The 56,127-nt window shown below is 70.2% G+C and carries 60 protein-coding genes and 1 pseudogene (1 of these 61 only partly in view); 50 read left to right on the forward strand and 11 right to left on the reverse strand.

Annotated elements, in window-relative coordinates; translation table 11 throughout:
• The 7 genes and pseudogenes from C5H89_RS19465 to C5H89_RS04525 all read left to right on the forward strand — a co-directional run.
• Positions 1–333, forward strand: a pseudogene (locus tag C5H89_RS19465) (fibrinogen-binding protein); the annotation flags it as partial.
• A gap of 40 nt (positions 334–373) precedes the next feature.
• A complete protein-coding gene (locus tag C5H89_RS19470; protein WP_205304861.1) occupies positions 374–691 on the forward strand; it encodes a hypothetical protein in 318 nt (105 codons plus the stop codon).
• A gap of 89 nt (positions 692–780) precedes the next feature.
• Positions 781–1,539 (forward strand): methyltransferase, encoded by a 759-nt coding sequence (locus C5H89_RS04505; protein WP_104105892.1) that lies wholly within the window; start codon positions 781–783, stop codon positions 1,537–1,539.
• Between the two features lie 130 nt (positions 1,540–1,669).
• On the forward strand, positions 1,670–2,116 hold the full coding sequence (locus C5H89_RS04510) for a TadE/TadG family type IV pilus assembly protein (protein WP_104105893.1): 447 nt from the start codon (positions 1,670–1,672) through the stop codon (positions 2,114–2,116).
• Positions 2,117–2,205: 89 nt separating this feature from the next.
• A complete protein-coding gene (locus C5H89_RS04515; RefSeq protein WP_104105894.1) occupies positions 2,206–3,621 on the forward strand; it encodes a vWA domain-containing protein in 1,416 nt (471 codons plus the stop codon).
• 233 nt (positions 3,622–3,854) lie between these two features.
• Positions 3,855–5,483: a chaperonin GroEL gene (gene groL / locus C5H89_RS04520; protein ID WP_104105895.1), complete on the forward strand. Its 1,629-nt coding sequence runs from the start codon at positions 3,855–3,857 to the stop codon at positions 5,481–5,483.
• Positions 5,484–5,646: 163 nt separating this feature from the next.
• Positions 5,647–6,726: an alpha/beta fold hydrolase gene (locus C5H89_RS04525; RefSeq protein WP_240181703.1), complete on the forward strand. Its 1,080-nt coding sequence runs from the start codon at positions 5,647–5,649 to the stop codon at positions 6,724–6,726.
• Positions 6,727–6,731: 5 nt separating this feature from the next.
• Here the strand turns inward: C5H89_RS04525 and C5H89_RS04530 are convergent, their stop codons facing one another.
• On the reverse strand, positions 6,732–8,021 hold the full coding sequence (locus tag C5H89_RS04530) for a cation:proton antiporter (protein ID WP_104106079.1): 1,290 nt from the start codon (positions 8,019–8,021) through the stop codon (positions 6,732–6,734).
• 103 nt (positions 8,022–8,124) lie between these two features.
• Positions 8,125–8,736 (reverse strand): alpha-ketoglutarate-dependent dioxygenase AlkB, encoded by a 612-nt coding sequence (locus C5H89_RS04535; protein WP_104105896.1) that lies wholly within the window; start codon positions 8,734–8,736, stop codon positions 8,125–8,127.
• Between the two features lie 112 nt (positions 8,737–8,848).
• Here C5H89_RS04535 and C5H89_RS04540 point away from each other — a divergent pair, with 112 nt between their 5' ends.
• From C5H89_RS04540 to C5H89_RS04550, 3 genes are all read left to right on the forward strand, one after another.
• The gene (locus tag C5H89_RS04540; RefSeq protein ID WP_101526262.1) at positions 8,849–9,637 is read left to right on the forward strand and encodes an ABC transporter ATP-binding protein; all 789 of its coding nucleotides are present in this window, start codon (positions 8,849–8,851) and stop codon (positions 9,635–9,637) included.
• 6 nt (positions 9,638–9,643) lie between these two features.
• A complete protein-coding gene (locus tag C5H89_RS04545) occupies positions 9,644–12,184 on the forward strand; it encodes an ABC transporter permease (RefSeq protein ID WP_104105897.1) in 2,541 nt (846 codons plus the stop codon).
• A 67-nt stretch (positions 12,185–12,251) separates the two neighbouring features.
• The gene (locus C5H89_RS04550) at positions 12,252–12,971 is read left to right on the forward strand and encodes a GntR family transcriptional regulator (RefSeq protein WP_240181704.1); all 720 of its coding nucleotides are present in this window, start codon (positions 12,252–12,254) and stop codon (positions 12,969–12,971) included.
• A gap of 24 nt (positions 12,972–12,995) precedes the next feature.
• Here the strand turns inward: C5H89_RS04550 and C5H89_RS04555 are convergent, their stop codons facing one another.
• Both C5H89_RS04555 and C5H89_RS04560 read right to left on the reverse strand, forming a co-directional pair.
• A complete protein-coding gene (locus C5H89_RS04555; protein ID WP_104105898.1) occupies positions 12,996–14,636 on the reverse strand; it encodes a DNA repair helicase XPB in 1,641 nt (546 codons plus the stop codon).
• Between the two features lie 68 nt (positions 14,637–14,704).
• Positions 14,705–16,990, reverse strand: coding sequence for a helicase-associated domain-containing protein (locus C5H89_RS04560; protein ID WP_104105899.1), 2,286 nt, complete (start codon positions 16,988–16,990; stop codon positions 14,705–14,707).
• A 77-nt stretch (positions 16,991–17,067) separates the two neighbouring features.
• Between C5H89_RS04560 and C5H89_RS04565 the strand changes: the two genes are divergently transcribed.
• From C5H89_RS04565 to C5H89_RS04575, 3 genes are read left to right on the forward strand one after another with little or no spacing between them, the layout of a single operon-like run.
• Positions 17,068–17,880 (forward strand): protein phosphatase 2C domain-containing protein, encoded by an 813-nt coding sequence (locus C5H89_RS04565; RefSeq protein ID WP_104105900.1) that lies wholly within the window; start codon positions 17,068–17,070, stop codon positions 17,878–17,880.
• Positions 17,877–19,013, forward strand: coding sequence for an FHA domain-containing protein (locus C5H89_RS04570; protein WP_104105901.1), 1,137 nt, complete (start codon positions 17,877–17,879; stop codon positions 19,011–19,013). The genes C5H89_RS04565 and C5H89_RS04570 overlap by 4 nt, the downstream gene beginning before the upstream one ends.
• Positions 19,010–20,092, forward strand: coding sequence for an RDD family protein (locus tag C5H89_RS04575; protein ID WP_162799208.1), 1,083 nt, complete (start codon positions 19,010–19,012; stop codon positions 20,090–20,092). Before C5H89_RS04570 ends, C5H89_RS04575 begins: the two co-directional genes overlap by 4 nt.
• Before the next feature lie 5 nt (positions 20,093–20,097).
• Here the strand turns inward: C5H89_RS04575 and C5H89_RS04580 are convergent, their stop codons facing one another.
• Positions 20,098–22,233, reverse strand: a complete 2,136-nt coding sequence (locus tag C5H89_RS04580) for a S8 family serine peptidase (protein ID WP_104105903.1) — start codon at positions 22,231–22,233, stop codon at positions 20,098–20,100.
• Between the two features lie 104 nt (positions 22,234–22,337).
• Between C5H89_RS04580 and C5H89_RS04585 the strand changes: the two genes are divergently transcribed.
• Positions 22,338–22,961 (forward strand): HAD family hydrolase, encoded by a 624-nt coding sequence (locus C5H89_RS04585; RefSeq protein WP_104105904.1) that lies wholly within the window; start codon positions 22,338–22,340, stop codon positions 22,959–22,961.
• Between the two features lie 130 nt (positions 22,962–23,091).
• A complete protein-coding gene (locus tag C5H89_RS04590; protein WP_104105905.1) occupies positions 23,092–23,490 on the forward strand; it encodes a cold-shock protein in 399 nt (132 codons plus the stop codon).
• On the opposite strand, the gene C5H89_RS04595 is transcribed toward C5H89_RS04590, so the two are convergent.
• Positions 23,487–24,878 (reverse strand): MFS transporter, encoded by a 1,392-nt coding sequence (locus tag C5H89_RS04595; RefSeq protein ID WP_240181705.1) that lies wholly within the window; start codon positions 24,876–24,878, stop codon positions 23,487–23,489. The two genes, C5H89_RS04590 and C5H89_RS04595, sit on opposite strands and share 4 nt — an antisense overlap.
• Before the next feature lie 79 nt (positions 24,879–24,957).
• Here C5H89_RS04595 and C5H89_RS04600 point away from each other — a divergent pair, with 79 nt between their 5' ends.
• Positions 24,958–25,731 carry a DUF3027 domain-containing protein gene (locus C5H89_RS04600; RefSeq protein ID WP_240181706.1) on the forward strand — a complete coding sequence of 258 codons (774 nt, stop codon included), beginning with the start codon at positions 24,958–24,960 and terminating at the stop codon, positions 25,729–25,731.
• Between the two features lie 58 nt (positions 25,732–25,789).
• Here the strand turns inward: C5H89_RS04600 and C5H89_RS04605 are convergent, their stop codons facing one another.
• On the reverse strand, positions 25,790–26,095 hold the full coding sequence (locus tag C5H89_RS04605; protein WP_240181707.1) for a DUF2530 domain-containing protein: 306 nt from the start codon (positions 26,093–26,095) through the stop codon (positions 25,790–25,792).
• A 67-nt stretch (positions 26,096–26,162) separates the two neighbouring features.
• On the opposite strand from C5H89_RS04605, the gene C5H89_RS04610 reads away from it, so the two are divergent.
• The 8 genes from C5H89_RS04610 to ilvA all read left to right on the forward strand — a co-directional run bounded on the left by C5H89_RS04610 (position 26,163) and on the right by ilvA (position 35,310).
• The gene (locus C5H89_RS04610) at positions 26,163–27,644 is read left to right on the forward strand and encodes a solute carrier family 23 protein (RefSeq protein ID WP_162799209.1); all 1,482 of its coding nucleotides are present in this window, start codon (positions 26,163–26,165) and stop codon (positions 27,642–27,644) included.
• 143 nt (positions 27,645–27,787) lie between these two features.
• On the forward strand, positions 27,788–28,234 hold the full coding sequence (locus C5H89_RS04615; RefSeq protein WP_104105909.1) for a MarR family transcriptional regulator: 447 nt from the start codon (positions 27,788–27,790) through the stop codon (positions 28,232–28,234).
• Between the two features lie 10 nt (positions 28,235–28,244).
• Positions 28,245–29,498 (forward strand): MFS transporter, encoded by a 1,254-nt coding sequence (locus tag C5H89_RS04620; RefSeq protein ID WP_104105910.1) that lies wholly within the window; start codon positions 28,245–28,247, stop codon positions 29,496–29,498.
• A 151-nt stretch (positions 29,499–29,649) separates the two neighbouring features.
• Positions 29,650–30,024, forward strand: a complete 375-nt coding sequence (gene rpsL, locus C5H89_RS04625) for a 30S ribosomal protein S12 (protein WP_101526259.1) — start codon at positions 29,650–29,652, stop codon at positions 30,022–30,024.
• A 1-nt stretch (position 30,025) separates the two neighbouring features.
• Positions 30,026–30,496 (forward strand): 30S ribosomal protein S7, encoded by a 471-nt coding sequence (rpsG, locus tag C5H89_RS04630; RefSeq protein ID WP_101525254.1) that lies wholly within the window; start codon positions 30,026–30,028, stop codon positions 30,494–30,496.
• An 81-nt stretch (positions 30,497–30,577) separates the two neighbouring features.
• The gene (gene fusA, locus C5H89_RS04635; protein ID WP_104105911.1) at positions 30,578–32,695 is read left to right on the forward strand and encodes an elongation factor G; all 2,118 of its coding nucleotides are present in this window, start codon (positions 30,578–30,580) and stop codon (positions 32,693–32,695) included.
• 68 nt (positions 32,696–32,763) lie between these two features.
• On the forward strand, positions 32,764–33,957 hold the full coding sequence (gene tuf, locus C5H89_RS04640) for an elongation factor Tu (protein ID WP_104105912.1): 1,194 nt from the start codon (positions 32,764–32,766) through the stop codon (positions 33,955–33,957).
• A 96-nt stretch (positions 33,958–34,053) separates the two neighbouring features.
• On the forward strand, positions 34,054–35,310 hold the full coding sequence (gene ilvA / locus C5H89_RS04645) for a threonine ammonia-lyase IlvA (RefSeq protein WP_104105913.1): 1,257 nt from the start codon (positions 34,054–34,056) through the stop codon (positions 35,308–35,310).
• Between the two features lie 10 nt (positions 35,311–35,320).
• Here the strand turns inward: ilvA and C5H89_RS04650 are convergent, their stop codons facing one another.
• Together C5H89_RS04650 and C5H89_RS19310 are read right to left on the reverse strand one after the other, a co-directional pair.
• A complete protein-coding gene (locus C5H89_RS04650; RefSeq protein ID WP_104105914.1) occupies positions 35,321–35,764 on the reverse strand; it encodes a VOC family protein in 444 nt (147 codons plus the stop codon).
• Between the two features lie 10 nt (positions 35,765–35,774).
• A complete protein-coding gene (locus C5H89_RS19310; RefSeq protein ID WP_240181708.1) occupies positions 35,775–35,987 on the reverse strand; it encodes a helix-turn-helix domain-containing protein in 213 nt (70 codons plus the stop codon).
• A gap of 356 nt (positions 35,988–36,343) precedes the next feature.
• Between C5H89_RS19310 and trmB the strand changes: the two genes are divergently transcribed.
• The 25 genes from trmB to map all read left to right on the forward strand — a co-directional run bounded on the left by trmB (position 36,344) and on the right by map (position 49,953).
• The gene (gene trmB, locus C5H89_RS04660) at positions 36,344–37,063 is read left to right on the forward strand and encodes a tRNA (guanosine(46)-N7)-methyltransferase TrmB (RefSeq protein ID WP_240181709.1); all 720 of its coding nucleotides are present in this window, start codon (positions 36,344–36,346) and stop codon (positions 37,061–37,063) included.
• A gap of 395 nt (positions 37,064–37,458) precedes the next feature.
• Entirely contained in the window at positions 37,459–37,767 is a 309-nt protein-coding gene (rpsJ, locus tag C5H89_RS04665; RefSeq protein WP_008360994.1) for a 30S ribosomal protein S10, read from the forward strand.
• Positions 37,768–37,778: 11 nt separating this feature from the next.
• Entirely contained in the window at positions 37,779–38,438 is a 660-nt protein-coding gene (gene rplC, locus C5H89_RS04670) for a 50S ribosomal protein L3 (RefSeq protein WP_104105916.1), read from the forward strand.
• Between the two features lie 5 nt (positions 38,439–38,443).
• Positions 38,444–39,079: a 50S ribosomal protein L4 gene (gene rplD / locus C5H89_RS04675; protein ID WP_104105917.1), complete on the forward strand. Its 636-nt coding sequence runs from the start codon at positions 38,444–38,446 to the stop codon at positions 39,077–39,079.
• Entirely contained in the window at positions 39,076–39,381 is a 306-nt protein-coding gene (rplW, locus tag C5H89_RS04680; protein WP_101525249.1) for a 50S ribosomal protein L23, read from the forward strand. Before rplD ends, rplW begins: the two co-directional genes overlap by 4 nt.
• A 32-nt stretch (positions 39,382–39,413) precedes the next feature.
• Complete coding sequence (gene rplB, locus C5H89_RS04685; protein ID WP_104105918.1) at positions 39,414–40,250, forward strand: 50S ribosomal protein L2; 837 nt, start codon at positions 39,414–39,416, stop codon at positions 40,248–40,250.
• 5 nt (positions 40,251–40,255) lie between these two features.
• On the forward strand, positions 40,256–40,537 hold the full coding sequence (rpsS, locus tag C5H89_RS04690; RefSeq protein ID WP_101525247.1) for a 30S ribosomal protein S19: 282 nt from the start codon (positions 40,256–40,258) through the stop codon (positions 40,535–40,537).
• Positions 40,534–40,956: a 50S ribosomal protein L22 gene (gene rplV / locus C5H89_RS04695; protein WP_101525246.1), complete on the forward strand. Its 423-nt coding sequence runs from the start codon at positions 40,534–40,536 to the stop codon at positions 40,954–40,956. The genes rpsS and rplV overlap by 4 nt, the downstream gene beginning before the upstream one ends.
• Positions 40,956–41,801 (forward strand): 30S ribosomal protein S3, encoded by an 846-nt coding sequence (gene rpsC / locus C5H89_RS04700; RefSeq protein WP_101525245.1) that lies wholly within the window; start codon positions 40,956–40,958, stop codon positions 41,799–41,801. Before rplV ends, rpsC begins: the two co-directional genes overlap by 1 nt.
• Before the next feature lie 5 nt (positions 41,802–41,806).
• Positions 41,807–42,226 carry a 50S ribosomal protein L16 gene (gene rplP, locus C5H89_RS04705; RefSeq protein ID WP_101525244.1) on the forward strand — a complete coding sequence of 140 codons (420 nt, stop codon included), beginning with the start codon at positions 41,807–41,809 and terminating at the stop codon, positions 42,224–42,226.
• Positions 42,226–42,474, forward strand: coding sequence for a 50S ribosomal protein L29 (gene rpmC / locus C5H89_RS04710; RefSeq protein ID WP_101525243.1), 249 nt, complete (start codon positions 42,226–42,228; stop codon positions 42,472–42,474). Before rplP ends, rpmC begins: the two co-directional genes overlap by 1 nt.
• Entirely contained in the window at positions 42,471–42,734 is a 264-nt protein-coding gene (gene rpsQ, locus C5H89_RS04715) for a 30S ribosomal protein S17 (protein ID WP_101525242.1), read from the forward strand. Before rpmC ends, rpsQ begins: the two co-directional genes overlap by 4 nt.
• A 106-nt stretch (positions 42,735–42,840) precedes the next feature.
• A complete protein-coding gene (gene rplN, locus C5H89_RS04720; RefSeq protein ID WP_101525241.1) occupies positions 42,841–43,209 on the forward strand; it encodes a 50S ribosomal protein L14 in 369 nt (122 codons plus the stop codon).
• Positions 43,209–43,574: a 50S ribosomal protein L24 gene (rplX, locus tag C5H89_RS04725; RefSeq protein ID WP_101525240.1), complete on the forward strand. Its 366-nt coding sequence runs from the start codon at positions 43,209–43,211 to the stop codon at positions 43,572–43,574. The genes rplN and rplX overlap by 1 nt, the downstream gene beginning before the upstream one ends.
• 2 nt (positions 43,575–43,576) lie before the next feature.
• Positions 43,577–44,149 (forward strand): 50S ribosomal protein L5, encoded by a 573-nt coding sequence (gene rplE, locus C5H89_RS04730; RefSeq protein ID WP_101525239.1) that lies wholly within the window; start codon positions 43,577–43,579, stop codon positions 44,147–44,149.
• Position 44,150: 1 nt separating this feature from the next.
• The gene (locus C5H89_RS04735; RefSeq protein WP_011757321.1) at positions 44,151–44,336 is read left to right on the forward strand and encodes a type Z 30S ribosomal protein S14; all 186 of its coding nucleotides are present in this window, start codon (positions 44,151–44,153) and stop codon (positions 44,334–44,336) included.
• 67 nt (positions 44,337–44,403) lie between these two features.
• Entirely contained in the window at positions 44,404–44,811 is a 408-nt protein-coding gene (rpsH, locus tag C5H89_RS04740; protein WP_101525238.1) for a 30S ribosomal protein S8, read from the forward strand.
• Positions 44,812–44,836: 25 nt separating this feature from the next.
• A complete protein-coding gene (gene rplF, locus C5H89_RS04745; RefSeq protein WP_104105919.1) occupies positions 44,837–45,379 on the forward strand; it encodes a 50S ribosomal protein L6 in 543 nt (180 codons plus the stop codon).
• 3 nt (positions 45,380–45,382) lie between these two features.
• Positions 45,383–45,766 carry a 50S ribosomal protein L18 gene (gene rplR, locus C5H89_RS04750; RefSeq protein ID WP_101525236.1) on the forward strand — a complete coding sequence of 128 codons (384 nt, stop codon included), beginning with the start codon at positions 45,383–45,385 and terminating at the stop codon, positions 45,764–45,766.
• 37 nt (positions 45,767–45,803) lie between these two features.
• Positions 45,804–46,397, forward strand: a complete 594-nt coding sequence (gene rpsE / locus C5H89_RS04755; protein WP_101525235.1) for a 30S ribosomal protein S5 — start codon at positions 45,804–45,806, stop codon at positions 46,395–46,397.
• Positions 46,397–46,579 (forward strand): 50S ribosomal protein L30, encoded by a 183-nt coding sequence (gene rpmD / locus C5H89_RS04760; RefSeq protein WP_101525234.1) that lies wholly within the window; start codon positions 46,397–46,399, stop codon positions 46,577–46,579. The genes rpsE and rpmD overlap by 1 nt, the downstream gene beginning before the upstream one ends.
• 1 nt (position 46,580) lies before the next feature.
• Positions 46,581–47,021, forward strand: a complete 441-nt coding sequence (gene rplO / locus C5H89_RS04765) for a 50S ribosomal protein L15 (RefSeq protein ID WP_104105920.1) — start codon at positions 46,581–46,583, stop codon at positions 47,019–47,021.
• A gap of 219 nt (positions 47,022–47,240) precedes the next feature.
• On the forward strand, positions 47,241–48,536 hold the full coding sequence (secY, locus tag C5H89_RS04770; protein ID WP_101525232.1) for a preprotein translocase subunit SecY: 1,296 nt from the start codon (positions 47,241–47,243) through the stop codon (positions 48,534–48,536).
• Positions 48,536–49,111 (forward strand): adenylate kinase, encoded by a 576-nt coding sequence (locus tag C5H89_RS04775; protein WP_104105921.1) that lies wholly within the window; start codon positions 48,536–48,538, stop codon positions 49,109–49,111. The genes secY and C5H89_RS04775 overlap by 1 nt, the downstream gene beginning before the upstream one ends.
• Before the next feature lie 14 nt (positions 49,112–49,125).
• Positions 49,126–49,953, forward strand: a complete 828-nt coding sequence (gene map / locus C5H89_RS04780) for a type I methionyl aminopeptidase (RefSeq protein ID WP_104105922.1) — start codon at positions 49,126–49,128, stop codon at positions 49,951–49,953.
• 9 nt (positions 49,954–49,962) lie between these two features.
• On the opposite strand, the gene C5H89_RS04785 is transcribed toward map, so the two are convergent.
• Together C5H89_RS04785 and C5H89_RS18840 are read right to left on the reverse strand one after the other, a co-directional pair.
• A complete protein-coding gene (locus C5H89_RS04785; protein WP_162799210.1) occupies positions 49,963–51,342 on the reverse strand; it encodes a serine/threonine-protein kinase in 1,380 nt (459 codons plus the stop codon).
• Positions 51,339–52,556 carry an FHA domain-containing protein gene (locus C5H89_RS18840; protein ID WP_162799211.1) on the reverse strand — a complete coding sequence of 406 codons (1,218 nt, stop codon included), beginning with the start codon at positions 52,554–52,556 and terminating at the stop codon, positions 51,339–51,341. Before C5H89_RS18840 ends, C5H89_RS04785 begins: the two co-directional genes overlap by 4 nt.
• 203 nt (positions 52,557–52,759) lie before the next feature.
• Here C5H89_RS18840 and C5H89_RS19075 point away from each other — a divergent pair, with 203 nt between their 5' ends.
• On the forward strand, positions 52,760–56,127 hold the 5' portion of the coding sequence (locus C5H89_RS19075) for an Ig-like domain-containing protein (RefSeq protein ID WP_104105924.1). Its footprint extends 2,860 nt past the window's final position; the window shows 3,368 of its 6,228 coding nt (coding positions 1–3,368); it begins with the start codon at positions 52,760–52,762; its stop codon lies beyond the right edge, outside the window.

Below are 56,127 nucleotides of genomic sequence, written 5' to 3' on the forward strand. Positions count from 1 at the left end.
GACTCCGACTCCGACTCCGACGCCGACGCCGACGCCGACGCCGACGCCTACTCCGACTCCGACGCCTACTCCGACGCCTACTCCGACGCCGACTCCGACGCCGAGCCCGACGCCGAGCCCGGCGCCGAGCCCGACTCCGACTCCGGCTCCGGCTCCCAGCCCGACACAGACGCCGACGCCGACGCCGAGCCTGAACCCGAGTCCGTCTCCGACGCCGAGCCTGAACCCGAGTCCGTCTCCGACGCCGACGCCGACTCCGACAGTCATCCCGATGCCGGCCAGTCCTTCGTCCACCGCAGCGACCAGCGTCCCGACTCCGGCCGCGCTCAGTAGCGTCGCTCCGACTCCCGAAGCCGCACCGAGTCCTGAGCAAGTGGGTTCCAAGAAGGCGAAGGCCAAGGCGAAGGCCAAGGCGAAGGCCAAGGCGAAGGCCAAGGCGAAGGCCAAGGCGAAGGCCAAGGCGAAGGCGAAGGCGAAGGCGAAGGCGAAGGCGAAGGCGAAGGCCAAGCGTGTAGCGCGTCAAGCTCGTGTTGCGGTGGTTGTGTTCGATGCGGCACCGCTCCTGATAGGCGCCATGATCCAGCGGGGTTTCGGAAAGCCGGGCGACGAGAAGTGGGGCCCGAGCACTGCGCCGGCCACGGGAGCGGCGGGGCGCTTGCGGATCCTGACGTTCAGGGCCAAGACGCCCTGAGGCTTGCCCTGCCAGGGCCGAACGAGATCCTCAGTCAGACGGGGCGACGTACCCACCCGGGTGTCTCGCTCGGCCACTACGCTGGCCCGATGCCCGGCGACCTCTCGACCCAGCGTCCCTCCGAGGAACAGCGTCCCCTCAAAGAGCTCGACCTGACCGAGCTGGCCGAGCACTTCGGCACCGACAAGTGGGGAGTGCACCGGTACACCCCGCACTACCAGCGGCACCTGGAGCACCTGCGGGACACCGAGTTCACCCTGCTGGAGATCGGCGTCGGCGGCTACGCGCGCAGCCGTCAGGGCGGTGCGTCGCTGAAGGCCTGGAAGTGGTTCTTCCCCCGGGCCAACATCGTCGGCCTCGACATCGAGGACAAGTCGTTCGTGGACCGCAATCGGATCACCACCTACCGGGGCGACCAGACCGACGAGGCGGTGCTGCGTCGGATCGTGGAGGAGCAGGGTGTGCCGCTGGTGGTCATCGACGACGGCTCGCACGTGCCGGAGCACATCCGGAAGACCTTCGGGATCCTCTTCCCGCTGCTGCCCGACGGGGCGGTCTACGCGATCGAGGACACCCAGACCTCCTACTGGCCCGAGTGGGGCGGGGCCGAGGACCGGCACGCCCGCGGCACCACGATGGACCTGGTCAAGGACCTCGTCGACGGACTCAACCACGAGGAGTACGTCGTGCCGCACGAGCCGTCGTACGCCGACCGGTGGGTGAAGGCGGTGCACTGCTTCCACAACCTGGTGATCCTGGAGAAGGGCGACAACCGCGAGGGCACCAACAAGTGGACGGTGCTCGCGGAGCGGTATCCGGAGGGCCCTCCGAACGGCCACGAGGTCTAGACCGTTCGGGCCATCTTGGCCCGTTTGCGCTCCGCCCAGACGGGCGGGTTCCTAGTGTGTCGACGATGCGCCGTGCCCGTCGGTAGTAGAGCTGCCCGCGGACTCTGCGCCCGATGCCTGAGGGAGCCACATGTCGTTTCGTGCCAGACACCGCGGAGAACGGGGATCGGCTGCGGTCGAGTTCGCCCTCATCCTGCCGATCTTCATGATTTTCCTCTTCGGCATCATCGACTTCGGCTACATGATCAATCGTGGGTCGATCATCAACAACGCTGCCCGCGACGCCGCGCGCGAGGCGAGCCTGAACGGTACGAAGTTGCAGGTCGAGACCGTGGCGAAGAACGGGACCGCCCAGGTCGGAAGCGCTCCGAACGTCACCGTCTCGGTGACCTGCCGCAAACCGCCAGTTCTCCCCGCGGCGGTCGGGGCCCCGTGCTCTGCCTACGACACCGATAAGGCGAGTGGCGGGACCGCCACCGTCACGATTGCCTACACCCACAAGATGCTCACGCCCGTCGGCGTCTTTTTCCCGGGCGGTTTCAACCTGACCCGGACTGCTGAGATGAGGATCGAATGAATCGCACGGGCAGGGCTGGCCGCCCTCACGGGATCTCTACGCGATGCCGGCGCCGCGACGAGCGAGGGGCCTACGCAGTCCTCTTTTCGATGCTCGTGGTTCTGCTCGTGGCCCTCGCGGCGATCGGGGTCGACGTCGCCAGCAACGTAGCGGCGAAGCAGCAGTTGCGGGACACCGTGGACATCGCTGCACACGCGGGCGCGCTCGCACTCCCCACCACGTCGGCCAACCTCCAGACCGTCGTCGACACGGTGGCCAAGAAGGCTGACTCCGAGACCACCGTGACGGCGGACCAGTGGTGCGTGGTGGCCTCGACCGGCACGGCACCGAACTACGCGCAGATCCCCGGGACCTGCAAGCCGCCGGGGACGAAGCCGTACGCAGGGACGAAGTGCACGTCCGAGCTCTGCTTCATCCCGTGCGTCCCCTCGGCGTCCGACGCCTCGATCAAGTGCAACACCGTCCGAGTCGCCGACTCCAAAGTCGTGCCCTACGCCTTCGCCCCGGCGATCGGCTTCGAGCAGGGGGATACCGGAGCCGTCGTCGCGGTCGCCTGCAAGGGGTCCTGTGGGACGGAAACCCCGAACCCGCTGGACATCGTGGTGGTCGCCGATCGCACGCCGAGCATGAGCGCGAACCTGGCAGACTTGAGATCCAGCATTCGGTCGATGATGACGACCATGGATCCGACCATGCACTTCTTGGCGCTCGGCACCATCGACGCCGCCGCGGCGAAGCCGACCACGGCCGCTCTGCTCTCCAGCACCGCCTGTCCGACCAGCACCACTGCCAACCACAAGCCCCGGACTGGCTCGGGGAGTTCGCCTTCGGACGCGGACATGAAGAAGGGGTGGTGGATGGCGACCCGGTTCAGCAACACCTATTCGACGAAGGTGGGCGAGGTCTACGCGCTGAACGACAAGGACCGGGTGGCGAACGCCGTCAAGTGCTTGGGGGAGAGCAGCAACTATTACAAGACGCACCTGGCAGCCCCCCTGCGCTCTGCCGTCCAGCACCTCTGGGACGCAGACGACCTCGAGACCATGTCGGCCGCAGCCAAGCGACCGGGAGACGTGCGAAAGGTCGTCATCTTCGAGACTGACGGTGCTCCGGTCGAGAGCAGGACCCAGACGGGAAACACGGTCATCGACACGATCGACACCATGGGAGTCAACGAGCCGCGCAGCACGACCGCGGCGAAAGCGTGCAGCAACCTCAAGGCGGTCGCCAACGCCGCGAAGGACAAGGGGACGCTCATCATCACCGTGGGCTTCGGGGACGCCGCCACCGACAACTGCGGCAGCGAGAGGATCTCGACGGTGCTGGCTGACGTGGCCACGGACAGCGACTCCGCCGGGTGCGACACTACGTCGAAGCGCAAGACTGAGAACGAGGACGGCGACTACTTCTTCTGCGCGACGTCGGGTGCTGAGCTTGCTCCGATCTTCGTCACCGCGTTCGGCCAGCTCGAGAAGGGCATCCAGTTCCTCAAGATGCCGATCTGACCGCGACCTACGCCCGCAAACGCCACCCCCGGATCGTGGGGGTGGCGTTTGCACTCTCCGGGGTCGAGTGCTAAACATGACGTTGGCACTCTTATGATGAGAGTGACAAACACGGACTGGTGACGTTGAGGTCCGAAGCGCCGGCGGGAAGGGTCCGCCGGGCAGCCGGATCGTCCGTCGCGGGCAACCCACCAACGCCGTACCCCCGAACTCCCAAAGGAATCGCAGGAGTCATGCCTAAGCTGATTGCTTTCAACGAGGAGGCCCGCCGCGGTCTCGAGCGTGGAATGAACACGCTCGCCGACGCGGTCAAGGTCACGCTCGGCCCCAAGGGTCGCAACGTCGTGCTTGAGAAGAAGTGGGGCGCCCCCACCATCACGAACGACGGCGTGTCCATCGCCAAGGAGATCGAGCTGGAGGACCCGTACGAGAAGATCGGGGCCGAGCTCGTCAAGGAAGTTGCCAAGAAGACCGACGACGTCGCCGGTGACGGCACGACGACCGCCACGGTCCTGGCCCAGGCGATGGTCCGCGAGGGCCTGCGCAACGTGGCCGCGGGTGCCAACCCGATGGGTCTCAAGCGCGGCATCGAGGCCGCTGTCGACGCTGTGTCCGCACAGCTGCTCGCCATGGCCAAGGACGTCGAGACCAAGGAGCAGATCGCCTCGACCGCGAGCATCTCCGCTGCTGACACCACCGTCGGCGAGATCATCGCCGAGGCGATGGACAAGGTCGGCAAGGAAGGCGTCATCACCGTCGAGGAGTCGAACACGTTCGGCCTCGACCTTGAGCTGACCGAGGGCATGCGGTTCGACAAGGGCTACATCTCGGCCTACTTCGTCACCGACCCCGAGCGCATGGAGACCGTGCTGGAGGACCCCTACATCCTCATCGCCAACTCCAAGGTCAGCAACGTCAAGGACCTGCTGCCCCTGCTCGAGAAGGTCATGCAGTCCGGCAAGCCGCTGGTCATCATCGCCGAGGACGTCGACGGCGAGGCCCTGTCCACGCTGGTCGTGAACAAGATCCGTGGCACCTTCAAGTCCGTCGCCGTCAAGGCCCCGGGCTTCGGTGACCGCCGCAAGGCCATGCTGCAGGACATCGCCATCCTCACCGGTGGCCAGGTCATCTCCGAGGAGGTCGGCCTCAAGCTGGAGTCGGCCGGCATCGAGCTGCTGGGCCAGGCCCGCAAGGTCGTCATCACCAAGGACGAGACCACCATCGTCGAGGGCTCCGGTGACACCGCCCAGATCGAGGGCCGGGTCAACCAGATCCGCGCCGAGATCGACAAGTCGGACTCCGACTACGACCGCGAGAAGCTGCAGGAGCGCCTGGCCAAGCTGGCCGGCGGTGTCGCGGTGATCAAGGTCGGCGCGGCCACCGAGGTCGAGCTCAAGGAGCGCAAGCACCGCATCGAGGACGCCGTTCGCAACGCGAAGGCTGCCGTCGAGGAGGGCATCGTCGCCGGTGGTGGCGTGGCGCTGGTCCAGGCCGGTGCCGAGGCGTTCACCAAGCTCGAGCTGGTCGGCGACGAGGCCACGGGCGCCAACATCGTCCGGGTCGCCATCGAGGCCCCGCTCAAGCAGATCGCGATCAACGCTGGTCTCGAGGGTGGCGTCGTGGCGGAGAAGGTGCGCAACCTGACCCCCGGCCACGGCCTGAACGCCGCGAACGGCGAGTACGTCGACATGATCGCCGAGGGCATCATCGACCCGGCGAAGGTGACCCGCTCGGCACTGCAGAACGCCGCGTCGATCGCCGCCCTGTTCCTGACCACCGAGGCCGTCGTGGCCGACAAGCCGGAGAAGGCTGCCCCGATGGGCGGCGACCCCACCGGCGGCATGGGTGGCATGGACTTCTGATCCGCCTGCAACACCGCACCACAGCACGACCCAGCAGGGCCTCGGTCTCACGACCGGGGCCCTGTCGGGCATCTCGGTCGCTACGCGCCTGTGACAGGTGAATGTCGGCTGCCCGACGAGCTACGTCCTTCCGGCCCGCTGCGCTGACTGGCAGGGTTGGGGGATGACCCGCCTCGCGGCTTGGCCCCGGACTCCGATGCCGGCACTCGCACTGGTGCTGGTGCTGGTGCTGGTGGTCGGGACGGCAGGAGCGTGCACCGACGACGCCGAGAAGGCACGTCGTACGCCACCGCAGACGGCCACGCCCTCCGCCTCGGCATCAGAGGCGAGCCCCAGGACCGAGCCGTCGGCGGCAGCCGAGCGGCTGCCCGCGGTTACCTCGCCGTACTCCCTAACGGCGCTGATGGCCGAGGAGTTCAGCAGCGAGCGACCACGCCGCACCCGCACGGTGCTCGAGAACGAGGCGTACACCGAGCACGAGGTGCTCTACCGCAGCGGCGACGTCCGGGTCTCCGGGGTGCTGCTGGTGCCGAAGGGCCCGGGGCCCTTCCCGGCGGTGGTGCTCAACCACGGCTACATCGAGCCGTCGATCTACGTCTCGGGCCAGGGGCTCTCGCGTGAGCAGACGCACCTGGCCCGCGCCGGCTTCGTGGTGCTGCACACCGACTACCGCGGCCACGCCGCCTCGGACCCCGCCAGCGACCTGGACCGGGAGACGCGGCTGGGCTACACCCGCGACGCCATCAACGCCGTGCACGCCCTGCGCGAGGAGCCCAGCGTCGACCCGGACCGGATCGCAATGCTGGGCCGCTCCATGGGCGGCGGCGTCACCATGAACGCGCTCGTCGCCCAGCCCGGGCTGGTCAAGGCGGCCGTCATCTATGCCTCCGTCAGCTCCGACTACCTCGACAACCTGCGCCGGTGGACGCTGCCCGAGCGCCCCGAGAGCGCGCAGCAGCTGTTCCGCCGGTTCGGCTCGCCGCGGCAGCGTCCCGGGTTCTACGAGGGGCTGTCTGCCCGCACCTACTTCGACCGGATCACCGAGCCGGTGCTCGCCCACCACGGCACCCTTGACGAGTCCTGCCCGCTGCCGTGGGCACGCACCACGCAGCGGCTGATGACGCAGGCCGGGGTGGACAGCACCCTGCAGCTCTACGAGGGCGAGCAGCACGCCTTCGGGCCGCGGTGGCTGGACTCCATGCGGCTCACGGTGCGTTTCCTGCGCCGCGAACTGAGCGCCTGACCCCCTCAGGAGGCCGAGGGTGACGGCTCGACGTTGAGTCGGCGCATCACCGGGGTCGCCAGGACGCCGTGCACCAGGACGGAGGCGAGGACGGTGAAGCTCACCGTGGACCACAGCCAGGGCTCCGCCAAGCCCTCGGTGTGGCCCGAGGCGTAGGCCAGGTAGTACAGCGAGCCCACGCCACGGACCCCGAAGAACGCGGCCGCCGCCCGCTCCGGGCGGGTCAGCGCGCCCTCCTTGCTCGGGTCGGGGGCACGCAGGCTGAGCGAGACCAGGCCGCTGACCGGACGGATCACGAAGATCAGGGCGAGGGCGATCAGCACGCTGCGCCAGTCCAGGTGGTCGAAGAGGCCCCGGGTCATGGCCATGCCCAGCACCAGCAGCACCATCAGGGTGAACAGCCGCTCCAGCCTCTCCACGACGTTGTGCATCGCCAGGTGGTAGTCGTGCCCGCGCTCGGCGGAACGGAAGGTCAACGCGCACGTGAAGACACCGAGGAACCCGTAGCCGCCGACCACCTCGGTCACGCCGTACGACGCGACGAGCGCGGCGACGGCCAGCAGCGACTCCCCCCGCTCCGCCATCCGCAGGGCGGGGCTGGCCGAGCGGAAGGCCAGGTGCGCCAGCGCCCAGCCCACGGCTATCCCGACGAGCACGCCCAGCACGATCTTGCCCACCAGGTACCACGCGACCCACTCCACCGCCCAGTCCGAGACCGCCCCGGTGGACAGCAGGATCGCGGCGTACACGAACGGAAAGGCCAGACCGTCGTTGAGGCCGGCCTCGGAGGTGATGGCGAACCTCAGCTCGTCGGTCTCGTCCACCTCGTGGTCCCCGATCTGGGGGCCGGCCACCTGGACGTCGGAGGCGAGCACCGGGTCGGTCGGGGAGAGCGCGCCGCCCAGTAGCAGGGCCGCGGCGGGCGCCAGGCCCACCGCCCACCCCAGCAGCGCGACGCCGGCGATGCACAGTGGCATCGCCAGCAGCAGGAGCCGCCAGGTCGGTGCCCACGCCCGGCGGGAGTCCTTCTCGAGCAGGCGCAGAGGCCGGTCGATGGCCAGTCCGACCCCCATCAGGGCGATCAGCACGGTGAGCTCGGTGACGTGCTCGATGACGGCCCGGTTCGCCACCGGGTCCAGCGGCAGCCCGTCGGGGAGCGGGGTCAGCCCGATGAGCATGCCGACACCCACGAGCACCATCGGAGCCGACACCGCCCACCGGTCCAGCAGCTCGGGCAGGACCACGGCCAGCAGCAGGCTGCCGCCCGCGACCACATAGACGAGGTCTGCGTTCATCTCGTACCTCTGCTCCCCGGGCTCCACGGACGGCCGCTTCCGGCTCGGGACGGCTGCCAGGGTGTACCCAGAATCCCCACGGCGCACGCGGCCAGAGATCCGCTCAGAACACGTGGCGGGGCCGGTACTGCACCGACATCCTCGGTCCGGCGTGAGCCTGCTTGGGCACCGCGTGCTCCCAGGTGCGCTGGCAGCTGCCGCCCATCACCACCAGGTCGCCGTGACCCATGGTGATCGACAGCGAGGCGCCCCCGCCGCGGGGCCGCAGCATCAGCCGTCGCGGGTCGCCGAGGGAGACGATGGCCACCATCGTGTCGCGGTCCCGGCCCCGGCCGATCCGGTCGCCGTGCCAGGCGACGGAGTCGTTGCCGTCGCGGTAGAAGCAGCAGCCCGCGGTGACGAACGGTTCGCCGAGCTCGGGCAGGTAGTGGGCGTCCAGGGCCTCCCTGGCCTCCACCAGCGCGGGGTGGGGGAGTGCTGCCCCGACGCCGTACATGTGGAGCAGGCGGGGCACGGCGACCACCCGGTCGTACATCGGGCGCTGCTCGGCGCGCCAGGGCACGTCGGTGCTCATCACGTCGAAGACCTCGTCGGCGCCCCCGAGCCAGGCGCGCTGCACGTCCACCCAGGCGCCGTGGCTCAGAGTCGTGCGCTCGGGGGAGAGCCAGGCGGGCCCGGGTGCCTCGGACGCGAAGAGAGTGGACTGGAAATCCATCCTCCGAGCCTATCGAACAGATGTTCGATCCGCCAAGGGCGCGCGGAAAGGTTTCCTGCTCGTTGGGCGATACCGGTGGCGGGAGGCTTGTCCGACGGTGGAGGGTATGGGCATGACTGCCCTCAGCTCGGTGCCTGCCCGGAGCCCTCTCGGCGACAGCAAGCCCGCGGCGCGGGTGCGCGACCTGGTCAAGACCTACGGCAGCGGGCAGGCCCAGGTCAAGGCCCTGGACGGGGTCAGCCTCGACATCGCGGCGGGGGAGTTCACCGCGGTGATGGGGCCCAGCGGCTCGGGCAAGTCCACGTTGATGCACTGCTGCGCGGCGCTGGACACCGGCACCTCGGGAGAGGTGTGGATCGGCGACAAGGAGCTCGGGCGGCTCGACGACTACCGGCTGACCAAGCTGCGGCGCGACGAGATCGGCTTCGTCTTCCAGTCCTTCAACCTGGTGCCCACCCTGACGGCCGAGGAGAACATCCTCCTGCCCCTGGCCATCGCGGGCCGCAAGCCCGACCGCCGCTGGTACCGCACGGTGATCAACACCGTGGGCCTGCGGGACCGGCTCAACCACAAGCCCAACGAGCTCTCCGGTGGCCAGCAGCAGCGGGTGGCGGTGGCCCGCGCGCTGGCCAGCCGCCCACGCATCGTGTTCGCCGACGAGCCCACGGGCAACCTGGACTCCCAGTCCGGGGGCGAGGTGCTCGACCTGCTGCGCCGCAGCGTCGACGAGTACGGCCAGACCATCGTGATGGTGACCCACGACCCCGTCGCCGCCTCCTACACCGACCGGGTGGTCTTCCTCGCCGACGGGCGCGTGGTCGACGAGCTGCGCGACCCCAGTCGCGAGCAGGTGCTGGCCATCATGACCGGCATGACTGCCCCCTCGCGCGCGACGGACTGAGCCCCCGTGCTCCGTGCCTCACTGAAGAGCCTGCTCGGGCGCAAGGTGCGCCTGATCATGAGCACCTTCGCCATCGTGCTCGGAGTAGCGTTCGTGGCCGGAACCCTGGTCTTCACCGACACCCTCAACCGCAGCTTCACGGCCTTGTTCGCCTCCACCGTGGGCGACGTCGTGGTCAGCCCTCAAGGCGACGGCGACGACTCGGGGCAGTCGAGCACCAAGACCATCCCCGGCAGCCTGGTCCGCACCCTGGCCGGCGTCAAGGGCGCCGCCCGCGCGGACGGCAACATCCTGGACCCTGCCGTCTTCGTGATCGACAAGAACAACAAGGTGCTAGGGGTGGCGGGCGCACCCGCCTTCGCCAGCAACTGGACCGGGGCCCCGGCAGGTCACGGACTCTCCGGTCTCACCCTGATCCAGGGGCGAGCCCCCCAGGGGCCAGACGAGATCATCATGGAGGCCTCCACCGCCCAGCGGGCGGGCTACTTCCTCAACGAGGAGGTGCGCCTGGTCACCAGCGAGGACGAGCCGCTGCTCACCCCCACGCTGGTGGGCATCACGGACTTCGTGGACGGGGGGTCGTTCAACGGCGCCACCTGGGTCGCCTTCGACACCCCGACCGCGCAGAACCTCTTCATGGGCGGACGCGACCGTTTCAACGACGCCTGGGTGACTGCGGCGGACGGGGTCTCCCAGGAGCGGCTGCGGGACCGCGTGGCCAAGGTGCTCCCGGAGCGGGTGCGGGCCCGGACCGGTGACGAGGCGGCGGACGAGGGCTCGAACGCGCTGCTGGAGGGGATCGGCTTCCTCACCACCTTCCTGCTGATCTTCGCCGGCATCTCCCTGGTCGTGGGCGCCTTCCTGATCGTCAACACGTTCTCGATCCTGGTCGCCCAGCGCAGCCGGGAGCTCGCGCTGCTGCGTGCCCTCGGCGCCTCGAAGCGGCAGGTCACCGGGTCGGTGCTGCTGGAGGCCTTGGTGCTGGGGCTGCTCGGTGCCACCTTGGGCCTGGGCCTGGGAGTGCTGATGGCGATGGCCATCCAGGCCCTGTTCGGCACCCTGGGCCTGGACCTGTCGGGGCAGGAGCTGGTCTTCCGCTCCCGGACGGTCGTGGCGGCCTACGCCATCGGCGTCCTGGTCACGATGGCAGCCGCCTGGATGCCGGCCCGGCGCACCACCATGATCGCTCCGGTCCAGGCGCTGCGCGACGACGTCGCGATGCCGGAGTCCTCGCTGCACCAGCGCTTCGTCTTCGGCCTGGTGCTGACCGGTACGGGCGGGGCGGCCCTGGCCCTGGGGCTGTTCGGAGGCGTCTACCAGGCGGGCTGGTACATCGGCGGCGGGGTGCTGGGCATCCTGCTCGGCGTCGCAGCCGCCAGCCCCGTGCTCAGCCAGCCGTTCCTCACCGGTGCCCGCAGCTTCCTGGCCATGGTCTTCGGGGCGGTGGGCAACCTCGCGGGGCAGAACTCCCTGCGCAACCCTCGACGCACCACCGCGACGGCATCCGCCCTGATGATCGGGATGGCGCTGGCCGGCACGATGTCCATCGTGGGCGACTCGGCCAAGGCGAGCGTCAACGAGACGATCGAGAAGAACTTCCGGGGGGACTTCATCGTCTCCGGAATGGGAGGGCAGCCGTTCTCCTCCTCGATCGCTGACAAGCTGCGCCGGATCGACGGTGTCACCGACGTGGTCCAGCAACGCTACGTGACCGCCCAGATCGGCGGCGACGCCCAGGGCATCACCGCCGCCAATCCCGAGGCGCTGACCGGGTGGCTCGGGATGGTGCTGGTCGAGGGCTCCCTGCGCGGCTTCGGGCCCGGGGACCTGGTGGTCGACCAGGCATACGCCTCGTCCGAGGCGCTGGACGTCGGGGACAAGATCCGGGTCACCCTCAACGGGTCCAGCCGTAAGCTCAAGGTCAAGGGCATCTTCGAGCCCAACGCGGTGCTCGGCTTCCCGCTGGTGACCACCAAGCAGACCCTGCTGCAGGCTGGCTACCCCGACCGCGACAACTCCGTGGTCCTGCAGGTGGCGCGCCGCACCTTCGAGGTGCACATGGCCATCGAGGAGGTCGTGGCGGATCTGCCCACCGTCACGGTCAAGGACCAGGCGGCCTTCGCCGAGGAGCAGCGCGAGCCGATCGACCAGTTGATCCTGATGATCTTCGCCCTGCTCGGCCTGGCGCTGCTGATCGCGGTGCTGGGCATCGTGAACACGCTGGCGCTCTCGGTCATCGAGCGGACCCGGGAGGTCGGCCTGCTGCGGGCCATCGGGCTGAGCCGCGGCCAGCTGTGGCGGATGATCACCTTGGAGTCGGTGGTGATCGCCACCTTGGGCGCCGTCCTCGGCGTGGTGCTCGGCGTGGGGTTCGGCGTGGCGCTGATGTTCGCCCTGCGCGACCAGGGGCTCAACATCATCTCGATCCCCTGGGACCAGCTCGGCGTATTCCTCGTCGTGGCGATGGTCGTCGGGGTCCTGGCCGCCGTCATCCCGGCCCGTCGCGCGGCCCGGCTCAACGTCCTCAAGGCGATCTCCACCGACTAGGCACCAGGCTCCGCAGGTTCCCCGGTTCCCCGGACGGGGCACCGTCCGCGGACCTATCGTTCGGCTCGTGGAACAGCCGGCCGAAGTCTCTCAGCGCGCGCTCAAGCACGTGGTCGTGCGAGAGCACGTGAGAGGCCTCATCGACGGTGCGGCGCCCGGCACCCCGGCGCCCTCGGAGCGGGACCTGGTCGCCCACTTCGGAGTGGCCCGGATGACCGTGCGCCAGGCCCTGGACGCACTGGTCGCCGAGGGACTGCTCGAGCGGATCCCAGGTCGCGGCACCTTCGTGGCGTCCCCGCCCCGCCGTCCGGCCCGGCTGACCAGCTTCACCGAGGACCTCCGCCGCCGCGGGCTGGCGCCCCGGTCGAGGACCGTGCTGGCGCGGATCGAGAAGGCCGGCCCCGGGGTCGCTCGCGCTCTCGAGGTCAGCGCCGGTGCGCCGGTGATCCACTGGAAGCGACTGCGCAGTGCCGGCGAGGAGCCGGTGTGCCTGGAGGACACCTACCTCAACGAGGCGCTGCTGCCGGGCTTTCTCTCCGACGGCCTGCCGTCGAGCCTCTACGAGGAGCTGGCCGCGCGCGACCTGCGGCCCACCTGGGCCGAGGACTCAGTCCGCGCGGACCGGGCGACCCAGGAGGAGCGTGCCCTGCTCGAGCTCTCCGAGACCCACCCGGTGCTCCGGCTGGCCCGCCGGGCGCTGTCGGGCGAGCAGGTCGTGGCGGTCTCCCGCTCCGCCTATGCCGCCGACCGCTTCACGATGTACCTCCAGCGCGGCGACACCGGCTGAGGCGACGCTCGCCCGCGGCGGCCCTCAGGCGGGGACGTCGTGGGAGTCGATGATCCGGTAGGCGTAGCCCTGCTCGGCCAGGAAGCGCTGCCTGTTCTGCGCGAAGTCGGCGTCCACGGTGTCGCGTGAGACCAGCGTGTAGAAGTGCGCCGTCTTGCCCTCGTCCTTGGGTCGGAGCAGGCGACCGAGCCGCTGCGCCTCCTCCTGCCGTGAGCCGAAGGAGCCGCTCACCTGGATCGCCACCTCCGCCGACGGCAGGTCGATGGAGAAGTTGGCGACCTTGCTGACCACCAGCAGCGAGATCTCCCCGGATCGGAACGCCTCGAAGAGCCGCTGCCGCTCCTTGACCGAGGTCTCGCCCTTGATCAGCGGGGCGTCGAGCGCCTCGGCGAGCTCGTCGAGCTGGTCGATGTACTGCCCGATCACCAGCGTGGGCTGCGCCGAGTGCTGCTTCACCAGCCGACGTACGACGTCCAGCTTGCGCGGCGTGCAGGACGCGAGCCGGTAGCGCTCCTCCGGCTCGGCGGTGGCGTAGGTGATGCGCTCCGCGTCGGTGAGGGTCACCCGCACCTCCACGCAGTCGGCCGGCGCGATCCAGCCCTGGGCCTCGATGTCCTTCCAGGGGGCGTCGTAGCGCTTGGGCCCGATCAGGGAGAAGACGTCGCCCTCGCGGCCGTCCTCCCGCACCAGGGTCGCGGTCAGCCCGATCCGCCGCCGCGCCTGCAGGTCCGCGGTCATCCGGAAGATGGGGGCCGGCAGCAGGTGCACCTCGTCGTAGATGATCAGCCCCCAGTCGCGGGCGTCGAAGAGCTCGAGGTGGGTGTAGACCCCCTTCCGCCTGGTGGTCATCACCTGGTACGTCGCTATGGTCACCGGACGCACCTCCTTGACCGACCCGCTGTACTCGCCGATCTCGTCCTCGGTGAGCGTGGTACGGCGCAGCAGCTCGTCCTTCCACTGCCGCGCCGAGACGGTGTTGGTGACCAGGATCAAGGTGGTGGCACCAGCGTGCGCCATGGCCGAGGCCCCCACGATGGTCTTGCCGGCGCCGCAGGGCAGCACCACCACCCCGGAGCCACCGTGCCAGAACGACTCGGCCGCGTCGCGCTGGTAGTCGCGCAGCTGCCAGCCGTCCTCCTTGAGGTCGATGGCATGCGCCTCGCCGTCCACGTAGCCCGCGTGGTCCTCCGCCGGCCACCCCAGCTTGAGCAGTGCCTGCTTGAGGTTGCCGCGCTCGCTGGGGTGCACCGCGACGGTGTCGTCGTCGAGCCGGGCGCCGAGCATCCCGGCCACCCGCTTGGCCCGCAGCACCTCCTCCAGCACCGGCCGGTCGTTGCTGGTCATCACCAGGCCGTGGACCGGGTGCTTGTCCAGCCGGAGCCGTCCGTAGCGCGCCATCGTCTCGGCGACGTCGACCAGCAGGGCGTGCGGCACGGCGTACCGGCTGTAGGTGAGCAGCGTGTCCACCACCTGCTCGGCGTCGTGGCCCGCGGCCCGGGCGTTCCACAGACCCAGCGGGGTGAGCCGGTAGGTGTGGATGTGCTCGGGGGACCGCTCGAGCTCGGCGAAGGGGGCGATGGCCCGCCGGGCCTCCTGCGCCTGCTCGTGGTCGATCTCCAGCAGCAGCGTCTTGTCGGACTGGACGATGAGCGGACCGTCGCTCATCGGGTGACAGCCTGCGCGAGCAGGGCGACGGCCGACTCGTCGTACCTCAGGAAATCCACGCAGCGATCCTACGGTCGTGCCGAAACCTGGCTCACGGTGGTGATCCGGTGCACCGAGAACGTCTTGGTGTCGTCGCTGCGGTGGTCGTAGGCGGTCAGCTGGCCGCCCTCGAGCCGCAGGGGGTCCACCAGGCGCTCGGTGGTGCCGCCGTGGTTGTCCACGTAGCCGATGAGCACGCCGCCGCCGGCCTCGATGCTCTCGCGCAGCAGCGCCAGCGCGGTGGTCGGAGTGGTGGCCGTCGGGGGCCGCGCCGGGCTGGTGGCGGCCGCACGGTCCCCGGCCCGCACCGCGGTCACCGCGGCCGCGACCCGAGCAGCGTCCCGGGCAGCGCCCACGGCGGCCACTGACCGAGAGCGCGGCGAGCGGGCACGCTGGAGGTCGGGCCGGGCGACGCGGACCGTGCCGTCGCTGGCCTCGAGCACGGGCGCGGCACCGAGCTCGCGGAGCCGGGGGAGCAGCAGGTCGACCGGGATGGTGGAGACCACCACCGTCGGGGCGATCCGGCGCAGCTCCAGCGCGGCGGCCCGCGGGTGGTGCAGGAGCTCGGTGAGCGCCCCCTCGTCGTCGGCGCGCAGGAACGCCTCCGCGTGGCCGACCCGCAGGGTGCCGAACGTGCGCACCACGTCGTCGACCAGGTAGCTGAGCGGCTGCGGCACCGGGGTCCGGGAGACAGCGGCCAGGAACTCGTGGATCTCCGCCCCCGACCACCCGGCGTCCAGGCCTCGGCGGATCGAGCCCGGCGTGAACCGGTAGACGGTCGCGCCGCCCCGGGACTCCACGTCGGCCAGCAGGTGCATCCGGCGGGCCAGGTCCGCCTCCAGCGGCCCCGGCGCGACGGCGGTGAGGTCGGCCTGCACCAGCACGTGGTCCACCGTGCCGGGCAGCAGCGGCGCGAGGGTCGCGGCCGCGGCCACCGGGTCGCCGGCCAGCAGCTGCCGCGCGTACGACGTGACGCCGCCGAGGCCGGTCAGCCCCAGGGTCCCGGCCTCGGCGACCGCCCAGGCGACCATGTCGGCCCGGGTGGCGGGTCGCCGCGGTCGCAGCCACGCGACCCGCGCGACCAGCGAGGGCACGCCCGTGCCGGTGGCCAGGGTGAGACCCGGCGACAGCTGGGCCAGCTCGGCCAGGGCCATCTGCCGGGCCTCCATGCAGAACACGCTGGACAGGTCCGGGGCGAGCGCGTTGCGGGTCTTGCCCCCGGGATCCTTGGTGCCCACCAGTGCGCTGAGCCGCGGTGACTCCAGCCAGGCCCGCACCAGCGTCAGCCAGCGGTCGCTGGCCTCGGTCGCCGCCCAGGCGTCGAAGGCGTGGGTGGGGAGCCAGGCCGCCACCCCGTCGGTGTCCGAGCCCTCGGCGACCAGCCCCGCCGCCGCCGCGACCTCGACCAGCAGGGCGGCCTGGTCCACCTCGACGTGCAGCTCGGTGGCGGCGGCCTTGAGGTCGCGGACCGCCAGGCCGCCGCTGCGCAGCACCGCGGGGGGTGCCAGCCCCCAGTGGTCCAGCAGCAGCTCGACCCGGCGGATCGTCTCGAAGGCGGCTCCGGCACCGCTGCGGTCGACCAGGTCGGGGTCCCGGCTGGTGGTGGCCAGCGGAGGCACGTCGTCCCGCGGGGTGTGGGTGGTGCGCCCACCCCGCAGAGCGATGCCGACCTGCCCGGGGACGTGCACCACCCCGCCACCCTGAGGGACGAGCAGCCCGTGGGCCAGGACCTCCTCGACAGGCGTGGTGGCCGCAGCCGGCGAGGCCGGGATCCGGGCGTTGCCGGTGGTGCCCTCGCCGCCGGCGTCGGTCACGTGCTCGAGCAGGCGCCGCGCGTCGGGGGACAGGGCGGCGATCCGCTCGGCCGCCTGCGCCGCGCTGAGGCCGTGGCTGGTCACGGGTCGCAGCCCGCTGACTCCCAGGGACTCGTCGCCGCGGATCGCGTCGGCCACGCCGGTCAGGGCGCGCATGCCTGCCGGGGACTCCCACACCAGCGCCAGGTCCACCAGACGGTCGATCGCGGCCTCCACGGCACCGGTCTCGGCGCGCACCACCTCCACCAGGTGCTCGCGGGTGGTTTGGGAAAGCACCACGAGGGCGTCCAGCACCGAGAGCTCCAGCGTGGTCAGCCCGTCCAGGGCGCGCAGGATCGAGCTGCGGGTGGCCGCTCGGGAGGCCACCTGCGCGGAGTCCTGCGGGGCGGGACTGGCCAGATCCGGTCGGAGCTGGAGCAGTCGGGCAAGACGATCGTCCGGCCAGCCGCGCAGCTGGTCGGCCAGCGTTCTCGGGGGAGTCCCTCGTGCGGCGCTCGACATCCCTCCTACGCTACTCGCCTACCCGGGTGCTCCGGGACCTCGTGCCAGACCAGGCGCCAGACCAGTAGGAGACACGGATGACGGCGGTCGACCTCCAGCACGGCTCCGCCACCGACGTCGGCCACGTCCGCGCGGTCAATGAGGACTCCTTCCTGACCGCCCCTCCGGTCTTCGTGGTGGCCGACGGCATGGGCGGGCACGCCGGGGGCGACGTGGCCAGCGCGATGGTGGTGGAGGAGTTCGCCAAGCTCGGCGATGCGCTGCTCGAGCCGCGCGTCGCGGCCCGGACCGTGCTGGCCGCCCTGGAGCGCTGCCGTGACCGGCTGCGCGAGTACGCCGAGGGGCAGGGACACCGGGGCGCCTCGATCCATGCCGGGACCACCGCGGTGGTGGCGATGCTGGTGCGGGACGAGGACGGGCCCCGCTGGCTGCTGGCCAACCTGGGGGACTCCCGCGTCTACGGGCTGGGCCCCGGGGGGCTGGACCAGGTCAGCGTCGACCACTCCGTGGTCCAGGAGCTCGTGGACGCCGGCCAGATCACCGCCGAGCAGGCGCAGCACCACCCGGAGCGTCACGTGATCACCCGGGCGCTGAGTGCCGCCGACGTGCCCGAGCCCGACTTCTTCCTGGTGCCGCTGGACGCCGCGCACCGGCTGCTGCTGTGCACCGACGGGATCAACGCGATGATCGACGACGTCGACATCGAGCGCATCCTGCGCCGCTGCCCGGACCCGGGCCAGGCAGCCGCCGAGCTCGTGCAGGCGGCCCTGGACGCCGGGGGTCGCGACAACGCCACGGCAGTGGTGGTCGATGTGGTGGGATTGGCCGAGAACGACGACGACTCGCATCGTGCGGCGAGTGACGAGACAAACCAGGGGGCCCTGCCGTGAACGACGTGAAGAACCGCTCTGCCCGGGCGGGCGCGTGGCTGGCGGCCTTCGGCCCCGAGATCAGCGTGCTGGTCCCGGCGGCGCAGAAGTCCCGGATCGCCGGGCTGTGGGCGCTGGTGGACGACGCCGCGCCGTTCGAGGTCGTCCTGGACGCGCTGCTGGCCCAGGGACTGGGCGGGATCGACGACTTCGTGGTCGTGGCCGCCTCGGACTCCTCCGCCCGGGTGCTGGTGCGCGGCTCCGCCTCCGCGTCTGTGCACACCGCGACCGGGACGGTCGAGGTCACGGGGCAGGACCGGGTGTGGGGGGAGCAGTCCTTCACCGACGTCACCGCCGTGGTCCTGACCCTGCCCGACAGCGCGCCGACCGGTCCCGAGGTGTCGCTGACCCAGGGACTGCTGCGGGTCGGCTCGGTGGTGTGGGGGACCCCCGGCGAGATCCCGGTCGACGACTCGGTCCCGGGCCAGGGACCGGTCGAGGTGCCGGCCGCGGTCGAGGTGCCGGCCGCGGTCGAGGTGCCGGCCGCGGTCGAGGTAGAGCCCGTCGCTTCGGAGCCCGCCCCCGAGCCCGTCGCCGAGCCCGCCCCCGAGCCCGTGCCATCTGCCGGGCCCGAGCCCGTGGTGCTGACCCCGGCGGTCGCGGGCCTCCCACCGGAGGCGGACGAGACGGGCGAGCACCCGGCCCTGGACCACGACGGCATGACCCAGACCGGAGCGCAGCCCGGCCCGGTGCCCCAGCCCGGCATCCCCGGGCAGCCCCAGGCTCCTAGCGTGACCTCGCGTCCGGTCGCCCGACTGGTCTTCAGCCACGGCACCACGGCCGAGGTCGACCGTGCCATCCTCGTCGGGCGGGCCCCGGAGGCACGCCGGTTCACCCCCGGGGACCAGCCCCAGCTCATCACCGTCCCGAGCCCGCACCAGGAGGTCTCCTCGACCCACCTGGAGATCCGGCCCGGCTCCGGGGTGGACCACGGGATGGCGGTGGTGACGGACCTGGGTTCGACCAACGGGACGCTGCTGGTGCAGCCCGGTCTCCCGCAGGAGGACCTCCAGCCGGGGATCGCGGTCTCCCTCATGCCCGGCGCGATCCTCGACCTCGGGGACGGTGTCACCATCCAGGTGACCCAGCCGTGAGCGCTCCGGCGCCCATGCCGCCGGTGCCGTCGCCGACCTATCCCGTCGCCGAGCTCGACCGGCGCTTCTACGCCTTCGCCCTGGACCGGGCGCTGGCCTGGGGCCTCTACCTGCTCGCGGCCGCGCTGGGATGGTGGGCGTGGGGGCGCGACGGACTGCTCTACACGGTGCTGCTGGTCTGCGGGCTCGCCGTGCTGGTGACCCTGGGCAGTGGTGTCCTGGTGGGCACCCGGGGGGCGACGCCCGGCAAGTCGCTGGTCGGCCTGCGCGTGGTCCACCACGGCTCCGGTACGACGATCGGTGCCGGGCCCGGCCTGGTCCGGGCCCTGGTCCTCGGGGTGGCCACCCTGCCCACCCTGGGCTTCGGACTGGCCGCGCTGGCCTGGACGGCGCTGGCCGACGGGCGCGGACACCGACGAGGGTGGCACGACCACCGCGCCGGCTCCGTGGTGGTCGACGTCCGGCCGGTCGTCGTCGTGGACGAGGTCGAGGTCGAGGCGCCCCGGCACGTGGTGAACCTGACCGCGATGCGCCTCGTGCCGGCCCCGCCCCAGCCGGAGGTGCCCCGCCCGCTGCGACCGGCCACCCCGGGGTCCGGCACGCCGGTGGCGCGGGCACCGGAGCCCGCTCCCGCCCCGACCCCCGCCCCGACCCCCGCGCCGGCGCCGCGGTTCGAGGGTGCTGACGACCCAGGGCGCACGGTGGCCCGTCGCAACCCCGCCGGCGCGGTTCCCGGGCCGTCCGCGGTGCGCTGGCGCGTCTCCTTCGACACCGGCGAGTCCTTCGTGGTGGAGGGGCTGACCCTGGTGGGCCGACGCCCGGAGCCCGGCCACGGCGAGGGAGTGCGGCACGTGGTCGCCCTGCCCTCCTCGGACATGTCGCTGTCAAAGACGCACGCGCAGTTCGGCCCGATGCCGGACGGAGCCCTGGCCGTGATGGACCGCGGCTCGACCAACGGGTCGCTGCTGCTGCGACAGGGCGTGACCCGTGAGCTCACCGCCGGCAAGCCCACGACCCTGATCGCCGGCGACCGGGTGCGGTTCGGGGACCGCGAGATGACGGTCCAGCGCGAGGCCTGAGGTCGCTACCGGGTGATGAAGACCGGGATGCGCACCGTCGTGCCCTGCGCGCCTCGCCAGGTCACCGTCCCGCTGTCCCCGCGCGGGGTGGCGCTCCCTGCCACGACCACCCGGAACGTGGTGCTCTGGCCCGGTCGCAACCGCAGCGCGGCCGGCTCCACCCGCACGCTGTGGTGGTCGAACCCCGAGGCGGCCGAGGAGTAGTACATGGAGCGGGTGCCGACGTTGGTCACCTCGCGGGTGACCACGGCGGAGTCCCTGGCCATGATCGAGGGCGTGTTGAGGGACCGGCTGGGCAGGGTGCCCGAAAGCCAGCGCCGGTAGTCGCTCGAGGCGACCCGCAGCACCAGGCCGGGGCGCAGGGCGGCGTCCCGGCGGACGCGACCGGAGCCCTGGCGCAGGGTCGAGGTGCCGTCCCGAACGGCTGCGCTGCTGGTGGTCAGCGCGGAGCGCACCGTCGGGGCGCTCCAGTCCCGGTGGCGGGCGCGGAGCAGCGCCGCCAGCCCAGACACGTGCGCCGCCGCGGCCGAGGTGCCGCTGAAGGCGTTCCAGCGGCGACCGGTCACCGGTGGCACGGCTCCGAGGACGCCGGTGCCCGCGGCGAGCACGTCGGGCTTGACGACCGCCCCGTCCGGGTCGCCGGGTGAGGACCAGCGAGCCGTCCGGGCGCCCGCGCCGCGCTGCTGCACCGGAGCGATGCGGGCCTTCGTTGCGGAGTGCCTGCGCAGGTGGCGCACCAGGCGGGCGCCGTCCCTGGCCCCCAGGTGCACCGTCGGCACCGAGTGCACGTCCGCGATCCGGGCCGACCCGCGCACGTTGGTGAGCACCATGCCGATCCCGCCCGCTCGGCGTACCGCGCTCGACTTGTCGATGCGACCGATGCCGCCGCGCTGGCAGACCACGATGGCGCCGGCGACCAGACCGGCGTCGAGGGAGCCCTCCCGGCACTGCCGCGCCCCGGACAGCGCAGAGCCCGCCGTCCGGGAGCGCCCGGCCAGCACGATCGGCACGGAGCCGGTGGCCACGGTGCTCCGGCTGGCGCCCACCAGGCTCAGCGCCGAGCCGCGGACCACGACCCGTCCCTGGGGAACCGGACCGGCCATCGCTCCGACCGTGGTCACCCAGGGGGAGGCGTGCGCGGCGTAGGCCCGGCCGGCGCGGTTGCCCGCCGCGCCCACGACCACGATGTCGGCCTCCGCGGCACCGAGCAGCGCCCGCTGCACGGTGTCGAACGCGTGCCCGCCGGCGACTGAGAGGCTCAGCACGTCCACCCCGTCGGAGGTGGCCCGGTCGATCGCCGTCACCAGGTCGGCGCTGGCACAGCCGTCGTCAGCTGGGTCCGGCGCGGCCCAGCAGGCCTTGTAGGCGGCCACCCGCGCCTGCGGCGCGACCCCGCTGAACCGCCCCGCCGCGCTCGGGCCGGCCGAGACCGAGACCTCCGCGTTGCCCGCGACCACGGAGGCGACCTGGGTGCCGTGGCCGATCACGTCGCGAGCAGAGAGGGACTCCGCCGCGCGGAGCCGCTCGGGGCCGAAGCCGGAGACGAACCAGCTGACGCCGACCAGCTTGCGGTGGCAGGAGTCGGCCGACCAGTCGTCACCGGGCATGCAGGCGCCGGAGAACCGCTCGGGCTCGCGTCCCAGACCGGGGACGTCGGCGAAGAGCGGGTTGTCGGGGGCGATGCCGGAGTCGACGATGCCGACCACGATGCCGGCGCCGCCCCGAGCCCGCTCGGGGACTCGCGCCGTGCGGGTGCCGAGGTCGGTCGGCCTGGAGGAGAGCTCGTGCACCTCGTTGGGCTCCACCAACGACACCGACTCCGCGGCCCGCAGCGCCTCGACCTGCACCGGGGTCAGCTCCGCGGCGAAGCCGTTCAGGGCGGTCGTCCACCGGTACGCCGGCTCTGCGACGCCGGCCTCGGAGAGCACGGCGTCCTGCATCGAGAGCAGCTCCTCGGCGGAGCGGTCCGAGCCCGAGGTCCCCGGTGTGCTCAGGGTGACCAGGTGCAGCCGGCCGGGGGCATCGCGCGCCTGCGCGGGGAGGAGGGCGACCACCAGGCTCAGTCCGGTGAGCACTCCGGTGACCGACGCCAGGAGAGCGGCCCGCAGCGCTCGTCGGCGGCCGTCCCGCGCACCCTGCATGGTCGTCCACCCGCTCCCGGCTTGTGTCGTGATCCAGTGTCAGTCCGCGCCGCACATCGTGGCAGGGTTTTGGCCGAGGTCCAACCCGCTCCTAGGCTCGGAGCATGTCGAGGACGCACGTCGGACCGGTCGTGGGCTTCGACCTGGACATGACCCTGATCGACACGGTGCCGGGTTTCACGGCCACGCTCCTGGCGCTGGGCGCGGAGCACGGCGTCGAGTTCGACACCCCGGCCATGACCTCTCGACTCGGTCCGCCACTGGCGCACCTGCTCGCCGAGTACCTCCCCGAGGACGGCATCGACGCGGCCGTCGACCGGTTCCGCGAGCTCTACCCGGGCCGCGCGATCCACCCGGTGCCCGCCCTGATCGGGGCCGTCGAGGCGATCGCGGCGGTGCGCGCGCACTCCGGCGGCGTCGTGGTGGTGACGGGCAAGTACACGCCCAACGCCCGGCTGCACCTCGACCACCTCTCGCTCGACGTCGACCACCTCGCCGGCGACGTCTGGGGTGTCGGCAAGGGCGCGGTGCTGGCCGAGCACGGGGTCGACATCTACGTCGGGGACCACGTGCACGACGTCGAGGGCGCCCGTGCCGGCGGTGCGCTCAGCGTCTCGGTGCTCACCGGTGGCTGCACCCGGGAGGAGCTGCTGGCCGCCGGCACCGACGTGGTGCTGGAGGACCTGACGGAGTTCCCGGGCTGGCTGGACCGGCACCTGGCGGGCTGAGCGCGGCTCCCACGTGGCGGCCGGCGCATCCCATCGCCGGGTAGCGGGTGGCAGCTGCTGGAGCCAGCGCCCTATCCTTCTCGTTCGCCGCGGTGTGTGCCGCGGTCTGCGCCGAGGAGACGTGAGAGCGATGCCCACTGGCAAGGTGAAGTGGTTCGACACCGACAAGGGCTTCGGGTTCCTGTCCCAGGACGGTGGCGGCCCGGACGTCTACGTGCACTCCGACGCGCTGCCCGCCGGGGTGAGCACCCTGAAGAACGGCGCCCGGGTCGAGTTCGGGGTCGCCCAGGGCCGACGCGGCGAGCAGGCGCTGCAGGTGCGCCTGCTGGACGCCCCGCCCTCGGTCTCGCGCAACCAGCGCAACGCCGCGCGCAAGCGTCCCGAGGAGATGGTCAGCATCGTCGAGGACCTGATCCGGCTGCTGGACAACCTGGGGGAGGGGTACCGCCACGACCGGCACCCCGACCCCAAGACCTCGCGCCCCACCGCCAAGCTGCTGCGCGCCCTGGCCGACGAGCTCGAGCTCTAGGACCGTGGTACAGCCGGGCGGCTGAGCAGCACGTACGCCGCCCAGGCCGTCAGCACGGCTGCCGCGACGCCGAGTCCCAGGCGTGGCATCAGCGGCATCGCGATCCCGACGAACCCACCGACCACCCAGGCGCTCTGCAGCGTGGTGTCGCTGCGGGCGAAGGCGCTGCTCTGCACCCGGCCAGGCACGTGCTGCTGGATGGTCGAGTCCAGGGAGAGCTTGGCCAGGGACTGGGCCAGACCCGCCGTCAGGCCCAGCAGCACCAGGGTGACCAGGCCGTAGAACAACGCCGCCAGCAGCGCCAGCACGGCGTCGGCGGCCAGCGCCACCAGCACGGTCACCCGCGGGTCGATGCGCCGGGTCAGCGAGGCCACCGCGATGCCGAGGGTGTTCCCCGCTCCCGCCGCCCCGATGACCGCGGCGAGCAGGTACTCCGAGCGCCAGCCGTCGATGGGGTTCTCGCGCAGCAGGAAGGCCATGAACATGGTCAGGAAGCCAGAGAGCCAGCGAGGGCCGCAGTTGGCCCGCAGCGCGTACGCCACCGGCCCGGGGATGCGCACCCGCGGCCGCCGGGCGCGCCCGTCCGGTGCTCCGGTCCCCGCCGAGTCCGGACCCATGACCATGGTGCCCTCGCCGATGCTGGAGTCCACCCGCTGCGGGAGCCGGATCGCCCAGATCGTGGCCAGCGCGAAGACCACGAACCCGTAGCGCAGCGACCACTCGGGACCGGCGTAGGAGGCCAGTCCGGCCAGCGGGGCGGAGACACCTGCCCCCACGACGCCGGCCAGGGAGATCCTTCCGTTGGCCTTGACCAGGGTCTGTCCCCGCGGCAGCAGCCGGGGGACCGACGCGGCGCGCGTGACCCCGTAGGCCTTGGACGCCACGAGCACGCCCAGGGCGGCGGGGAAGAGCCAGACGGACTCAGTGACCACCGCTCCGGCCAGTACCCAGCACAGGAACCCGCGCACGGCCATGGTGGTCCCGATGGCCCAGCGGCGGCCGTGCGCGAAGCGGTCCAGGAACGGGCCGATCAGCGGTGCCACGATCGCAAAGGGCAGCATCGTCAGGCCCAGGAAGAGCGCTACCTGGCCCCGGGCCTCCCCGGTGGGCACCTGGAAGAAGAGGGTGCCGGCCAGGGAGATGGCGACGGCGGCATCGCCCGCGGCGTTGAGGGCGTGCAGCTCGATGAGCCGGGACAGTCCGGACTCGCCGGCCCCCTCGGCCCGCGAGGCACGCCTGGCCTGGCCGGCCAGGAAGCGCCCGGCGCGCGCGGCGCCCGCAGTGGCCCGCCCCGCGGCCCCGCCGGCGGAGCGGGCCCAAGCCTGGACTCGCTGCCGCCCGGACATCGGGTCCTGGCGGGGTGGGGGCTGCGGCGCGCCGGTGCTCACCCGCCCATCCTCCCCGCTCAGGCCGGGTGCCGGGTGCAGGCGTTGGGTTGTGGATGGCGGGCGTGACATGATTCGGCGCGTGAACGCCCTAGCATCCGTCCAGCCCGACTCCGTCCTCGCCGACGCGGTCGAGGCGGCTCGCGAGATCCTGCGCGAGGAGGCGCCGGCCGACCAGGTCGGCGAGCACCTCTCGGTCGTCGCGGAGGACGCGACCACGGTGACGCACGTCTTCGCCTGCACCCACCCCGGCTACGTCGGCTGGCAGTGGTCGGTCACCATCTCCCGCGCCCCCGACGACACCCGGGTCACCGCCGACGAGGTGGTCCTGCTGCCCGGGCCCGATGCCATCGTCGCGCCCAGCTGGGTGCCCTACAAGGAGCGGCTCCAGCCCGGGGACCTGTCTCCCGGCGACCTGCTGCCGGTCGAGGACGAGGACCCCCGACTGGTGCCGACGTACTCCTTCGGCGACGACCCGCTGAGCGCCGAGGACCGCGTCCAGGTCAAGGAGGTCGTGGCAGAGCTCGGCCTGGGTCGGGTCCGGACCCTCTCGATCGAGGGGCGCGACCAGGCCGCACAGCGCTGGTACGACGGGGACAGCGGCCCCGAGTCGCCGATCGCGAAGGCGGCCCCGGAGCCGTGCTCGACCTGCGGGTTCCTGGTGCGGCTCGCCGGCCCGCTGGCCGAGATGTTCGGGGTCTGCGCCAACGGCAACGCCAACGACGACGGCCGGGTGGTCAGCTTCGACCACGGCTGCGGTGCGCACTCGGAGGTCAAGCTGGCCCGCAAGCAGCAGCCGCTGCCGATGCCGGAGCACGCTTTCGACACCCTCGACCGGGACCTGGAGTCCTTCTAGTCCCGATCTGGTCCCGACCGTCTTGGTCAGGCCTCCCCACCTCGACCGCCCGCTCCGGTCAGGTCCGGCGGCGACCGCCGGCGTCGGTGACTGACGTGGCGGCGCGGGTGCGACGTCGCCGGCAGTACTCCAGACCGAAGAGCCCCAGGCCCAGCCCTGCCATGCAGGTCCACAGCCACCACAGTCGTCCGGAGTCCTGCAGCGGTCCGTAGAACGGCAGCAGCGCCACGAAGCCCACGAGCCACAGCGCCGTGCCGACCTCCATCGTCCGTACGCCGTCGACGTCGAGGGGCTCGACGTCGGCGATCGCGTAGAGAGAGCGTCCGACGTCGTGCTCGGGGTGCTGGTCGCCGGAGAGTTCCACGTCCCTCACGTTACATGTTGGTCATCGGTGTCCCGCTCTTCCGCCGGGTCTGCGAGGATTCGCTTCCGTGGACAACGACGTGGACGAGAAGGCAGCCCCCGCACGCGGTTGGCTCGACAATTTCTTCAAGATCAGTGAGCGGGGATCGACCACCGGCCGGGAGGTGCGTGGCGGTGTCGTCACCTTCCTCACGATGGCCTACATCGTGGTGCTCAACCCCCTGATCCTGGGCTTCGTGCCCGACTCCGAGGGGAACTTCCTGGGTGCCGCGGAGGGGGCCGGGCCCAACCTGCCGGCGATCGCTGCCGGTACGGCGCTGGTCGCCGGGGTGCTGTGCATCCTGATGGGGGCCGCGGCCAACTTCCCGCTCGCGCTCGCCGCGGGACTGGGTCTCAACGCCTTCGTCGCCTTCTCGATCGCCACGCAGTCCACCTGGGCCGACGCCATGGGCCTGGTGGTGCTCGAGGGCATCGTGATCCTGGTGCTGGTGCTGACCGGGTTCCGCACCGCGGTGTTCCGCGCGGTGCCGCAGCAGCTCAAGGTCGCGATCTCGGTGGGCATCGGCCTCTTCATCGCACTCATCGGCTTCGTCGACGCCGGCTTCGTCACCCGTATCCCCGATGCTGCCCAGACCACCGTCCCGGTGCAGCTCGGCGCCAGCGGCACGCTGTCCGGGTGGCCCGTGCTGGTCTTCGCCTTCGGTCTGCTGCTGCTCATCGCGCTGTGGGTGCGCAAGGTCCGGGGGGCCATCCTGATCGGCATCCTGGTGACCACGGTCGTCGCGGTCCTGGTCGAGGCAGTGCTCGAGCTGGGATCGGTCTCGGAGAACCCCGGCGGCTGGACGCTGAGCGTGCCGGACTTCGGCGGCTCCCTGGTCGGCGTGCCCGACTTCGCCACCCTGGGGCAGTTCTCGCTCTTCGGTGCGTTCAGCAGCCTCGAGGGGGGCGTGATCGCCGCCCTGCTCCTGGTGTTCTCCCTGATGCTCGCCGACTTCTTCGACACCATGGGCACCATGACGGCCATCGGCGCCGAGGCCGGACTGAACGACGAGGAGGGCAGCCCGCCCAACGCCCAGCGCATCCTGGTGGTCGACTCGATCGCGGCCATGGCCGGTGGGGCCGGGGGAGTCTCCTCCAACACCTCCTACATCGAGTCCGCCTCCGGCGTGGGTGAAGGCGCACGCACGGGTCTGGCGGCCATCGTCACCGGCCTGCTCTTCCTGGCAGCCACCTTCTTCACCCCCGTGGTGGAGGCCATCCCGTCCGAGGCGGCGGTGCCCGCCCTGGTGCTCGTCGGGTTCCTGATGATGCAGCAGGTCACCGGCATCAGCTGGGACGACGTGGAGATCGCCATCCCGGCCTTCCTGACCATCGTGCTGATGCCGTTCACCTACTCGATCACCGCAGGCATCGGCGGGGGCTTCCTGGCCTACGTGCTGATCAAGGTGGTGGTGGGCAAGGTCCGCGAGGTCCACCCGCTGATGTGGCTCGTCGCCGCCCTCTTCGTCGTCTACTTCGCCATCAACCCGATCACCTCCTGGCTCACCTGAGTCGGCACGCCCAAGCCCCTCACGCCCCTGCGACCGCCACCGGCGCTGCTCGGGCGTGGGGGGCTTCGTCGTGGACCCAGGTGTGCAGCAACTCACGTACTCTCGCAATGTATTTACCCAAGGTAATGACCTAGACTAAGGACATGTCCGCCCTCGAGGAAGCGCTCAGCGACACCGGCCTCGCGGCCGAGCTCCGGATGGGCGTGATGCGACTGCGCCGACGGCTAGCCATCGAGCGTCACCCCGACAACGAGCTCAGCCTTGGTGCGATGACCGTGCTGGGCAGCCTCTTCCGCTTCGGTGACATGGGCATCGGCGACCTCGCCGGCGCCGAGCGTGTGCAACCGCCCTCGATGACCCGCACGGTCACGGCCCTGGAGAACGGGGGCTACCTGGTGCGGCGCCCGCACGAGACCGACCGCCGCCAGGTCGTGGTGTCCCTGACCGACCTGGGACGCGCCACCCTCCTGGCCGACCGGGAGCGGCGCGACGCCTGGCTGGCGCGGCGGCTCCAGGAGCTCACGCCCGACGACCGCGAGACGCTGTGCCGCGCCGCCCTGCTCCTCCAACGTCTAGCACAGGAAGACTGATCCACACCTCTTGAGTCCCACCTTCCGCTCCCTCGCCAACGCCAACTACCGGCTGTACGCCGCCGGCGGTGTCGTCTCGAACACCGGCACCTGGATGCAGCGCGTCGCGCAGGACTGGCTCGTCCTCCAGCTGAGCTCCAACGCCGGCTCCGCGCTGGGCATCACCACCGGCCTGCAGTTCCTGCCGATCCTGCTGCTCTCGCCGTTCGCCGGCCTCGTCGCCGACCGGGTGCCCAAGCACCGCCTGCTGCAGCTGACCAACCTGGGCATGGCGCTCCCGGCGCTGATCCTGGGACTGCTGGCGGTCACCGGCACGGCCCAGATCTGGCACGTCTACGTGCTCGCGTTCGTCCTCGGCATCGCCTCGGCCTTCGACGCTCCCGCACGCCAGTCGTTCGTCTCGGAGATGGTCGAGCCGGAGGACCTGTCGAACGCCGTGGGGCTCAACTCCGCCTCGTTCAACGCCGCCCGGCTGGTCGGCCCCGGCCTGGCCGGCCTGCTGATCGCCGCCCTCGGAGGCGGCGTCGCGGGCACCGGGTGGGTGATCCTGTTCAACGCGGTCTCCTACGCGGCGCCCATCGCCACGCTCCGTCGGCTGGACGTGAGCCAGCTGGACACCCCGGCGCCGACGGAGCGGGGCCCGGGCGCGATCAGGGCCGGGGTCAGCTACGTGCGCAACCGACCCGACCTGATGCTGATCCTGGCGATCGTCTTCGTGGTCGGGACGTTCGGGCTCAACTTCCAGCTCACCTCGGCCCTGATGGCCACCGAGGTCTTCGGCAAGGGCCCCACCGAGTACGGGATGCTCGGCACCTTCCTCGCCGTGGGCTCGCTGACCGGCGCCCTGCTCGCGGCCCGACGTGAGCGGGTCAGGCACCGGCTGGTGGTGGGCGCGGCCCTGGTCTTCGGCGCCGTGGAGGTGGTCTCCGGGCTGGCGCCGACCTACCTGACGTTCGCGCTGCTCGCGCCGGTCCTGGGCCTGACCTCGCTGACCATGATCACCGCCGCCAACGCCTACATGCAGATGAGCACCGAGTCGGGAATGCGCGGACGGGTGATGGCGCTGTACCTGATGGTCTTCATGGGCGGGACTCCTGTCGGAGCCCCGGTGCTGGGCTGGATCGGCGAGGCCTTCGGGGCCCGGTGGACGCTGCTGCTCGGCGGCGGGATCACGATCGCCGGGGTCGCGCTCGCGGCCGTCGCCTACCTGGTGGCGACCAGGCCCACTCGCCCCGTTTTGACCCTCGCCCACGCGAGCGAGTAGCCTCAATCCTCGTGTCTGGTACGTCCAGGCTCATGCGCGTGCCCGGACATCGTCCCTCTCGCGCTGATCGACAGGCACACAGATCAAACGCAGCATCCCGTGCCCGACAAGGCGTCGGCCGTGACGAGTGAAAAAGAAGGGGAACCACCCGGTGCCCACCATTCAGCAGTTGGTCCGCAAGGGCCGCCAGGACAAGGTGTCCAAGAGCAAGACCCCCGCGCTCAAGGGCTCGCCCCAGCGCCGCGGCGTCTGCACCCGCGTCTACACCACCACCCCGAAGAAGCCGAACTCCGCCCTCCGCAAGGTCGCCCGTGTGCGCCTGTCGAGCGGCGTCGAGGTCACGGCCTACATCCCGGGCGTGGGCCACAACCTCCAGGAGCACTCCATCGTGCTCGTCCGCGGCGGCCGGGTGAAGGACCTTCCCGGTGTCCGTTACAAGATCATCCGCGGCACGCTCGACACCCAGGGCGTGAAGAACCGTAAGCAGGCCCGCAGCCGCTACGGCGCGAAGAAGGAGAAGAGCTGATATGCCGCGCAAGGGTCCCGCACCGAAGCGTCCGCTGGACGTCGACCCCGTCTACGGGTCGCAGATCGTCACTCAGCTCGTCAGCAAGGTCCTCCAGGACGGCAAGAAGCAGGTTGCTCAGCGCATCGTCTACACCGCGCTCGAGGGCTGCCGCGAGAAGACCGGCACCGACCCCGTGCTCACGCTCAAGCGTGCGCTCGACAACGTGAAGCCGGCCATCGAGGTCAAGTCCCGCCGCGTCGGTGGAGCGACCTACCAGGTCCCGATCGAGGTCAAGGCCAACCGCAGCACGACGCTGGCCCTGCGCTGGCTCGTCGGCTACGCCGCCGACCGTCGTGAGAAGACCATGGCCGAGCGCCTCATGAACGAGATCCTCGACGCGAGCAACGGCCTCGGCGCCGCTGTGAAGAAGCGCGAGGACACGCACAAGATGGCGGAGTCCAACAAGGCCTTCGCCCACTACCGCTGGTGATCCCGCGGGCGTACGCCGCCTCCGCGGCGTACGCCTGGCACCCACCGCACACTCGACACTCGTTAGGAACTGTGACTTTCAGTGGCCGTTGACATCACCACGGACCTCAACAAGGTCCGCAACATCGGCATCATGGCGCACATCGACGCCGGCAAGACCACCACCACCGAGCGCATCCTGTTCTACACCGGCATCACGTACAAGATCGGTGAGGTCCACGACGGCGGCGCCACCATGGACTGGATGGAGCAGGAGCAGGAGCGCGGCATCACGATCACGTCCGCCGCGACCACCTGCTGGTGGAAGGACCACCAGATCAACATCATCGACACCCCCGGGCACGTCGACTTCACCGCCGAGGTCGAGCGCTCGCTGCGCGTCCTCGACGGCGCCGTCGCCGTCTTCGACGGTGTCGCGGGTGTCGAGCCGCAGACCATGACGGTCTGGCGTCAGGCCAACAAGTACTCCGTGCCGCGGATGTGCTTCGTCAACAAGCTCGACCGCACCGGGGCGGACTTCTTCCGCTGCGTCGACATGATGGTGGAGCGCTTGAACTCCACCCCGCTGGTGCTGCAGCTCCCGATCGGTGCCGAGGGTGACTTCATCGGTGTCGTGGACCTGATCGGCATGCGTGCCCTGACCTGGCGTGGCGAGACCACGATGGGTGAGGACTACGAGATCGAGGAGATCCCGGCCGAGCTCGCCGAGCAGGCCGCGGACTACCGCACCCGGCTCATCGAGACCCTCGCCGACGCCGACGACGACATCATGGAGAAGTACCTCGACGAGGGCGACGAGAACTTCACCGTTCCCGAGCTCGAGGACGCCATCCGTCGCGCGACCCTGGGCGACAAGCTCAACCCGGTCCTGTGCGGCACCGCGTTCAAGAACAAGGGCGTCCAGCCCCTGCTCGACGCCGTCGTCAAGTTCCTGCCCTCGCCGCTCGACATCGAGGGCATCGTCGGGCACGACCCGCGCGACGAGTCCAAGGAGATCGTGCGCAAGCCGAGCGACGACGAGCCGTTCTCCGGCCTCGCCTACAAGATCGCCTCGGACCCGCACCTGGGCAAGCTGATCTACGTCCGCGTCTACTCGGGCAAGCTCGAGGCCGGCACGACCGTGGTCAACTCGGTCAACGGCAAGAAGGAGCGGATCGGCAAGGTCTACCAGATGCACGCCAACAAGCGTGAGGAGATCGCGTCGGTCGGCGCCGGCCAGATCGTGGCCGTCATGGGCCTGAAGGACACCAAGACCGGTCACACCCTGTGCGACCCGGCCAAGCAGGTCGTCCTGGAGTCCATGACCTTCCCCGCGCCCGTGATCGAGGTGGCCATCGAGCCGAAGACCAAGAGCGACCAGGAGAAGCTGGGAACCGCGATCCAGCGGCTCTCCGACGAGGACCCCACCTTCACGGTGAAGACCGACGAGGAGACCGGCCAGACGATCATCGCCGGCATGGGCGAGCTCCACCTGGAGATCCTGGTCGACCGGATGAAGCGCGAGTTCCGCGTCGAGGCGACCGTCGGCAAGCCGCAGGTGGCCTACCGCGAGACGATCCGCAAGGCGATCAAGAACCACAGCTACACGCACAAGAAGCAGACCGGTGGTTCGGGTCAGTTCGCCAAGGTGGTCGTCAGCCTCGAGCCCAACATCGACCCCGAGACCGGGACCGGTGCTGGCTACGAGTTCGTCAACGCCGTCTCCGGTGGTCGCATCCCGCGGGAGTACATCCCCTCGGTCGACGCCGGCGGCCAGGACGCCATGGAGTTCGGCGTGCTCGCCGGCTACCCCATGGTGGACGTCAAGTTCACCCTCGAGGACGGCGCCTACCACGACGTCGACTCGTCTGAGCTCGCCTTCAAGATCGCCGGAAACCAGGCGTTCAAGGAGGCTGCACGGATGGCCAAGGCCGTCCTGCTCGAGCCGATGTTCGCGGTCGAGGTGACCACGCCCGACAGCTTCCTGGGCACGGTCATCGGCGACATCAACTCGCGACGCGGCCAGATCCAGAACCAGGAGGAGCGCCACGGCGACATGGTCGTCAACGCGCTCGTGCCGCTGTCGGAGATGTTCGGGTACGTTGGCGACCTGAGGTCCAAGACCTCCGGGCAGGCGTCGTACTCGATGGAGTTCGACTCGTACGCCGAGGTTCCTTCGAACATCGCCGACGAGATCATCAAGAAGGTTCGCGGCGAGTAGTTCGCCCGGATCCTCGGCTGCACCACAACCCCACGAGTCAATGAAACAATCAACAGGAGGAGCCCACAGTGGCTAAGGCGAAGTTCGAGCGGACCAAGCCGCACGTCAACATCGGCACGATCGGTCACATCGACCACGGCAAGACCACCTTGACCGCGGCGATCACTAAGGTTCTGCACGACAAGTACCCGAACCTGAACGAGGCCTCGGCCTTCGACCAGATCGACAAGGCTCCTGAGGAGCGCCAGCGCGGTATCACGATCTCCATCGCGCACGTTGAGTACCAGACCGAGGCGCGCCACTACGCGCACGTCGACTGCCCTGGTCACGCGGACTACATCAAGAACATGATCACCGGTGCTGCGCAGATGGACGGCGCGATCCTGGTGGTCGCCGCGACCGACGGCCCGATGCCCCAGACCCGCGAGCACGTGCTGCTCGCTCGCCAGGTCGGCGTGCCGTCCCTGGTGGTCGCGCTCAACAAGTGCGACATGGTCGACGACGAGGAGCTCATCGAGCTCGTCGAGATGGAGGTGCGCGAGCTCCTCTCCGAGTACGAGTACCCGGGCGACGACATTCCCGTCGTGCGCGTCGCGGCGTTCCCTGCCCTGCAGGGTGACGAGAAGTGGGGCGACTCGATCGTCGAGCTCATGAACGCGGTCGACGAGGCCATCCCCACGCCTGCGCGTGAGGTGGACAAGCCGTTCCTCATGCCCGTCGAGGACGTCTTCACCATCACGGGTCGCGGCACGGTCATCACCGGCCGTATCGAGCGCGGCATCGTGAAGGTCAACGAGGAGGTCGAGATCATCGGCATCCGCGAGAAGGCCCAGAAGTCCACCGTGACCGGTGTCGAGATGTTCCGCAAGCTGCTCGACGAGGGCCAGGCCGGTGAGAACGTCGGTCTGCTGCTTCGTGGCACCAAGCGCGAGGACATCGAGCGCGGCATGGTCGTCATCAAGCCGGGCACCACGACCCCGCACACCAACTTCGAGGCCTCGGTCTACATCCTCTCGAAGGAGGAGGGCGGTCGCCACACCCCGTTCTTCAACAACTACCGTCCCCAGTTCTACTTCCGCACCACGGACGTGACTGGCGTGGTGACCCTCCCCGAGGGCACCGAGATGGTGATGCCGGGTGACAACACCGAGATGTCGGTCGAGCTCATCCAGCCCATCGCCATGGACGAGGGTCTGAAGTTCGCGATCCGTGAAGGTGGCCGCACCGTCGGCGCCGGCCGGGTCACCAAGATCAACAAGTGATCACCGCCGGTCGTTGACCGGTTGATCGACTAGGAACGGCCCCGGACCTCACGGTCCGGGGCCGTTCTGCGTTCCCGGCTCGCGTAGGCTGCGCGCGTGACACGAGGCGAGCCGGGTGCGGCAGAGGTCGAGGCTGCGGCGCTACGACTGGCTCCTGTGGTCCGCCGTACCGAGCTGGAGCTGAGCCCCCGGCTCTCCGCAGCCGTGGGCGCACCGGTCCGCCTCAAGCGCGAGAACCGGCAGATCACCCGCTCCTACAAGGTCCGCGGCGCCTACCACCTGATCAGTGGGCTCACCGAGCAGGACCGGAGCAGGGGAGTGGTCTGCGCCAGTGCCGGCAACCACGGCCAGGGGGTCGCCTGGAGCTGCGCCCGGCTGGGCATCGAGGGTCGGGTCTACGTGCCCGGCAGCACGCCCCGGCAGAAGCGGCAGCGCATCGTGGCCCTGGGGGAGGGGCGGGTCGAGCTGGTGGTGGGCGGCAGCACCTACGACGCCGCGGGCGTCGCGGCCCGCGCGGACGCCGACCGGACGGGCGCGGTGTTCGTGCACCCGTTCGACGACCTGCGGACCATCCTGGGCCAGGGCACCGTGGCGGCGGAGATCTCCGAGCAGCTGCCAGGCCCGCTGCACACCGTGCTCGCGCCGGTCGGCGGGGGAGGACTGGTGGCGGGCATGGCGTTGTGGCTGCGCGAGCGCCGGCCCGAGGTGAGGATCATCGGGGTGGAGCCGAGCGGCGCGGCCAGCATGACGGCGGCACTGGCCGCCGGTCGGCCCGTCGCCCTGGACCGGGTCGACACGTTCGTGGACGGGGCCGCCGTGGGCACCGTGGGCCAGCTCACCTTCCCGCTGGTGCGCGACCTGGTCGACGAGGTGGTGACTGTCGACGCCGGCGCGGTGAGTACCGAGATGCTCGAGCTCTACCAGGTCGAGGGGATCATCGCGGAGCCGGCGGGCGCCCTCGCCAGCGCCGCCGCGCGGCACCTGGTCGGCCAGGTGCCGGGCGACCAGTCGCTGGTGTGCGTGGTCTCCGGCGGCAACAACGACGTCAGTCGCTACGGGGAGATCCTCGAGCGGTCCCTGATCCACCAGGGGCTGCGCCACTACTTCCTGGTCTCCTTCCCCCAGGAGCCCGGAGCGCTGCGGCACTTCCTGGCAGACGTGCTGGGGGCGGGCGACGACATCGTGGTCTTCGAGTACGTGAAGAAGAACAACCGCGAGACCGGCCCCGCCCTGGTGGGCATCGAGCTCGAGAGCGCTGCTGACCTGACCGGCCTGCTGGCCAGGATGGAGCTGAGCCCGCTCACCATCGAGCAGGTCTCGCCGGGGTCGCCGCTGTTCACCTTCCTGATGTGAGCAGCGGCGGCTACGACATGTCCACGCCCGCGAAGTCCTCGGGGGTGTAGTCGCGCGGCTCGACCAGGACCATCCAGTTGCCGGAGTTGTCGCGCATCAGGGCCTCCACGCCGTACGGGCGCTGCTGGGGCTCTTGGAGGAACTCCACGCCCTTGGCGCTGAGCTCGTCGAAGGCCTTCTGGCAGTCGGCGACGTTGAGCCCGACGCCGGGCAGCCCACCCTCGGCCTGAGCGCGCTGCATCGCCTCGACCAGGTAGTCGGGCAGGGGAGTGGTCGGCGTGGTGAGGTGCAGCTGCAGCTCGGGCTGCTGGGGGTGCACCACGGTGCACCAGCGGAAGTCGGGTCCGAGGGTGAGGTCGTCGCGGACCTCGAAGCCCAGGACGTCGGTGTAGAAGGCCTTGGACTCGTCGACGTCGCGAACCCAGACGGACACGAGGGCGATGTTGGTGATCATGCTTCCGAGGCTAGGGCGCCTCGTCGCTCGCCTGCTTCTCCTGGGTTGCGCAACCTTGCTCCAGGACACCGGCCATGAACACGTAGCAGCCAGGGATCCGCGGAGCGCCGGTCACGGCGTACCGCTTCGCGTAGCCGCTGGGGGTCTCCCCGGTGACCTCGGTGAACCGCCGGGAGAAGTAACCGAGGCTGGTGTAGCCCACGGCATGGCAGACCTCGGTCACGGTGAGGTTGGCGGCGCGCAGCAGGTCCTGGGGGGCGCTCGATCCGCCGCTGCGCCAGGTAGGCCGCCGGGGTGATCCGGTAGGTCGAGGCGAACGAGCGCAGGAAGTGGAACTTGCTCAGTCCGGCGATCGCGGCGACGTCGTCGAGGACGAACGGCTGGGCGTAGTGCCGGTCGAGGTGGTCCCGGGCGCGGCGCAGGTGCACCAGCACGTCTCCTGGCACCCGGCGTCCGTGTGCGTCCACCCAGGAGAGTCTAGGCAGCACCGAGGGCCCGCGGGAGGCGCTTCGGGCCGCGTCACCCCGGGCGCGCGACCCGAATGGGCCGTCCAGCGGTGGGCGCGGGACAATGGGTCATGTGAACGAGCCCGTCCGTCCTGCGCGTCCCCACCACAAGCTCACCGCCGACGGGCGGCGGATGCGTGAGGTGCTCTCCTACTCCCGGCGGGGAAGCCGCTTCACCCCCCGCCAGGCGGAGGGGTGGGCAGCGCACCAGGCGGAGTGGGTGATCCCCGAGGAGGCCGTGGACCGTCCCGACTTCGACCTCGAGCGCTGGTTCGGGCGTCGGGCGCCGCTGATCGTGGAGATCGGCTCGGGCGTGGGGGAGGCCACGGCCGTGCTGGCCGCGGGCCGCCCCGACCACGACGTGCTCGCCCTGGAGGTCTGGCGGCCCGGGGTGGCCGACGGACTGCTGCGCGTGGCCGAGGCGGGCGCCACCAACGTGCGGTTCTGCACCCTGGACGCGGCCTGGTTCCTCGAGCATGTGCTGGGTCCCGCGAGCGTGGCCGAGCTGTGGACCTTCTTCCCCGACCCCTGGCACAAGAAGAAGCACAACAAGCGCCGGCTGATCGATCCGGCCTTCGCCGCCATGGCCGCCTCGCGCCTGGCGCCCGGGGGAGTGTGGCGTCTGGCCACGGACTGGGCCGACTACGCCGAGCAGATGGTCGAGGTGCTGGACGCGGTTCCCGAGCTCACCGGAGGCGTCGTGGAACGGATGGCAGACCGACCGGTGACCCGCTTCGAGCGCAAGGGCCTGGAGAAGGGCCGTCAGATCACAGACCTCTGCTACCGGCGGTGAGCCCACGCGGACGATTTGGAACTGCCCTGGAATTCTGCCAAGATACTCAGGTTGCTCCGGCGGGTCGCCGGGGCGCGCCACATCTTGACTACTGAATCGCGTCTCCCGATGGCTCACGCCGTCGAGCGCCCTGACTCCGTGGTCCAAGTATGTGTGTGCGCCGCTGATGAGTCATCAGGCCGAGACCCGATTCCGGCCCGACGAAACGTCGGGCACCACTCAAGAACACAGCAGGATCCAGGTCATGTATCGCGGAAAGCTCGCGACACGCCCGACCTCGGGGGTCGGCGGTGAGTGGAGAGAGACAGGCGGCACGACCTCACCCGAGGACGAGTCGGGAACAGAACAGGACGCGGCACCCCCACCAGGGTGCGAGAGAAGGACGAGAGAGACCTATGGCGGGACAGAAGATCCGCATCAGGCTCAAGGCCTATGACCACGAGGTGATCGACACCTCGGCGCGCAAGATCGTGGACACCGTCACCCGTACGGGTGCCAAGGTCGCCGGCCCCGTGCCGCTGCCGACCGAGAAGAACGTGTACTGCGTCATTCGCTCGCCCCACAAGTACAAGGACTCGCGCGAGCACTTTGAGATGCGCACGCACAAGCGCCTCATCGACATCATCGACCCCACCCCGAAGACTGTCGACTCGCTCATGCGCCTCGATCTGCCCGCGGGTGTCGACATCGAGATCAAGCTCTGAGGTCTGAGACGATGACTTTCGAACGAAACGTGAAGGGCCTGCTGGGCACCAAGCTCGGCATGACCCAGATGTGGGACGAGAACAACAAGGTCGTCCCCGTGACCGTGATCGGTGCTGCGACCAACGTGGTGACCCAGATCCGCCAGCCCGAGACCGACGGCTACAACGCCATCCAGGTCGGGTACGGCGAGATCGAGGCCCGCAAGGTCAACAAGCCCGAGGCCGGTCACTTCACCAAGGCCGGTGTGACTCCCCGTCGCCACCTGGTCGAGATCCGCACCGCTGACGCGGCGTCGTACGCCCTGGGCCAGGAGCTCAGCCCCGAGCTGTTCACCGCCGGCGACGAGATCGACGTCACCGGCACCAGCAAGGGCAAGGGCTTCGCCGGTGTCATGAAGCGTCACGGCTTCCACGGCGTGTCCGCCTCGCACGGTGCCCACCGCAACCACCGCAAGCCTGGCTCGATCGGCGCCTGCGCCACTCCGGGTCGCGTCTTCAAGGGCACCCGCATGGCCGGCCGGATGGGTAACGACACCGTCACCACCCAGAACGTCACCGTGCACGCCGTCGACGCCGAGAAGGGCCTGATCCTGCTCAAGGGTGCCGTTCCCGGCCCCCGCGGCGGTCTCGTGGTGCTGCGCTCCGCTGCCAAGAAGACCCAGGAGGCCTGACGACAATGGCTGCCAAGACTGTCAAGGTCGACTTCCCCGCCGAGATCTTCGGTGTCGAGGTCAACATCCCCCTGATCCACCAGGTCGTCGTGGCCCAGCAGGCCGCTGCTCGTCAGGGCACGCACGCCACCAAGACGCGGGCCGACGTCCGCGGCGGTGGCCGCAAGCCCTACAAGCAGAAGGGCACCGGCCGCGCCCGCCAGGGCTCGACCCGTGCGCCGCAGTTCGCCGGCGGTGGCATCGTCCACGGCCCGCAGCCGCGCTCGTACGACCAGCGCACCCCCAAGAAGATGAAGGCCGCCGCCCTGCGCGGTGCCCTCTCGGACCGGGCGCGCAACGACCGCATCCACGTCGTCGACTCCCTGGTCACCGGTGACAAGCCGTCGACCAAGGTGGCGCTGACCGCGCTCAACGCCCTGACCGACCGTGCCCGGTACCTCCTGGTGCTCGAGCGCAGCGACACCATCACCTGGCTGTCGCTCCGCAACGCGCCCCAGGTGCACATCGTGGCCGTCGACCAGCTCAACACCTATGACGTGCTGGCCTCGGACGACGTGGTCTTCACCAAGGGTGCGTACGACGCGTTCGTCGCCGCCGCTCCCGCGGGCAAGTCGCAGCAGGCCGAGGAGGACCAGAAGTGAGCACCCTGCACAAGGACCACCGGGACATCCTGCTCGCGCCGGTCGTCTCCGAGAAGAGCTACGGCCTCCTCGACGCCAACAAGTACACGTTCCTCGTCCACCCGGACGCGAACAAGACCGAGATCAAGATCGCGGTCGAGAAGGTGTTCAACGTCAAGGTGACCTCGGTCAACACGATCAACCGGGTGGGCAAGACCCGTCGTACCCGCAATGGTCTGGGCAAGCGCAAGGACACCAAGCGCGCCATCGTCAGCCTCGCTGAGGGCCACCGCATCGACATCTTCGGTGGCCCGGTCGGCTGACCGGGAACTGAAGGCGAAGAAGGACTAAGACAATGGCTATCCGCAAGTACAAGCCGACCACCCCGGGCCGTCGTGGCTCCTCGGTGGCCGACTTCGTCGAGATCACCCGGACCACGCCCGAGAAGTCGCTGACCCGTCCGCTGCCCAAGAAGGGCGGCCGCAACAACCAGGGACGCATCACCACGCGTCACCAGGGTGGCGGCCACAAGCGGGCCTACCGGATCATCGACTTCCGTCGCTACGACAAGGACGGCGTGCCGGCCAAGGTCGCTCACATCGAGTACGACCCCAACCGCACCGCCCGCATCGCGCTGCTGCACTACGCAGACGGCGAGAAGCGCTACATCATCGCGCCCAAGGACCTCGGTCAGGGCACCGCGGTGGAGAGCGGCGTAGGCGCCGACATCAAGCCGGGCAACAACCTGCCGCTGCGCAACATCCCCGTCGGTACGACGATCCACTGCGTGGAGCTGCGTCCCGGCGGCGGTGCGAAGATCGCCCGCTCGGCCGGCAACTCCGCCCAGCTCGTCGCCAAGGAGGGCTCGCGCGCCACGCTGCGCCTGCCGTCCGGCGAGATGCGCTTCGTCGACGTGCGCTGCCGCGCCACCATCGGTGAGGTCGGCAACGCCGAGCAGTCCAACATCAACTGGGGCAAGGCCGGCCGCATGCGCTGGAAGGGCAAGCGCCCGACTGTCCGTGGTGTGGTCATGAACCCGGTCGACCACCCCCACGGTGGTGGCGAGGGCAAGACCTCGGGTGGTCGTCACCCGGTGTCCCCCTGGGGCAAGCCCGAGGGCCGTACGCGCAAGCGCAAGGCCAGCGACTCCCAGATCATCCGTCGCCGCAAGTCCGGCAAGGGTAGGAAGTAACTGAGATGCCTCGTAGCCTGAAGAAGGGTCCCTTCGTGGACGGCCACCTGATGAAGAAGGTGGACGCGGAGAACGACAAGGGTTCCCACAACGTCATCAAGACCTGGTCGCGCCGGTCGATGATCGTGCCGGCCATGATCGGTCACACGATCGCCGTGCACGACGGTCGCAAGCACGTCCCCGTGTTCGTCACCGACTCCATGGTCGGTCACAAGCTCGGTGAGTTCGCCCCGACCCGCACCTACCGCGGGCACGTCAAGGAAGACCGGAAGGGTCGTCGTCGATGAGTGTCAGTGAGCGTCAGCGCACGAGCGCCCGCCGCGTCTCCCTGCTCGGCGACCAGCCGGGTGCCTTCGCGAGTGCGCGTTACGTGCGAATCACCCCGATGAAGGCTCGCCGTGTCGTCGACATGGTCCGCGGCCTTCCCGTCGACGAGGCCCTCGCGCTGCTGCAGTTCGCGCCGCAGGCCGCCTCGGAGACCGTCTACAAGGTGCTTGAGAGCGCCATCGCCAACGCCGAGAGCGTCGAAGGCCTTGCGAAGGGCGACCTGGTCGTCTCCGTCGCCACGGTCGACGAGGGTCCCACCATGAAGCGTTGGCGTCCGCGTGCGCAGGGTCGTGCGACCCGCATCAACAAGCGCACCAGCCACATCACCCTGGCCGTCCAGCCGGTTGGTGTCGTCGAGAAGAAGGGACGGAAGGCCTGATGGGCCAGAAGATCAACCCGAATGGCTTCCGCCTCGGAATCTCCACGGACCACAAGTCGCGCTGGTACGCCGACAAGCTCTACAAGGCGTACGTCGGCGAGGACGTCGCGATCCGCAAGCTGCTGTCCAAGGGCATGGAGCGGGCCGGCATCTCCAAGGTCGAGATCGAGCGCACCCGGGACCGCGTGCGGGTGGACATCCACACCGCGCGTCCGGGCATCGTCATCGGCCGTCGTGGAGCCGAGGCCGACCGCATCCGCGGCGAGCTCGAGAAGCTGACCGGCAAGCAGGTGCAGCTGAACATCCTCGAGGTCAAGAGCCCCGAGGTCGACGCGCAGCTGGTCGCCCAGGGCGTCGCCGAGCAGCTCTCCGGCCGCGTGCAGTTCCGCCGCGCCATGAAGAAGGCCATGCAGACCTCGATGCGCTCCGGTGCCAAGGGCATCCGGATCCAGTGCTCGGGTCGGCTCAACGGCGCCGAGATGTCGCGTACCGAGTTCTACCGCGAGGGTCGCGTGCCGCTGCACACCCTCCGTGCCGACATCGACTACGGCTTCTACGAGGCCAAGACGACGTTCGGCCGCATCGGCGTGAAGGTCTGGATCTACAAGGGCGAGGTCGCCGGCACCCGTGCCGAGCGTCAGGCCCAGCAGGCTGCCCGCGCCGGCGCCCCCGGTCGCGGCGGTGCAGGTGGCCGTCCCAGCCGCGGCGCCGAGCGTCCCAGCCGTGGCACCCGTGGCAACGCCCGCAGCGACGCGCCGTCGACCGAGGCCGCAGCTCCGGCTGCCGCCGAGGCGCCGGCTGCCGCTCCGGTCGAGGCCGCTCCCACCACCGGACAGGAGGCCTGAGCTCCATGTTGATGCCCCGTCGAGTCAAGCACCGCAAGCAGCACCACCCCAAGCGGACCGGTGCGGCCAAGGGTGGAACGAAGATCGCCTTCGGCGACTTCGGCATCCAGGCGGTCGAGGGTCACTACGTCACGAACCGACAGATCGAGTCTGCTCGTATCGCGATGACCCGCCACATCAAGCGTGGCGGAAAGGTCTGGATCAACATCTACCCGGACCGCCCGCTGACCAAGAAGCCTGCCGAGACCCGCATGGGATCCGGTAAGGGTTCTCCCGAGTGGTGGGTGGCGAACGTCAAGCCCGGCCGCGTCATGTTCGAACTTTCCGGAGTCACCGAGGAGGTTGCTCGCGAGGCCATGCGCCGCGCGATGCACAAGCTCCCGATGAAGTGCCGGTTCATTTCCCGCGAGGCCGGTGAATTCTGATGAGCGACAAGATGAGCGTGAACACGCTCGACGAGCTGGGTGCCGAGGATCTCGAGACCAAGCTGCGAGAGGCCAAGGAGGAGCTCTTCAACCTCCGTTTCCAGTCGGCCACCGGCCAGCTGGACAACAACGGTCGGCTCCGCACGGTCAAGAAGGACATCGCCCGGATCTACACGGTGCTGCGCGAGCGTGAGCTCGGCATCCGCACCGCGCCCGGCGCCGAGAACAAGGAAGAGGCCACCGCATGAGCGAGGCAGTCCGCAACGCCCGCAAGACCCGTGAGGGCCTGGTCGTCAGCGACAAGATGGACAAGACCATCGTGGTCTCCGTCGAGGACCGCGTGAAGCACGCGCTCTACGGCAAGGTCATGCGCCGCACCTCCAAGCTCAAGGCGCACGACGAGACCAACGAGTGCGGCATCGGCGACCGGGTCCTGATCATGGAGACCCGCCCGCTGTCCGCGACCAAGCGCTGGCGCGTGGTCCAGGTCCTCGAAAAGGCCAAGTGACTCCCGGGTCGTCGTTCCTGACGGCCTACCTGATACCAACCACTAGTTCGGCAAGGCTCGCCCGTCCTCGGACGGCGAGAACCGGCGCGACAACCAGGAGAAACCAATGATCCAGCAGGAGTCGCGACTCAAGGTCGCCGACAACACCGGTGCGAAGGAGATCCTTTGCATCCGTGTTCTCGGTGGTTCGGGTCGCCGCTACGCGGGTATCGGCGACACGATCGTCGCCACCGTCAAGGACGCGATCCCCGGTGGCAACGTGAAGAAGGGTGACGTCGTCAAGGCCGTCATCGTGCGCACCGTCAAGGAGCGCCGCCGCCCGGACGGCTCGTACATCAAGTTCGACGAGAACGCCGCCGTCATCCTCAAGACCGACGGAGAGCCGCGAGGCACTCGCATCTTCGGCCCCGTGGGCCGCGAGCTGCGCGAGAAGAAGTTCATGAAGATCATCTCGCTGGCCCCGGAGGTGCTGTGATGACGAAGAAGGCACCGCACGTGAACATCAAGAAGGGTGACACCGTCAAGGTGATCGCCGGCAAGGACAAGGGCGCCCAGGGCAAGGTCATCTCGGTGCTCCGCGAGGAGCAGCGGGTGATCGTCGAGGGTGTGAACCGCATCAAGCGTCACACCAAGGTCGTCAACTCCGGCGCCGGCAACACCGGTGGCATCATCACGGCCGAGGCACCGATCCACGTCTCCAACGTGATGCTGGTCGAGGACGACGGCGTCAGCCGGGTCGCCTTCCGCCGCGACGACGTGACCAAGAAGCGCAACGACGGCTCGACGTACAGCGCCCAGCGCAGCGTCCGGGTCTCGCGCAAGACCGGGAAGGAGATCTGACGATGGCTGAGTCCACCACCGGGGAGCACACCATTCCCCGTCTGAAGACCCGCTACCGCGAGGAGATCCTCCCCGCGCTGCAGTCCGAGTTCGAGATCAAGAACGTCATGCAGGTCCCTGGCCTCACCAAGGTCGTGGTCAACATGGGTGTCGGCGAGGCAGCTCGCGACTCCAAGCTGATCGAGGGCGCCATCAAGGACCTCACGGCCATCACCGGCCAGAAGCCCATGGTGACGAAGGCCCGCAAGTCGATCGCGCAGTTCAAGCTGCGCGAGGGCATGCCCATCGGTGCCCACGTCACCCTGCGGGGCGACCGCATGTGGGAGTTCATGGACCGGCTGCTCTCGCTGGCCCTGCCCCGCATCCGTGACTTCCGCGGCCTGTCGCCCAAGCAGTTCGACGGTCGTGGCAACTACACCTTCGGTCTCACCGAGCAGGTCATGTTCCACGAGATCGACCAGGACAAGATCGACCGGTCGCGCGGCATGGACATCACGGTCGTGACCACCGCCACCAACGACGACGAGGGTCGGGCGCTGCTCAAGCAGCTCGGCTTCCCGTTCAAGGAGAACTGACATGGCGAAGACTGCTCTGAAGGTGAAGGCGGCTCGCAAGCCGAAGTTCGCCGTGCGCGGATACACCCGTTGCCAGCGGTGCGGACGACCCAAGGCCGTCTACCGCAAGTTCGGCCTGTGCCGCATCTGCCTGCGGGAAATGGCGCACCGGGGCGAGCTGCCCGGCGTGACCAAGTCCTCCTGGTAATCCACCTACTTCAAACCCTGAAGGTCCCGCTCGCGGGAAACCACAGAGAGAAAGGGCCGATTAGGCCATGACCATGACTGACCCGATCGCAGACATGCTTACTCGTCTGCGCAACGCCAACCAGGCGTACCACGACGCGGTGAAGATGCCGTACAGCAAGCTCAAGGAAGGCGTCGCCGAGATCCTTCGGGAGCAGGGGTACATCACCTCCTACGACGTCACCGAGCCCGCCGAGGGCGAGGTGGGCAAGACGCTCCACATCACCCTCAAGTACGGCCGGAACCGCGAGCGCTCCATCGCCGGTGTGCGCCGCATCAGCAAGCCGGGCCTCCGCGTCTACGCGAAGAGCACCGGCCTGCCCAAGGTCCTCGGTGGCATGGGCGTCGCGATCATCTCGACGAGCCAGGGCCTGCTGACCGACCGCCAGGCAAACCAGAAGGGCGTGGGTGGGGAAGTCCTCGCCTACGTCTGGTAACGACGAGACCGAAGGAGGAACGACAATGTCACGAATTGGCAGGCTTCCCATCACGGTCCCGTCGGGCGTCGATGTCGCCATCGACAACGCCCTGGTGACCGTCAAGGGACCCAAGGGCACCCTGAGCCACTCCGTCGCGACGCCCATCACGGTGTCGCGGAGCGACGAGGGCGTGCTCGAGGTCCAGCGCCCCAACGACGAGCGTGAGAGCCGCTCGCTGCACGGGCTGACCCGCACCCTGATCAACAACATGGTGATCGGCGTGACCGAGGGCTACGAGAAGAAGCTCGAGATCGTCGGCGTGGGTTACCGCGTGCTCCCCAAGAGCCCGACGCAGCTGGAGTTCCAGCTCGGCTACTCGCACCCCATCGTGGTCGATGCCCCCGAGGGCATCACCTTCACCGTTGAGGGTCCGACCAAGCTCGGTGTCCTCGGCATCGACAAGCAGCTGGTCGGTGAGACCGCTGCGAAGATTCGCAAGCTTCGCAAGCCCGAGCCCTACAAGGGCAAGGGCGTGCGTTACGCCGGCGAGCAGGTCCGCCGCAAGGTCGGAAAGGCTGGTAAGTAGCACATGGGTATCTCGCTCTCCAACAACAAGCACACCGCTGGTCGGGTCAAGTCCCGGCTCAAGCGGCAGATGCGTGGCCGCAAGAAGGTCTCCGGCACCGCCGAGCGTCCCCGCCTGGTCGTCACCCGTTCCGCCAAGCACATCAGCGTGCAGGTGGTCGACGACCTGGTCGGCAAGACCCTGGCCTACGCCTCCACCATGGAGGCGGACGTCCGCTCGGAGTCCGGCGACAAGACGGCCAAGGCGAAGAAGGTCGGCGCACTCGTGGCCGAGCGTGCCAAGGCTGCTGGTGTCGACGGCGTGGTCTTCGACCGTGCCGGCAACAAGTACCACGGCCGCGTCGCGGCCCTGGCCGACGCCGCCCGCGAGGGCGGGCTGGCTTTCTGATCGCAAGACAAGCAAGAAAGAGAAGAGGAAGAGTCTCATGAGCGGAGCCCAGCGCGGACAGCGCGGAGGCGAGCGCCGTGGCAACCGCGACGATCGTCGTGGTGGCCAGGCCGAGAAGACCGCCTACATCGAGCGCGTCGTTGCGATCAACCGAGTCGCCAAGGTCGTGAAGGGTGGTCGTCGCTTCAGCTTCACCGCCCTCGTGATCGTGGGTGACGGCGAAGGTCTCGTTGGCGTCGGCTACGGCAAGGCGAAGGAAGTTCCCGCGGCGATCGCCAAGGGTGTCGAGGAGGCCAAGAAGCACTTCTTCAAGGTTCCTCGCATCCAGGGCACCATCCCGCACCCCGTGCAGGGGGAGAAGGCGGCTGGCGTCGTCATGCTCCGTCCTGCCGCCCCTGGTACCGGTGTCATCGCCGGTGGCCCGGTGCGTGCGGTGCTGGAGTGCGCGGGAATCCATGACGTGCTGAGCAAGTCGCTCGGTTCGTCCAACCAGATCAACATCGTCCACGCGACGGTCGCGGCGCTGCAGATGCTCGAGGAGCCGGAGCAGGTCGCTGCTCGTCGTGGGCTCACCGTCGAGCAGGTCACGCCGGCTGCGATCCTGCGGGCCCGGGCGGAGGTGTCATCCTGATGGCACAGCTCAAGGTCCAGCAGAAGCGCGGGCTGGTCGGCCTGAAGGCCAACCAGCGCGAGACGCTGCGCACGCTCGGTCTCAAGCGGATCGGCGACGTCGTCGTCAAGGAGGACCGCCCGGAGATCCGGGGCATGGTCAACACGGTCCGTCACCTGGTGACGGTAGAGGAGGTGGAGTGATATGACGCTCAAGCTGCACCACCTGCGTCCGGCTCCCGGTGCGAAGACTGCCAAGACCCGTGTGGGCCGTGGTGAGGGTTCCAAGGGTAAGACCTCGGGTCGCGGTACCAAGGGCACCAAGGCTCGCTACCAGGTCCCGGTCGCCTTCGAGGGTGGCCAGATGCCCATCCACATGCGGCTCCCCAAGCTGAAGGGGTTCAAGAACCCCTTCAAGGTGGAGTTCCAGGTCGTCAACCTCGACAGCCTGAACGCACTCTTCCCCTCGGGTGGAGTCGTCGGCATCGAGGACCTGATCGCCAAGGGCGCAGTCCGCAAGGGCCACCCGGTCAAGGTGCTCGGTCAGGGCGAGATCACGGTCGCGCTCCAGGTGAGCGCCAACGCGTTCTCGGCTTCGGCCAAGTCCAAGATCGAGGCCGCGGGCGGCACCACCACGGTGGTCTGACCCAACCTCGACACAGAGCAACGAGTGCGGGGCTCGTCCTAGCCGCCATGTGCGGCGAGGACGGGCCCCGTACTCGTGTCCGAGGGGTGCACGGCACCCTGTTAGGCTTCCCCGGGTCCTCGGGACGGCAGATCGAGCGCTGCTCGGCCTCCTCGAGGGCCGAGAGCCGGTGATCGGCCCGAGGCCGGACCACCGAAACCGTTGAGAGAAGAGGGACCAGTGCTAGGCGCGTTCGCCAACGCTTTCCGCACGCCGGACCTGCGGCGCAAGCTGCTGTTCGTGCTGCTGATCATCACGCTCTTCCGACTCGGCTCGCAGGTGCCGGCACCCGGTGTCAACGTCGCGAACGTGCAGTCCTGTCTCTCCGCTGTCGAGGACCAGGGCATCTACAGCCTGATCAACATGTTCTCCGGTGGTGCGCTGCTCCAGCTCACCATCTTCGCGCTCGGGATCATGCCGTACATCACCGCCAGCATCATCCTGCAGCTGCTCGTCGTGGTGATCCCACGGCTGGAGACGCTGAAGAAGGAGGGGCAGGCCGGTCAGACGAAGATCACTCAGTACACCCGCTACCTGACGCTGGGCCTCGCGCTGCTCCAGGCCACCGGCATCGTCGCGCTGGCCCGCTCGGGCAACCTGCTCCCGCAGTGCAACCAGGACCTGCTGCACAGCGACTCCACCGGCACGTTCCTGATGCTTGTCGTGACCATGACCGCCGGCACCGCGGTCATCATGTGGCTCGGTGAGCTCATCACCGACCGCGGCATCGGCAACGGCATGTCGATCCTCATCTTCACCCAGGTGGTCGCCACCTTCCCCGGCTCGCTGTGGCAGGTGCAGCAGACCAAGGGCTGGTGGACCTTCGGGGCCGTGCTCGTGGTCGGCCTGGTCATCGTCGCCGCGGTCATCTTCATCGAGCAGGCACAGCGCCGCATCCCGGTGCAGTACGCGCGCCGCATGGTCGGGCGGAAGATGTTCGGCGGTTCCTCGACGTACATCCCGCTGAAGGTCAACCAGGCGGGCATCATCCCGGTCATCTTCGCCTCCTCGCTGCTCTACCTGCCGGCGATGGCGGTGCAGTTCAACCAGAGCACCGACAACCCGGTGCTGAAGTTCGTCAACAGGTACCTCGTCTCCGGCGACAACCCGGTCTACATGGCGACGTACTTCCTGATGATCATCTTCTTCACCTACTTCTACGTCTCGATCACCTTCAACCCCGAGGAGGTCGCCGACAACATGAAGAAGTACGGCGGCTTCATCCCCGGGATCAGGGCAGGCAAGCCCACCGAGCGCTACCTGTCGTACGTCCTGTCGCGCATCACGTTCCCCGGTGCCCTGTACCTCGGGCTGATCTCGTTGATCCCGCTGATCGCCCTGGCCCTGATCGGGGCCAACCAGAACTTCCCCTTCGGTGGTACCTCGATCCTGATCATGGTCGGCGTCGCCCTCGACACGGTGAAGCAGATCGAGAGCCAGCTGCAGCAGCGCAACTACGAAGGGTTCCTCAGCTAATGCGTCTGATCATCATGGGCCCGCCCGGAGCAGGTAAGGGCACCCAGGCCGCGTTCATCGCCCAGCGCTACGGCGTCCCGGCGATCTCGACCGGCGACATCTTCCGGGCCAACGTGTCCGAGGGCACCCCGCTCGGGCTCGAGGCGCAGCGCTTCATGGACGCGGGGGAGTACGTCCCCGACGAGGTCACCAACCGGATGGTGCGCAACCGTCTGGCCGAGGACGACGCCGCGTCGGGGTTCCTGCTCGACGGTTACCCGCGCACCGTGGCCCAGGTCGCTGAGCTCGACGGGATGATCGCCGACTCCGGCCACTCCCTGGATGCCGTGGTGGTGCTCACCGTGGACCCGGAGGAGATCGTGCAGCGTCTGCTGCAGCGCGCCCTGGTCGACGGCCGCACCGACGACACCGAGGACGTCATCCGGCGCCGGCAGGAGATCTACGCCGAGCAGACCCAGCCGCTGATCGGTGTCTACCGGGACCGTGACCTGCTGGTCGAGGTCGACGGCATGGGTGAGGTCGACGAGGTCACCGCCCGGGTGCTCAAGGCGCTCGACTCGATCTCCAAGCACTGACAGGGAGCCACCTCATGGCACTGCGCGACCGCGGCATCGAGATCAAGTCCGGCGAACAGATCGTCAAGATGCGCGCCGCCGGCCTGCTGGTGGGGCAGACCCTGGAGCTGTTGCGGGCCTCGGTACGCCCCGACGTCACCACCGGTGAGCTGGATGCGATCGCGGAGGACAACATCCGCTCGGGGGGCGGGATCCCGTCCTTCAAGGGCTACAGCCAGCCCCCGTTCCCCGCGAGCATCTGTGCCTCGGTGAACGACCAGGTGGTGCACGGCATCCCCGGCGACCGCACGTTGGTCGCTGGCGACGTCATCTCCATCGACTGCGGCGCGATCGTCGACGGCTGGCACGGGGACGCCGCCATCACCGTCGCGGTGGGCGAGGTCGCCCCCGAGGTCTCCCGGCTGATGGAGGTCACCCAGGAGAGCATGTGGCGGGGGATCGGGGCCGCCCGGATCGGCGGTCGCGTCACCGACATCGGCCATGCGGTCGAGACCTACGTGCGCAGCCAGGGGCCGTACGGGATCCTCGAGGACTACACCGGCCATGGCATCGGCACCCAGATGCACCAGCCCCCCAACGTGCCCAACTACGGGCGTCCCGGGCGGGGGGCCAAGCTGGTCCGGGGGCTCGCCCTGGCGGTGGAGCCGATGCTGACCCTGGGCACCAAGGAGACCGACCTCGACGAGGACGAGTGGACCGTGGTGACCGCCGATGGCTCGTGGTCCGCGCACTTCGAGCACACGTTCGCGCTCACCCCCACCGGGTCCTGGGTGCTCACGGCGCTCGATGGCGGCGAGGAGAAGCTGGCCGAGCTCGGTGTCCCGTTCGGCGGAGTCGCCTAGCCCGATCGGCTAGGCGCAGTCCTGGGCGCGGGGGGACTCCTCGTTGCCGCGCTGCAGCGTGACCGAGAGGCACACCCGCCGGCTGGAGGCCACGAAGTACGACGTCTTCCGGGTGCGCTTGTAGTCCCCGGTGTCATCACGCTGCAGGAGCCACCGGTCGCCCCGCTCGACGCCGCCGCCGACCGACCACTCGAAGCGCACGCCGTCCGCCTCCCGAGTGGCGCGCAGCGTGGGCGGCTGCTCCAGGACCCCGGGGAGCACGCTCATCGGGGTGCTGGTGGGCTCGGTGGTGCGCGGCTCCTCGCGGTCCTCGCCGCCACCGCGCAGCGCGAGGCCCCCCACCACACCGGCGAGCAGGACCACTGCGGTGACCGCCCAGAACGCGGCACCACGCGACGCCGGCGCCGCGTCGGCCTCAGGCGGCGGCAGGGCCGCACGCGGACGGCTGGCGGAGATCACGGTGACCGGCTTCATCACGGTGTGGTCCTCGACCGCCGTGGGCGTCACCTTCACCGCCTCGTCGGGGCGGTCCCCTTCCACGGCCACCGCGGTCCGGGGGAAGCCGGCGTCGGCCTCGATCCGCTGCAGTGCCCGGGCCAGGTCCAGCGCGCTCGCGGGGCGGTGCGCGGGGTCCTTGGCCAGGCACTGCTGCAGCAGCCGGTCGAGGGCCGGTGGCACGTCGGGGCGCTGGGTGGCCGGGGCCGTCGCGTGCAGGATCCGGGCGCTGAGCGCCCGCGTCGAGTTGTCGCCGTTGGGGATGGAGAAGGGGGAGCGGCCCACCAGCAGGTGCCAGATCGTGGCTCCCAGCGAGTAGACGTCCGAGGCCACGGACCCGTTGGAGCGTCCGTCGAGCATCTCCGGGGGTGACCAGGGGTAGGAGATGCGCACCTCCTGGTCGCTCGCCACGTCCTGGATGTGCCCGGCGATGCCGAAGTCGGTCAGTGCCGGCTCGTGGTAGGTGGTGACCAGCACGTTGCTCGGCTTGATGTCACGGTGCAGGATGCCGGAGCGGTGGGCGGTCTCGATCGCGCTGGCCAGCTTGATGCCCGTCGCGATGGCGTCCATCGGGCTCATCGGGTGCGAGCGCACCCGGATCCCCAGGTCCGGCGGCGGGCAGAACCGCATCACCAGGTAGGGGCGGCCGCCGTCCTCGGTCAGGCCGGCGGTGATCACCGAGACGATGTAGGGATGGTCGGCCAGGCGAGCCATCGCGTTGGCCTCGGCGGCGAAGAGCGACTTCTCCCGGTCGGTCAGCGGCACGTCGGGGCGGACCACCTTGACCGCAACCCGCTGCCGGGGCCACTCCTGCTCGTAGAGGAAGACGTCGGCGAAGCCGCCGCTGCCCAGGTGCTCCACGAAGGTGAAGCCGGGCAGGTACGGGGCGCTCACGGGCCGCTCACCCCCACCTCGGGGCCTACCTCGAAGCGGACCTCGTAGGTGTCGGCCAGGTCGAGAGCGTGACCGGGCTCCAGGACGTAGGGGTGGTCCTGAACCATGCGGACGGGGGCTTGGCCCGGGACCTTGAGCGTCGTACCGCCGCGGGAGCCGAGGTCGCGGGCGACCACGTCCCAGCCCTCGAGCGACAGGTGGAGGTGCATCCGGGACACGAAGGTGTGCTCGGCAGGGAGCGTCACCAGGTGCGGCCAGTCAGCCGGCGAGGTGGACATCGGCTGGGGCCGGCGACCGAGCACGACGGACCGGTCCAGCGGGACGACCTCGCCCGTGGGCAGGCGCAGGCCGCCGAGGGTCGGGCGGGGGACCCGCTGCGGGTGCTGCGGCGCGACCTGGGTGCGGCAGACCCGGCACAGGGCGGACGTGGGACGGGTCAGGTGACCCTGGGGGCACCACACGGCTTGCACGGTCTCGCCGGCCGGAGCGGCGGTGAGGTGCTCGGGACGGAAGACCGTGGAGCCGTCGTGGTCCTCGGCGGGTGCCTGGTCCGAGCCGGTCGGCACGGGGGTCCGGGGCTGCTGCTCCACGAGTGCCGGGGCCGCGTCGGCGATGCGGGCCATCAGTGCCGGGTCGGGCTCGGTGGTGTCCCGCGCCACCGAGTCGTCCGGGCGGGGCGTCGCCGGTCGAGGGGTGGAGGGTCGGGGGCGTCGGGGCGGCGGACCGGCGGGGCCCTTGGCCGCCAGGATCTCCTGGGGGATCCCGTCGATCAGCCCGGCACCGTTGTTCCCGGCAGCGGACCGCAGGGTCACCTCCGCGCTGCGGGCAGGGACCACGCCTCCGAGGAGCCGCCGCGCGGGGCCGCCGGCGGGAGTGATGACGGCCGGCGCGGACAGGGACAGGTGATGCCGCTGGCCCTCGACCCGCAGCCGGCCGGCGCCACGGCTGGTCGAGACGGGCGATCCGGACGTGAGGTCGAGCAGCACCAGGTCGGGCACCTCGCCGTCGAAGGCACGGTCGACGACCTCCATGACCCGCTCGGTCAACGGACGCGAGGCCGGCGGTGGGGGACCCTGGAGCATCGTCCAGAGCTCGTCGAGAACTCGCTCGTCGCCGGGGTCGGTGAGGAGGAGCCAGCGGCTGCCGGCCCCCAGCAGGACGCCGTCGCCCGCGACGTACCGGGTCTCCTCGACCACGCCGTCCTCCCCTCGCATCGCGCACCAGACTGCCACGGACGTGGGCCGTCCACCGGCAGAATGCAGACCATTGTGGCGAACGTCGGCCGCACCGCCGAAACGCAGGGACCATGTGAGCCCGCGAGTCTCGCCCAACGTGCGTGCGGGGACGAACCGTGTCGTACCCTAATCGCGCACTGGGGGGCACGGGACGAGGGGGAAGCGTGGCGCTACGGGGGTTCGTGCGTCGTCATCGTGCTGCCATCGCGTCCAACACCGCCCTGGTGCTCGCCGCGGGTGCCGTGCTCGGCTACGCGGTCTCTGCGGACGGCTACCGCAGCCACCGCACCGAGCTCAACGACGGTGGGATCTGGGTCACCAAGTCCGACAAGGGCTATTTCGGCCGGGTCAACAAGCCCATCGGGCGGCTGGACGGCGCCATCTACCTGGAGTCGGACGCGGACCTGGACGTCGTCCAGGACGGCGCCGCCGTCGCCGGGATCGACCGTCGGGCCGGCCGGATGGTCGGGATCGATCCCGCGGGCCTGGTGCTCACCGACGGTGCCGCCGCGGCACTGCCCGACGGCGCGCAGGTCCAGATGCGGGGCGGCACCCTGGCCAGTCTGGACCCGAGCTCCGGGGCGGTGTGGGGCTCGCGCTACGACCCGCAGGTCGGCACGCCGCTGGTCGGGGCCATCGATCAGCAGTCCGACCCGCTCGCGAAGGTCGGCAAGGCGGCGGCGCTCGCCGTCTCCACCTCCGGCACGGTGTACGTCGTTTCGGTGGACAAGGCGCGGCTGGCCACCTGGCACCCCGACGGGGCGGAGCTCGCAGATCCTGTCACCGAGGGTCTGCCCCGGGCGGCCGGCGAGCCCGGTGCCCTGACGGTGGTGGGGGACACCCCGGTGAGCCTCGACGCCGCGACCGGAGCGGTGGTCGCTCTCCAGGAGGAGGGCGTCTCGGCCACCGTCCCGACCGGCGGAGTGCTCCAGCAGCCGGGACCCGGTGCCGCCGACGTCCTGGTAGCCGCCCGCGGCGGGCTCACCTCCGTCGACCTGACCACGGGACGGAGCACCACGCTCGTCGAGGACGTGTCCGGCCGACCGGCCGAGCCCGTCCGCCTCGGCGCCTGCTCGTACGCCGCGTGGTCCGGTGGGCCCGGCTACGTCGCGACCATCTGCGGGGACGACGAGCCGGTGGTGGCCACGCTCACCGAGGACGCGACCGACCTGGTCTTCCGCGTCAACCGTGGCGAGGTCGTGCTCAACGACCGCGCCAGCGGTGCGGTCTGGGACCTCGACGCCGACGAGCCCCAGAAGATCGACAACTGGGAGGCGTTCACCAGCACCCGCAAGGTGCGCGACAAGGAGACCGAGGACGAGCAGCAGTCCCAGGGTGACACCCGCCCGCCGCAGGCCAAGGCCGACGACTTCGGGGCGCGTGCGGGTCGGACCAGCGTGCTGCACCCGCTCGACAACGACTCGGCGCCCGAGGGACGGCTGCTGGCCATCCGGGGCGTGGACAAGCCCACGATGCCGGGTGCGAAGGTCGGCATCAGCCCCGACCGGCAGACCTTGCAGATCTCGCTCCCGGCCGACGCCCGGGGCGTGGCGACGTTCGAGTACTACATCGACGACGGACGCAACCTGAGCGGGCATGCCACGGTCTCGGTGCGCGTGCGTGCCGCCGACGTCAACGCCGCACCCACGCTGCGCGAGGGGTTCGAGCCTCGCACCTGGCGGGTCCCGGCCGGCGGCTCGGTCGAGGTGCCCGTGCTGCCGGACTGGCGAGACCACGACGACAGCGACCCGTTGCTGCTGGAGTCGGCCAAGATCGTGACCCAGGGCGAGAGCGGCGCCACGGCCCGCTCCACCAACCACGGCAGGGTGCGGTTCACCGCCCCCAGGCGGGGCGGGGAGGTGCGCGTCGACTACGCCGTCTCCGACGGCCTGTCCGCGCCGGTGACCAAGTCCCTGCAGTTCGCGGTGCAGGACAAGTTCGAGCAGACCACCTACCCGGCGGTGGCCGCCCCTGACGTGGTCAGCGGAGAGGTAGGCAAGCCGATCATCGTGCGCCCGCTGGCCAACGACCTGCCGGGCAGCGACCCCTCCACCCCCGAGGCCGAGCTGGCCCTGGGCGGCAAGATCCCCGACCAGGCCGGCATCCGGATCCGCACCGACACCAACGCCGGCGTGGTCCGCGTGGACGCCGACAAGGCCGGCACCTACCTGCTCGACTACCAGGCGGCCTACGGCAACGCCGCCTTCGCCCGGGGCAAGATCCGCGTCGACGTGGTCCAGCCGCCGCCCAGGCCCGAGGACCCGGTGGCGATGCCCGACACCCTCACGCTCTACGGACAGGCGGCCGCGACCGTCGACGTCCTGGCCAACGACGTGGACCCGGCGGGCGGCATCCTGGTGGTCCAGCGCGCCCGGGCCGACCGCCCCGACCAGGTCGACGTGGCGATCGTGGACGGGCGCTGGCTGCGGATCTCGGCTCGTCAGGGGCAGCTGTCCAGCGCCCAGGTGGTGCGCTACACGATCAGCAACGGCGCCTCCTCGGGCGTCTCCGGCGAGGTCCTGGTCTCCCAGCGGCCACAGCCCGAGGACAACACGCCCGTCACCGCGCCGGACCGGGCGGTGGTGCGGGCCGGCTCGGTGGTGGTGCACCCGGTCCTGGACAACGACTTCAGCCCGTCGGGCGACCCGCTGCAGCTGGTCGGGGACGCCGTGCAGGGAGCCCCGGGACAGCTCGAGGTGCTGGCCCCGGCGGACTACAAGGGCAGCGCCGGTGCGGCGTACGTCTCGGGGCGCGTGATCCGCTACGTGGCACCCACCGACGTCAAGGAGCGCGAGGCCTTCTCGGTCCCCTACATCGCGCAGAACTCGACCGGCGAGACCGCCCAGGGGCGGCTCAACCTGGTCGTGGTGCCCGCCGGAGGTCCGAACACCGCGCCCGAGGCGCCCACCCTCGAGGGTCGGATGGTCGCGGGGGACACGCTGCGCCTGCGTCTGCCCGGCACGGGGGTCGACCCGGACGGCGACTCCGTCGTCATCACCGGCATTGCCTCACCCCCGGGACTGGGCCGGGTCATCGGGTTCGGCGCCAACTCCCTGGAGTTCCAGGCCTACCCGGACACGGCCGGGTCGGAGGAGTTCAGCTACACGGTGATGGACTCCCGAGGTGCCGCGGCCACCGGCACCGTGCGGGTGGCCGTGGTGCGTGCCAGTGCGCCGCAGCCTCCGGTGGCGGTGCCGGACGCGATCACCACCGCGCCCGGGGCCACCGCTCGTCTCGACGTGCTCGCCAACGACCAGATCGGTGCCGCCGACAACGTCACCATCGAGCTGGTGGACCCCCCGCAGGGCGTCTCCCTGGAGTCCGAGATCGGGCCGGTGGTCATCGAGGCGCCCGAGGCCGCCGGCGCCGACGTGGTCGAGGTCGTCTACGTGCTGAGCAACGGGATCGACGAGTCGCGGGCGAGCGCCACCCTGGCCACGATCGAGGGCTACAACAACCCGCCCATCGTGTACGACGCCTACGGCAGCGCCGACGACAGCGACGCGGTGCGGGTGAACCTCCTCGCCTCGGACGGGGAGCGCGCCGCAGC

Source organism: Nocardioides sp. 616, from assembly GCF_002930065.1.
In the GTDB taxonomy this organism is placed as follows: Bacteria; Actinomycetota; Actinomycetes; order Propionibacteriales; family Nocardioidaceae; genus Nocardioides; species Nocardioides houyundeii.

Coding starts and splice junctions, on each gene's coding strand:
- C5H89_RS04505 (WP_104105892.1), top strand. CDS start 781: ATGCCCGGCGACCTCTCGACCCAGCGTCCCTCCGAGGAACAGCGTCCC.
- C5H89_RS04510 (WP_104105893.1), top strand. CDS start 1,670: ATGTCGTTTCGTGCCAGACACCGCGGAGAACGGGGATCGGCTGCGGTC.
- C5H89_RS04515 (WP_104105894.1), top strand. CDS start 2,206: ATGCTCGTGGTTCTGCTCGTGGCCCTCGCGGCGATCGGGGTCGACGTC.
- groL (WP_104105895.1), top strand. CDS start 3,855: ATGCCTAAGCTGATTGCTTTCAACGAGGAGGCCCGCCGCGGTCTCGAG.
- C5H89_RS04525 (WP_240181703.1), top strand. CDS start 5,647: ATGACCCGCCTCGCGGCTTGGCCCCGGACTCCGATGCCGGCACTCGCA.
- C5H89_RS04530 (WP_104106079.1), bottom strand. CDS start 8,021: ATGAACGCAGACCTCGTCTATGTGGTCGCGGGCGGCAGCCTGCTGCTG.
- C5H89_RS04535 (WP_104105896.1), bottom strand. CDS start 8,736: ATGGATTTCCAGTCCACTCTCTTCGCGTCCGAGGCACCCGGGCCCGCC.
- C5H89_RS04540 (WP_101526262.1), top strand. CDS start 8,849: ATGACTGCCCTCAGCTCGGTGCCTGCCCGGAGCCCTCTCGGCGACAGC.
- C5H89_RS04555 (WP_104105898.1), bottom strand. CDS start 14,636: ATGAGCGACGGTCCGCTCATCGTCCAGTCCGACAAGACGCTGCTGCTG.
- C5H89_RS04560 (WP_104105899.1), bottom strand. CDS start 16,990: ATGTCGAGCGCCGCACGAGGGACTCCCCCGAGAACGCTGGCCGACCAG.
- C5H89_RS04565 (WP_104105900.1), top strand. CDS start 17,068: ATGACGGCGGTCGACCTCCAGCACGGCTCCGCCACCGACGTCGGCCAC.
- C5H89_RS04580 (WP_104105903.1), bottom strand. CDS start 22,233: ATGCAGGGTGCGCGGGACGGCCGCCGACGAGCGCTGCGGGCCGCTCTC.
- C5H89_RS04585 (WP_104105904.1), top strand. CDS start 22,338: ATGTCGAGGACGCACGTCGGACCGGTCGTGGGCTTCGACCTGGACATG.
- C5H89_RS04590 (WP_104105905.1), top strand. CDS start 23,092: ATGCCCACTGGCAAGGTGAAGTGGTTCGACACCGACAAGGGCTTCGGG.
- C5H89_RS04615 (WP_104105909.1), top strand. CDS start 27,788: ATGTCCGCCCTCGAGGAAGCGCTCAGCGACACCGGCCTCGCGGCCGAG.
- rpsG (WP_101525254.1), top strand. CDS start 30,026: ATGCCGCGCAAGGGTCCCGCACCGAAGCGTCCGCTGGACGTCGACCCC.
- C5H89_RS04650 (WP_104105914.1), bottom strand. CDS start 35,764: ATGATCACCAACATCGCCCTCGTGTCCGTCTGGGTTCGCGACGTCGAC.
- rpsJ (WP_008360994.1), top strand. CDS start 37,459: ATGGCGGGACAGAAGATCCGCATCAGGCTCAAGGCCTATGACCACGAG.
- rplC (WP_104105916.1), top strand. CDS start 37,779: ATGACTTTCGAACGAAACGTGAAGGGCCTGCTGGGCACCAAGCTCGGC.
- rplD (WP_104105917.1), top strand. CDS start 38,444: ATGGCTGCCAAGACTGTCAAGGTCGACTTCCCCGCCGAGATCTTCGGT.
- rplB (WP_104105918.1), top strand. CDS start 39,414: ATGGCTATCCGCAAGTACAAGCCGACCACCCCGGGCCGTCGTGGCTCC.
- rpsS (WP_101525247.1), top strand. CDS start 40,256: ATGCCTCGTAGCCTGAAGAAGGGTCCCTTCGTGGACGGCCACCTGATG.
- rplV (WP_101525246.1), top strand. CDS start 40,534: ATGAGTGTCAGTGAGCGTCAGCGCACGAGCGCCCGCCGCGTCTCCCTG.
- rpsC (WP_101525245.1), top strand. CDS start 40,956: ATGGGCCAGAAGATCAACCCGAATGGCTTCCGCCTCGGAATCTCCACG.
- rplP (WP_101525244.1), top strand. CDS start 41,807: ATGTTGATGCCCCGTCGAGTCAAGCACCGCAAGCAGCACCACCCCAAG.
- rpmC (WP_101525243.1), top strand. CDS start 42,226: ATGAGCGACAAGATGAGCGTGAACACGCTCGACGAGCTGGGTGCCGAG.
- rpsQ (WP_101525242.1), top strand. CDS start 42,471: ATGAGCGAGGCAGTCCGCAACGCCCGCAAGACCCGTGAGGGCCTGGTC.
- rplN (WP_101525241.1), top strand. CDS start 42,841: ATGATCCAGCAGGAGTCGCGACTCAAGGTCGCCGACAACACCGGTGCG.
- rplX (WP_101525240.1), top strand. CDS start 43,209: ATGACGAAGAAGGCACCGCACGTGAACATCAAGAAGGGTGACACCGTC.
- rplE (WP_101525239.1), top strand. CDS start 43,577: ATGGCTGAGTCCACCACCGGGGAGCACACCATTCCCCGTCTGAAGACC.
- C5H89_RS04735 (WP_011757321.1), top strand. CDS start 44,151: ATGGCGAAGACTGCTCTGAAGGTGAAGGCGGCTCGCAAGCCGAAGTTC.
- rpsH (WP_101525238.1), top strand. CDS start 44,404: ATGACCATGACTGACCCGATCGCAGACATGCTTACTCGTCTGCGCAAC.
- rplF (WP_104105919.1), top strand. CDS start 44,837: ATGTCACGAATTGGCAGGCTTCCCATCACGGTCCCGTCGGGCGTCGAT.
- rplR (WP_101525236.1), top strand. CDS start 45,383: ATGGGTATCTCGCTCTCCAACAACAAGCACACCGCTGGTCGGGTCAAG.
- rpsE (WP_101525235.1), top strand. CDS start 45,804: ATGAGCGGAGCCCAGCGCGGACAGCGCGGAGGCGAGCGCCGTGGCAAC.
- rpmD (WP_101525234.1), top strand. CDS start 46,397: ATGGCACAGCTCAAGGTCCAGCAGAAGCGCGGGCTGGTCGGCCTGAAG.
- rplO (WP_104105920.1), top strand. CDS start 46,581: ATGACGCTCAAGCTGCACCACCTGCGTCCGGCTCCCGGTGCGAAGACT.
- C5H89_RS04775 (WP_104105921.1), top strand. CDS start 48,536: ATGCGTCTGATCATCATGGGCCCGCCCGGAGCAGGTAAGGGCACCCAG.
- map (WP_104105922.1), top strand. CDS start 49,126: ATGGCACTGCGCGACCGCGGCATCGAGATCAAGTCCGGCGAACAGATC.
- C5H89_RS18840 (WP_162799211.1), bottom strand. CDS start 52,556: ATGCGAGGGGAGGACGGCGTGGTCGAGGAGACCCGGTACGTCGCGGGC.